Annotated in this window: 36 protein-coding genes and 1 tRNA gene (1 of these 37 only partly in view); 21 read left to right on the top strand and 16 right to left on the bottom strand. The window is 60.2% G+C overall.

Annotation, left to right across the window (positions count from 1 at the left end):
• Positions 1 to 252 precede the first annotated feature (252 nt).
• From rpmH to MMB49_RS09435, 8 genes are all read left to right on the top strand, one after another.
• Positions 253 to 387 carry a 50S ribosomal protein L34 gene (rpmH, locus tag MMB49_RS09470; RefSeq protein ID WP_003815925.1) on the top strand — a complete coding sequence of 45 codons (135 nt, stop codon included), beginning with the start codon at positions 253 to 255 and terminating at the stop codon, positions 385 to 387.
• 22 nt (positions 388 to 409) lie between these two features.
• Positions 410 to 781, top strand: a complete 372-nt coding sequence (rnpA, locus tag MMB49_RS09465; protein ID WP_047271177.1) for a ribonuclease P protein component — start codon at positions 410 to 412, stop codon at positions 779 to 781.
• The gene (gene yidD / locus MMB49_RS09460) at positions 781 to 1,077 is read left to right on the top strand and encodes a membrane protein insertion efficiency factor YidD (RefSeq protein WP_080544023.1); all 297 of its coding nucleotides are present in this window, start codon (positions 781 to 783) and stop codon (positions 1,075 to 1,077) included. The genes rnpA and yidD overlap by 1 nt, the downstream gene beginning before the upstream one ends.
• A 12-nt stretch (positions 1,078 to 1,089) precedes the next feature.
• Positions 1,090 to 2,100, top strand: a complete 1,011-nt coding sequence (gene yidC / locus MMB49_RS09455; protein ID WP_047271175.1) for a membrane protein insertase YidC — start codon at positions 1,090 to 1,092, stop codon at positions 2,098 to 2,100.
• 80 nt (positions 2,101 to 2,180) lie between these two features.
• Positions 2,181 to 2,711 carry a protein jag gene (locus tag MMB49_RS09450; RefSeq protein WP_013390392.1) on the top strand — a complete coding sequence of 177 codons (531 nt, stop codon included), beginning with the start codon at positions 2,181 to 2,183 and terminating at the stop codon, positions 2,709 to 2,711.
• Positions 2,708 to 3,406, top strand: a complete 699-nt coding sequence (rsmG, locus tag MMB49_RS09445) for a 16S rRNA (guanine(527)-N(7))-methyltransferase RsmG (RefSeq protein ID WP_013364058.1) — start codon at positions 2,708 to 2,710, stop codon at positions 3,404 to 3,406. The genes MMB49_RS09450 and rsmG overlap by 4 nt, the downstream gene beginning before the upstream one ends.
• A 460-nt stretch (positions 3,407 to 3,866) precedes the next feature.
• Positions 3,867 to 4,850 carry a ParA family protein gene (locus MMB49_RS09440; protein ID WP_022173329.1) on the top strand — a complete coding sequence of 328 codons (984 nt, stop codon included), beginning with the start codon at positions 3,867 to 3,869 and terminating at the stop codon, positions 4,848 to 4,850.
• Positions 4,851 to 4,853: 3 nt separating this feature from the next.
• A complete protein-coding gene (locus MMB49_RS09435; protein WP_047271174.1) occupies positions 4,854 to 6,218 on the top strand; it encodes a ParB/RepB/Spo0J family partition protein in 1,365 nt (454 codons plus the stop codon).
• A gap of 459 nt (positions 6,219 to 6,677) precedes the next feature.
• Here MMB49_RS09435 and MMB49_RS09430 read toward each other — a convergent pair whose 3' ends face one another.
• The 4 genes from MMB49_RS09430 to MMB49_RS09415 all read right to left on the bottom strand — a co-directional run bounded on the left by MMB49_RS09430 (position 6,678) and on the right by MMB49_RS09415 (position 15,394).
• Positions 6,678 to 7,787 carry an NAD(P)/FAD-dependent oxidoreductase gene (locus tag MMB49_RS09430; RefSeq protein ID WP_047271172.1) on the bottom strand — a complete coding sequence of 370 codons (1,110 nt, stop codon included), beginning with the start codon at positions 7,785 to 7,787 and terminating at the stop codon, positions 6,678 to 6,680.
• Positions 7,788 to 8,037: 250 nt separating this feature from the next.
• The gene (locus MMB49_RS09425) at positions 8,038 to 12,468 is read right to left on the bottom strand and encodes a lipid II flippase MurJ (RefSeq protein ID WP_047271169.1); all 4,431 of its coding nucleotides are present in this window, start codon (positions 12,466 to 12,468) and stop codon (positions 8,038 to 8,040) included.
• Positions 12,465 to 14,660, bottom strand: coding sequence for a DUF6049 family protein (locus tag MMB49_RS09420; protein WP_229941022.1), 2,196 nt, complete (start codon positions 14,658 to 14,660; stop codon positions 12,465 to 12,467). Before MMB49_RS09420 ends, MMB49_RS09425 begins: the two co-directional genes overlap by 4 nt.
• Before the next feature lie 80 nt (positions 14,661 to 14,740).
• Positions 14,741 to 15,394, bottom strand: coding sequence for an NUDIX hydrolase (locus MMB49_RS09415; RefSeq protein ID WP_003815006.1), 654 nt, complete (start codon positions 15,392 to 15,394; stop codon positions 14,741 to 14,743).
• Positions 15,395 to 15,485: 91 nt separating this feature from the next.
• On the opposite strand from MMB49_RS09415, the gene MMB49_RS09410 reads away from it, so the two are divergent.
• Positions 15,486 to 16,898 carry a CCA tRNA nucleotidyltransferase gene (locus MMB49_RS09410; RefSeq protein ID WP_003815005.1) on the top strand — a complete coding sequence of 471 codons (1,413 nt, stop codon included), beginning with the start codon at positions 15,486 to 15,488 and terminating at the stop codon, positions 16,896 to 16,898.
• Between the two features lie 91 nt (positions 16,899 to 16,989).
• Here MMB49_RS09410 and MMB49_RS09405 read toward each other — a convergent pair whose 3' ends face one another.
• The 7 genes from MMB49_RS09405 to MMB49_RS09375 form a co-directional block, all read right to left on the bottom strand.
• Positions 16,990 to 17,616, bottom strand: a complete 627-nt coding sequence (locus MMB49_RS09405) for a LytR C-terminal domain-containing protein (RefSeq protein WP_003815003.1) — start codon at positions 17,614 to 17,616, stop codon at positions 16,990 to 16,992.
• A gap of 41 nt (positions 17,617 to 17,657) precedes the next feature.
• Entirely contained in the window at positions 17,658 to 18,698 is a 1,041-nt protein-coding gene (locus MMB49_RS09400) for a 4-(cytidine 5'-diphospho)-2-C-methyl-D-erythritol kinase (protein WP_192829125.1), read from the bottom strand.
• Complete coding sequence (gene rsmA / locus MMB49_RS09395; protein ID WP_080588879.1) at positions 18,695 to 19,636, bottom strand: 16S rRNA (adenine(1518)-N(6)/adenine(1519)-N(6))-dimethyltransferase RsmA; 942 nt, start codon at positions 19,634 to 19,636, stop codon at positions 18,695 to 18,697. The genes MMB49_RS09400 and rsmA overlap by 4 nt, the downstream gene beginning before the upstream one ends.
• Before the next feature lie 20 nt (positions 19,637 to 19,656).
• Positions 19,657 to 21,117, bottom strand: coding sequence for a G5 domain-containing protein (locus MMB49_RS09390; RefSeq protein WP_047271163.1), 1,461 nt, complete (start codon positions 21,115 to 21,117; stop codon positions 19,657 to 19,659).
• A gap of 353 nt (positions 21,118 to 21,470) precedes the next feature.
• A tRNA-Thr gene (locus MMB49_RS09385) sits at positions 21,471 to 21,544 on the bottom strand.
• Positions 21,545 to 21,732: 188 nt separating this feature from the next.
• The gene (locus tag MMB49_RS09380) at positions 21,733 to 22,707 is read right to left on the bottom strand and encodes a DsbA family protein (RefSeq protein ID WP_003815893.1); all 975 of its coding nucleotides are present in this window, start codon (positions 22,705 to 22,707) and stop codon (positions 21,733 to 21,735) included.
• A gap of 150 nt (positions 22,708 to 22,857) precedes the next feature.
• Complete coding sequence (locus MMB49_RS09375; protein ID WP_047271161.1) at positions 22,858 to 25,332, bottom strand: serine/threonine-protein kinase; 2,475 nt, start codon at positions 25,330 to 25,332, stop codon at positions 22,858 to 22,860.
• 549 nt (positions 25,333 to 25,881) lie between these two features.
• Here MMB49_RS09375 and MMB49_RS09370 point away from each other — a divergent pair.
• Complete coding sequence (locus MMB49_RS09370; RefSeq protein WP_022173966.1) at positions 25,882 to 26,793, top strand: hypothetical protein; 912 nt, start codon at positions 25,882 to 25,884, stop codon at positions 26,791 to 26,793.
• 453 nt (positions 26,794 to 27,246) lie between these two features.
• On the top strand, positions 27,247 to 28,374 hold the full coding sequence (locus MMB49_RS09365) for an ABC transporter ATP-binding protein (protein WP_003815886.1): 1,128 nt from the start codon (positions 27,247 to 27,249) through the stop codon (positions 28,372 to 28,374).
• A 185-nt stretch (positions 28,375 to 28,559) separates the two neighbouring features.
• Here MMB49_RS09365 and MMB49_RS09700 read toward each other — a convergent pair whose 3' ends face one another.
• Positions 28,560 to 29,111, bottom strand: coding sequence for a helix-turn-helix domain-containing protein (locus MMB49_RS09700; RefSeq protein ID WP_047271159.1), 552 nt, complete (start codon positions 29,109 to 29,111; stop codon positions 28,560 to 28,562).
• A gap of 618 nt (positions 29,112 to 29,729) precedes the next feature.
• Here MMB49_RS09700 and MMB49_RS09355 point away from each other — a divergent pair.
• The 5 genes from MMB49_RS09355 to MMB49_RS09335 all read left to right on the top strand — a co-directional run bounded on the left by MMB49_RS09355 (position 29,730) and on the right by MMB49_RS09335 (position 42,410).
• Positions 29,730 to 37,445 (top strand): LPXTG cell wall anchor domain-containing protein, encoded by a 7,716-nt coding sequence (locus tag MMB49_RS09355; protein ID WP_265067866.1) that lies wholly within the window; start codon positions 29,730 to 29,732, stop codon positions 37,443 to 37,445.
• A 64-nt stretch (positions 37,446 to 37,509) separates the two neighbouring features.
• A complete protein-coding gene (locus MMB49_RS09350; RefSeq protein WP_003815882.1) occupies positions 37,510 to 39,096 on the top strand; it encodes a SpaH/EbpB family LPXTG-anchored major pilin in 1,587 nt (528 codons plus the stop codon).
• A gap of 80 nt (positions 39,097 to 39,176) precedes the next feature.
• Entirely contained in the window at positions 39,177 to 40,160 is a 984-nt protein-coding gene (locus MMB49_RS09345) for a class C sortase (RefSeq protein ID WP_047271155.1), read from the top strand.
• Positions 40,144 to 41,004 (top strand): hypothetical protein, encoded by an 861-nt coding sequence (locus tag MMB49_RS09340; RefSeq protein WP_047271153.1) that lies wholly within the window; start codon positions 40,144 to 40,146, stop codon positions 41,002 to 41,004. Before MMB49_RS09345 ends, MMB49_RS09340 begins: the two co-directional genes overlap by 17 nt.
• Positions 40,995 to 42,410, top strand: a complete 1,416-nt coding sequence (locus tag MMB49_RS09335; protein WP_047271151.1) for a DUF4032 domain-containing protein — start codon at positions 40,995 to 40,997, stop codon at positions 42,408 to 42,410. The genes MMB49_RS09340 and MMB49_RS09335 overlap by 10 nt, the downstream gene beginning before the upstream one ends.
• 114 nt (positions 42,411 to 42,524) lie before the next feature.
• Here MMB49_RS09335 and rlmB read toward each other — a convergent pair whose 3' ends face one another.
• A complete protein-coding gene (rlmB, locus tag MMB49_RS09330; protein WP_003814978.1) occupies positions 42,525 to 43,523 on the bottom strand; it encodes a 23S rRNA (guanosine(2251)-2'-O)-methyltransferase RlmB in 999 nt (332 codons plus the stop codon).
• Between the two features lie 628 nt (positions 43,524 to 44,151).
• On the opposite strand from rlmB, the gene MMB49_RS09325 reads away from it, so the two are divergent.
• Both MMB49_RS09325 and MMB49_RS09320 read left to right on the top strand, forming a co-directional pair.
• Positions 44,152 to 47,103 (top strand): cation-translocating P-type ATPase, encoded by a 2,952-nt coding sequence (locus MMB49_RS09325; RefSeq protein WP_047271149.1) that lies wholly within the window; start codon positions 44,152 to 44,154, stop codon positions 47,101 to 47,103.
• 166 nt (positions 47,104 to 47,269) lie between these two features.
• Positions 47,270 to 49,549, top strand: a complete 2,280-nt coding sequence (locus MMB49_RS09320) for an alpha-galactosidase (RefSeq protein ID WP_047271148.1) — start codon at positions 47,270 to 47,272, stop codon at positions 49,547 to 49,549.
• 91 nt (positions 49,550 to 49,640) lie between these two features.
• Here the strand turns inward: MMB49_RS09320 and dcd are convergent, their stop codons facing one another.
• Complete coding sequence (dcd, locus tag MMB49_RS09315; protein ID WP_003814973.1) at positions 49,641 to 50,222, bottom strand: dCTP deaminase; 582 nt, start codon at positions 50,220 to 50,222, stop codon at positions 49,641 to 49,643.
• A 376-nt stretch (positions 50,223 to 50,598) separates the two neighbouring features.
• Between dcd and MMB49_RS09310 the strand changes: the two genes are divergently transcribed.
• A complete protein-coding gene (locus MMB49_RS09310) occupies positions 50,599 to 52,668 on the top strand; it encodes a cation:proton antiporter (protein ID WP_022173971.1) in 2,070 nt (689 codons plus the stop codon).
• A gap of 33 nt (positions 52,669 to 52,701) precedes the next feature.
• On the opposite strand, the gene MMB49_RS09305 is transcribed toward MMB49_RS09310, so the two are convergent.
• Positions 52,702 to 53,448: an alpha/beta hydrolase gene (locus tag MMB49_RS09305; RefSeq protein WP_047271146.1), complete on the bottom strand. Its 747-nt coding sequence runs from the start codon at positions 53,446 to 53,448 to the stop codon at positions 52,702 to 52,704.
• Positions 53,449 to 53,605: 157 nt separating this feature from the next.
• On the opposite strand from MMB49_RS09305, the gene MMB49_RS09300 reads away from it, so the two are divergent.
• Entirely contained in the window at positions 53,606 to 54,058 is a 453-nt protein-coding gene (locus MMB49_RS09300) for a nucleoside deaminase (protein ID WP_003814970.1), read from the top strand.
• Between the two features lie 256 nt (positions 54,059 to 54,314).
• Positions 54,315 to 55,580: a threonine ammonia-lyase gene (gene ilvA / locus MMB49_RS09295; RefSeq protein ID WP_003815866.1), complete on the top strand. Its 1,266-nt coding sequence runs from the start codon at positions 54,315 to 54,317 to the stop codon at positions 55,578 to 55,580.
• A 162-nt stretch (positions 55,581 to 55,742) separates the two neighbouring features.
• On the opposite strand, the gene MMB49_RS09290 is transcribed toward ilvA, so the two are convergent.
• Positions 55,743 to 56,258 carry the 3' portion of a Sir2 family NAD-dependent protein deacetylase gene (locus tag MMB49_RS09290; protein WP_022173973.1) on the bottom strand. It continues 237 nt past the right edge of the window, so only the last 516 of its 753 coding nucleotides appear in the window; its start codon lies off the right edge, out of view; the stop codon is at positions 55,743 to 55,745.

Below are 56,258 nucleotides of genomic sequence, written 5' to 3'. Positions count from 1 at the left end.
AGCCAAGTTATCCACAGCTTAGCGTGTTGTGTCGCCTCAATTGTGAATAACATTCATGTAATTTGTGGATAACTTTTCTACATGTTTTGGCGTGTTTCCAATGTTTTCCGCTGCTCTGCAAGGGGCACGACACACTGATAAATCGTGAAGAAATTGTTTTCATTTTGATTTTTGGGCATGGCTCAGAGTACCGTTATAGAGCTTGACTCATGAGAGCCGTGCATCAGCATGGCAAAAACCGGGAGCATAACTATGAAGAGGACATTCCAGCCCAACAACCGCCGTCGCTCGATGAAGCATGGTTTCCGCGTGCGCATGCGCACCCGTTCCGGCCGCGCGATGATCAACCGCCGCCGTAACAAGGGACGTAAGTCTCTGTCCGCCTGATTGCGGTAGGTGACGAAGGCGAGTGAAGCGGCTGAAAAGCCATCGTGACTTCATCGCAGTGCTGAAGCGTCGCTTCAAGGTGACGGATTCGGATATCGTCGTGCACTTTGTGGTGCATGACGATACCCGTGATGTTCAGGCATCTGCGGATATCATGAGACGTATGGGACTTGCCGTCAGCAAGGCTGTTGGTAACGCTGTAACGCGTAATCGTGTGAAGCGTCGATTTCGTGTGCTCGCAAGACGATATGAAGATATGCTTCCGATGCAGTGCGATATCGTCGTGAGAGCCAAACCCAGCGCATCGCGTGCCGATTTCGCTGACCTTGACCGACAGTTTTCCCGTTGCTTCGCCAAAGTCACGACTAAGCATGAACGCAGGGTGAGTCGCTGATGTCAGCCATCGGATCGGCGCTTATCGGCATGATCAAGTGGTACCAGAGGGCCATTTCGGCGAAAACGCCGCCATGCTGCAAGTACTATCCGAGTTGCTCACATTACGCGATCACTGCGGTTCGGCGCTTCGGCGCGGTAAGAGGAATCGTGCTGTTTATTTGGCGTTTTCTTCGCTGCAACCCTTGGAGTCGTGGCGGCATCGATGATGTTCCGCAACATTTTTCACTGTGCTACAGATTTCGCTGGTCGAAGGCATATGAGAGGCCTCGACTCACACCAATGGCCGATGATTAAGGAGATGGCCTGATGAACACTTCCGGAGAATTTCTTCTTGACAGAGGCATTTGGGGCTGGCTGTATAAGCTGCTGACCCCACTTGAGTGGCTCATGACCCAGGTCATGGTCCTGTTCCATAAGTTCCTCACCTTGCTGGGCATGGCACCGATCGGCATCTCTTGGGTGCTGGCGATCGTGTTCCTTGTGCTCGTGGTGCACGCCTGTATTTTGCCGATTTATCTCAAGCAGATGAAGTCGATGCGCAAGATGCAGGCCTTGCAGCCCAAGATGCAGCATATTCAGAACAAGTACAAGGGCAAAAAGGATCAGGCCAGCAAAGAGGCCATGAGCCGTGAGATGATGAAGCTCTACCAGGACAATGACGCCAACCCCATGGGGTCGTGCTGGACCGCCGTCATTCAGGGTCCTGTGTTCATGTGCATGTTCTACATGCTTTCCGCCATTCCGTATATCGCGACCGGCAAGAGGGGAGCGCTTGGCGCATTCGATCAGGCGACTGCCAAGCAGTTCGCGCAAACCCGCGTCTTCGGTGTCAGCGTCACCGATACCTTCGGTACGGCCAACAATTCCGGAAAGGTCGTCATCGGCTTCTTCATCCTGTTGATGTGCGCATGCATGTGGTACATGCAGTTCAACAACATGCGCAAGAACCTCCCCAAGGCTTCGATGCAGGGATCCACGTACAAGATGCAGCAGGCCATGACCTGGGGCTTCCCGATCATGTACATCTTCTCCGGCATCATGTTCCCGTTCGCCGTGCTGGTGTACTGGCTGACCAACAACGCATGCAACCTTGCCCGTTCCTTGTTCCAGGTGTACAAGTTCCCGACCCCGGGTTCCCGTGCAGCTGAGGAAAAGGAGATTCGAGATCATCGTCAGGAGAATGCTCGTCGCGCCAAGGCCGGACAGCTTTCGATTGAGGAAGAGGAACTGGAGAAGGCACGTCAGGAAGCCGCTGCTCGTCTGGAGCGGGGATACCAGCGCAAGCAGCCCCAGCGGAAGAATCGCAAGAAGAAGTGACACGATTGGAAACCTCATTTGACCGTGAGGTTTCCTTTTTTTACACTATGGAAGTAATACTCGCTTAAAGGAGTGGTGATATGGCGCAGGAGGAGACCACGACGATCGATCAGCTCAATGAAGAAGCTGACATCGCCGCCGACTACTTGGAAGGCTTATTGGACATCGCCGATTACGAAGGCGATATCGAGATGGGTGTTCGCAACGGTCGTCCGATGGTGCAGATCGTCGCTGATGACGATACGGATATCAAGCATCTCATTGGTTGCAATGGTGAAGTGGTCGATGCTTTGCAGCAGCTTACCCGGCTTGCTGTTCAGCAGAAGACCGGCGAACGCTCGCATCTGATTGTTGATGTTGACGGGTTCCTGAAGCGCAAGCGTCAGCGTCTTCGTGACATTGCGCTTGATGCCATTGATGAAGTGCATGACACCGGTGAGCCCGTTGATTTGAAACCGATGAATTCGTTCGAGCGCAAGGTCATTCATGATGTGGTTCGCGAGGAGGGGCTGAAGTCTCGTTCTCACGGTGAAGAGCCGCGTCGCTATGTCACCATCTACATGAAGAGCAGCGCCGATGAATCCGACGTCGATGAAGGTAGCGAAGAGTGAGCGATATTGTTTCACGTGAAACATCTGGTGATGAGCTAGATGATTCCGCAATAGTTCGTGAGGCATTGGGCGAAGCATACGACAAGCTCGAAGTGTTTCACGTGAAACTATCCCGCGAGGGTGAGCTGCGTGGATTGATAGGCCCACGCGACATATCCATCATCTGGGAACGTCATATCCTCAACTCCGCCGCATGCGTCCCGTTCATTCGGGAAGTCACCGATCGAAGCAAGGCAAAGACCATTGCCGATGTCGGCAGTGGCGGCGGTTTCCCTGGAATCGTTGCGGCAGCATGCATGCCGGATTGTGAGTTTACACTCATTGAGCCCATGGAACGTCGTGTCGAATGGTTGCAAGAGTGCGTGGATGACATGGACCTGCAGAATGTTACGATTATTCGCGCACGTTCCGACGAAGTCATCGATCGTATCAAGCACCACGAAGGTGAATTGAAACCATTCTCTGTAGTGACCTGTCGAGCAGTGGCGCCAATGACCAAGCTTGCCGGTTGGACGTTGCCTCTGCTTCGCCCTCAAGGTCGACTGGTCGCATTGAAAGGCCGTTCGGCGCAGGCTGAGATTGAAAAGGCGAAGCATCAAATTTCCCATGCCAGGGGAGTGCGTGCTCGTGTCGTTGAAGCTCCAGTAGCTCCCGGTCTCGAATCCACGCACGTCGTTCTCGTAGACAAGCGCTAATTATCGTGTGGCTCCCATGGGTGAGAGTCACACGATAATCCCATGCTCCCGCTGACGGGAATCGTAATTCTGCTTCCGCTGTCGGAGGTTGGATTGCGGGGCGAGACGGACGATATCCATTGCCTTTGAACGCATAAATAATACTGTTATATCTCATCGACATCGCTGACTGTCCGAAGATTGTTTCACGTGAAACAATGAATGTCAAACACGAAAACGATGGTTTCGCAAGAATGGAGTTATCCACAACTTCAAACAGTGCACAAAGTTATCCACATTATTTGCGACATGTAATCCACATTAAGAAAATGGCGGAAATAAACGGTTTATCTAGTGTTGGTCGAAGCGTTCACACACTAATGCGCTATACTTATCCACAGTTATCCACATTGCTGTGCACAACTTGAGATGTCCATACGACTAGGAAAAATTAGATGTTGTTCGTTTTTTAGGAGGGACTATGACATCCAATGATTCACAGGAATCCTCTGCGATTCCTGCCATGGAATCTGCTTCTGAAACGGTCAGAAGGATTTTCGGGAATGATGGTTCCTCTTTGGGCGCCGAGATTGCAGATGAGGCGTCACGCTATGAACGCCTGAATGCCGCATTGTTCCCCCTGCCATCGAGAACCCGATGCCTGGCCGTCGCCAACCAGAAAGGCGGCGTCGGCAAGACGACAACAACGGTGAATATTGCCGCAGCTCTCGCCTCTCACGGAGCTCACGTGCTGGTCATCGATATGGATCCCCAGGGGAACGCCTCTACGGCATGCGGTGTTCCTCACGGCACCAGCGATCCTTCGGTATATGACGTTCTTGAAGGACGAATGACAATCGGAGAGGTACTGAAAACCTGTCCTGATATCCCAGGGCTCGATGTGGTTCCCGCTTCCATTGAACTTTCGGGTGCGGAACTGGAAGTGGCGGATCTGCCGAATCGCAACAATCTGCTGAAGGAAGCCGTCGAATCATTCCTGCAGGATCCGAACAATCATTATGACTATGTTCTGGTCGATTGCCCACCGAGTCTTGGCCTGTTGGTCATCAACTCCATGTGCGCGGTGTCTGAGATGTTGATTCCGATCCAAGCTGAATACTATGCCTTGGAGGGGCTTGGTCAACTTATCAATACCATAGGATTGGTGCAGGAGCACTATAACCCTAATTTGACTGTGTCGACTATGCTGGTCACTATGTTTGATAAACGAACATTGCTCAGCAGGGAAGTGTTCTCAGAGGTGAAGAGCCACTATCCGAGTATCGTTCTGGATACGACGATTCCCCGTACGGTAAAAATATCCGAGGCTCCTAGTTTCGGAAAGACAGTCATCAGCTATGACCCGCGTGGAATGGGAGCGAGTGCCTATGGCGAAGCGGCCTTGGAAATCGCCCGTCGATCGCCTTCGGTGCTGGCTGCAATTGACGCGAAGAGGGGAGAATAACCCATGACCTCAAAATCACGTTTGGGTAAAGGATTGGGTGCGCTGTTCCCCGCACTTCCCGGTGAGTCGAAAACAGCTCATGCGGAACAGCAGCAATTGGGTGTTGATCTTGAATCCGAGGAGACGACAGCCAACAAGAAAGCACCTCAAGAGAAAGCTGCGGCTGCACCAGAGAAGGTCGAATCCCATAAGAGCGGTACTGAACAACACAGTGAGTCTACCGCTCCGGTTCGTCTTGGCGAAATCAAGCGTAAGACCATTCCGGCCATGAAGGATTCCATTCCTGCCGTACACAAGTCCACAACGGTGGAGAAGCCCAAGAGCGGCAAGCGCGTTGCCATGCCCGGTATCAGTGATATGGCACACCCCAGTGACATGTTTTTCGGAGCAACAGCACAGGGGACGAGCGATTCCAAGAAAACGCAGCCGGCTCAGCGTTCCGAGAGCACAAAGGCATCCGGCAAGGAAAAGGATAATAAGGAAACTCCAGAATTGAAGCCTGTCGAGGGTGGCTATCTGCTGGATATTCCTGTCAGCTCCATCGTTCCGAATGCGCAGCAGCCGCGCAGCGTCTTTGATGAGGAAGAGCTGAATGAGTTGGCCGTGTCCATCAAGGAAGTCGGCGTATTGCAGCCGATCGTGGTTCGCAAGCGTCAGGCTGGGGAGTCCAGCAAGAGTGATGTTTCACGTGAAACATCGCAGAAATACGAGCTCATTATGGGCGAGCGTCGCTGGCGTGCATCACAACTTGCACAACTGAAGACGATTCCGGCGATTGTCAAAACCACATCAGATGACGAGATGCTGCGTGATGCACTGCTGGAGAACCTTCATCGCGTCGCACTGAATCCTCTGGAAGAGGCGGCGGCATATCAGCAGATGATTGATGACTTCGGCCTGACTCAGGCTGAACTATCCAAGTCGATCTCGAAATCGCGACCGCAAATCGCGAACACATTGCGTCTGCTGAATCTTCCTGCGTCCGTGCAGAAGAAAGTTGCCGCAGGCGTACTGTCCGCAGGGCATGCGCGAGCTCTTCTTGGTTTGAATGACGAAAGTGAAATCGACAAACTGGCCACTCGAATCATAGGGGAGGGGCTTTCGGTTCGCAGCACCGAGGAAATCGTGGCGCTGAAGAACGCAGAAAGCAACGTGCCCAAGAAGGTAAGGCCGACGAAGAACAATCCTTGGGCCGGTTCTCCGATTGTCAACAACCTTGAAAATCATTTTGACACCAAAGTGTCCATCAAGGGTACGCAAAAGCACGGTCGAATCGAAATCGTGTTTTCCTCCCCTGAGGATATGGAACGCATCCTCAGCATGCTGATTCCCACGGCAGTCGAGGGCGCGGCGGCAAAATGGGTGTGAGCCACACAACGGTGTGAGCCGCCATCATCGCACAACGGGAAACAACGGTCATGCCGTTCATGAGCCGTATGATCTGGTCTGCCGAGAGGTATTCATTGCCTCTCCGGCAGAACGCGTATAAAGCAACTGTCGTGGCATTTGCAGTCAGAGGACTAACGCAATGAACCGTCCGTATGACTGTCCTATTGCATGCACCTGAAAAAGCATTACCGAAAACTCTGTTAAGCAATATGAGTTGCAATCGGTTCAATACAATGCGCTAGATTTGAGCGGATTGTCGTTCTGATGCGATTCTCCGGCGCTGGTAAGCGTCCGCAGCGCTATTTCGGTCAGTCTGTCGTTTCGTTTGTGATTACTGACAGTGCAAGTATTATTTGTGTAGCTCAACCCGTCGGTGAAGCAATATCATCATCTGTGATGAGGTTTGATTTCGCCGACAGGTCGAGCTGTGCTGTTGGATCAGTGCAGTGAGGCCAGGTAGGATTGTGCGTCCAGCGCGGCGCGGCATCCCATGCCTGCGGCACTGATGGCCTGACGGTACACCCGGTCAACGCAGTCACCGGCGGCGAACACTCCAGGCATGGAAGTATGCGTTCCGGCACCGGAGACCAGAATGTACCCGTCGTCATCCATATCCACGGAACCCTTCGCAAAACGCGTGGCCGGTTCATGGCCGATCGCCACGAAGATGCCCTCGGCGGGCAACGTGCCCGTCTCGCCTGTCACGGTGTCGCGAATGTCCACAAAGCCGGCGGAATCATCTGCGGTTTCAGCCTTTGCCGACAGGGAAATGCCGGTCGAAGAGGGAGCATTCAATGCCGATCCGGAGACATTCAGCATCGGAGTCGTCTTCAACGAGAGAAGATTTCCGGTGTTCTGCGCTGCGGGTGCCGCAGCGGTTACCGCATCAGCGCCTGTCTGCGCGCCGACAGCGTTTTTCTGCCCGCGAATGGCTGTCGCCACCGTATTCATTTTCACGGTGATCTTGGGATTGTTCAGCACGCGCTCGACCATGATCTTGGAGGCGCGGAACTGGTCGCGGCGGTGCAACACGGTCACCGAAGAGCCGAAACGAGTCAGGAACAGTGCCTCTTCGAGCGCGCTGTCTCCTCCGCCCACCACGACGATGGGCTTGTCCTTGAAGAAGAAACCATCGCAGGTGGCGCAATACGATACGCCGTGACCGGAATACTCGGTCTCGCCGGGAATGCCGAGCTTGCGGTACTGCGAACCGGTGGTGATGATGACGGCATCGGCGTGATATTGGCTTCCATTGCTGCACGTGACGGTCTTGGGGGAGGAGCTGAAATCGACGCTCGTGACATCGAGATATTCGATGGATGCGCCGAAAGACTCCGCCTGATCGCGCATACGATCCATCAGTTCCGGTCCGAGAATGCCGTCAGGGAAACCGGGGTAATTCTCCACGGTGGTGGTGTTGACCAGCTGGCCGCCCGGCGTGAGCTCACCCGCAAGAATGGTTGGGCGATACCCGGCGCGTGCGAGGTAGATTGCGGCCGTATATCCGGCAGGGCCGGAACCGATGATGATGGTTGAAAGTTCAGTCATGTCCCTTACGATAGCGAGTTGACCTGACCTCGTCCAGCGGTGGGTGAACAACGACATGGATTCGCCTCGAATGCCGATTGGTCGCTTTCAGATTGCCGAAACAGGCATGCCGCGTTCATGGAAACCGGAGGAGCTAATACGAGCACGATACGGACCCACAGCATAAGACCACAGCGTGAGTCACCGCGTACGATGAAACACCCCTCCTACCCGTGAGTAGAAGGGGTGCCCATGAGAACTTCTGCGTCGCCTACAGAACGCGGATGTACACGATGTCGGATTGTGCCGCAGAGTTCTTTGACGTGGAGTTCTGTGTGGTCGAGTTGCCGAACGGGACGTTATCGATGTCGGTCTTGTCCGGCCAATCCTGATTGTCGGATCCGCCACCGTGGTTGTCTCCGTTCAGGATGAACCATGCGGCGACCAATCCCACCACCAGCAGAACCAGCGCGACGACGATGGCGATGACCTTGATCTTGAGCTGCCCCCAGAGTGGCTGGTCAGGCAGGTCCTCCTCGATATTGCGTCCGACATTCGCCGCGTTGACATCGTGCACCTGCTGGGGCGCGAAGCTCGGCGGCATGATCTGGGCCATAGGCGGCAGCTGATCTACCGAAGTACCATCAGTGCCTAGCAGCGGAACGGTGACCGTGGGGTCAAAGGCGTCGGATTGGGCACGCTGCGCCGGTGTCTGCACACCCGGCACATTCGCACCCGGAGCCGCCGCAGGACGGCCGCCAGACATGTTCCGCAGGGCATCGCGGCTGATTGGTGCCGTCATCCGCGTACGCGACTTCGATGATCCGGGGATGGCTGCTCCATTGGCTCCGGGCGCCGATGCCAACACTGCGAATGACGGGGGCATTACGGCGTCGCCCGACGCCGCGGCCTTGGCGGATCTGGCGGCAAGAGCGGCCAATGATTCCGACATATGCGCGCGCGGCTGCGGCATGGCATTCGTGGCAATGGGCTGAGCCGCACGGGTCGTGGGATGGCTTCCAGCCACGGTTTGCTCGCCTTCAGACACCTGCGCCTCACCGGACTGCGGCAACGGCGGGATGCTGCCGGCGCGGGTGCGCTCATTGTCGTCCTCTTCCGGCAGCGGAACATTCGGCATATTGGCCACGATGCTCTGTATTTCGCCGGTTGCACCGGTCGTCCGGGGTTTGCCGGTACCGCCCGCAACACCAGACGCACCAGCAGCGTTTGCCGGTACGTTCACGCCGTTGCCGGACTGTGCCTGCGTCGCGCCAGTAGCGGACCTACGCGGCTTGGCGGCGGGCGGGAACGATGCCGGCAGCGGTGCATACACCGGCATCGGCTGCTCAATCGCGGTCTCTTCCGCAGTGGATGTCGTCACCGGCGACTCCGGCTCCCCGTCCTTGCGCAAGGAGCCCATAAGCTGACCGACCTTCGATTGCAGGGAGGCCAGGGTCTTTGACGGCTCGGCGGTATCCGGTTCGAACAATTCCGCTTCGGGGATGACCGGCTGATCGGCCGAGGGTGGATCTCCGGGCAGCTGAGCCAGGAACGCCTGCTGCGCGAGGCGCTGCTCGTTGACGAACCTGGCCTCGGCGCCGGCTGCCAGTCCCGCCTCGGAAATCGACAATTCCGGCAGCTTCGTCGAGGTAACCAGCCCATCCGGCAGTTCCACGATCTTGTCATCGCTCGTGTCACGCAACGCCACCATGCTGATCGAGGCGCTGCCACTGACCGACGGCAATATGATGTCACGATCCGACAGGTTGCTGAATGGCTCCCACGCGCCCAGCAGCGCGCTCAGCTCGGCCAGCGTTGCCATCGGCACGATGATTTCCCCATCTTCGGTGTGCAGGGCCAGTCCACGCTTGCAGATCACGCGGAATTCCGTGGGAACGTCGGCGGGCAGCATATTCAGGTCGAACGTCGTGTTCGCGCCTGAAGGCGTCTTGGTCAGCAGCGCGTACAGCAGTGCGGCCAGCTGTCGCGTCGCCATCTGCTCATACGACATCACATCGCCGTCGATGCCGCTGCAGATATCGGCCAATGCGGCGGCGACGGGAGTGTCGGCGAACTGCACGCCATTGACGCTCACGCGAATGGTATCGGTGCTCAGCGCGGTATGGGTCAGCCCCGTGTCCAACAGCTCCTGAACCGCCTGGGTGCATTGTCCCACGATCGATCGAATCGCGTCGTAGCTGAGGAACGAGGAAGACGAACGCTGCATGTATTCCGCCAGCGCCAGACCGGAGTCCGGCTCGGTGATCACCACCGCGGCATCGCCGACGTGCTGCAGCTGCAGCACCGGCGTGCAGTACCGGCTGTTGGCCAGCGCGAGCGTGGAAGCCGCCTCGTTGATCTGCGGCAGAACGGATGTGTCGGTGATGATGAACAGCTGGCAGGACTGCGCCAGCATGCGGTCATTGGCTATCCATGCGCTCAATCCGTCACTTTCGCGCAGCGAAGAAACGAGAGTGTAGCGACCGATGACGGTATCTCCCAATTGAGGCTTCATAGTAGTTGTTTCTCCGTGCTCTGCTGTCATGCGCTGAGATAGTGGTGATGCTGACATTCTAGCCGTGGGGATGGTCGGCTGTGCAGCCGCGACGGACGCGGCTTGACGAGTGGAATGATGCGGCGTTGGCAGTATGGTGGGAATTCGCGGCTGGGCGTTGTTGCCGGCCGCGATACCTGCCGCTGCACCGGCTGCGTTTGCCGCGACGTTCGGCAGTACGACGGACTTGATGGACGGGCGTTGGCCCTTACGGTTGACCGTCGGCGCGAAGCTGGGCGGAAGGTTGTCGGACGGAATCCCCCTGGGTTGGTCCTGAATCGGCTGGTTCTGAACCGGCCGTTCGAGATCGGTCACAGTTTCAGCGGCCCGTTCCGCGGAACCGTCATTCTCCGAGGTTCCATCGTCACCCAGCGAATAATCATCGTAATGATTATCATTCTCCGCAATTGCCGTGGTACCCTCTTCGACCTCCGCGTTTTGTGCCTGAGCTTCCTCGGTCTCCGACTCAGCCGGTGTCGATACCGATGTCGCAGTGGAAGCCCTACGCAACAGCCGTGCCTTCATGGTGACGATCAGGCTGGAGAACTCCTCCACGCGCATCAGCCATAGCAGCCCGGCATACGCGGCCGTCACCACAATCGTCAGAATCGCGCATATGACGATGGATTGCCACCAGCTCATATGTCCGTTGACGCTGGAAACCTTCGCGCCGACCAAACGCGTGGCCAGCGGGTTGAGGAATAGTCCGCACGCGCATGCCGCCGCACCGGCAATCAGGGCCTTGACATGCATGATGATGATGCGCTTGCCGTCGATCCGCCCACCGAATCGTCTGCGCAACAGCCAGAACACCCATGGGAACGTGATGATATATGACAGGCTCAGCGACAGAGCCACCATGAGCGTCCAATATTTCGGCGGCGCGAAACGCAGCGAGGTCAGCAGAAGCAGCAACTGCACGGCGTTGTCGGCCGCCGCGAACAGGAACGGGCTGCGGCCGTCCTCATACGCGTAGAAGGCGCGCTGCACCAGCAGGAACGCACTGGTGGGCACCAATCCCACCAGCAGACCGATCAGAGGCCCGGATATCAGAATCGCCCCATGCACATTCGTGGACGGAATCAGCGCCTTCACCAGCGGCACCGGCATGGCAATCATGACCGCGGTGAAGAAGAACATCGCAAGACCGGTGGATCGCAGGGATGAGCTGAGGTCGGCGCGGGCATCTCCGATACGATGCTCGCTGATCGCGCGGGACATGCGCGGGAACACCGCGGTCGTGATGGACACGGCGATGATCGAATAGGGAAGAACGTATATCGTGTACGCGTACTGATAGCTCGCGTTGCCCGCGATGCCGTACAAATCGCCGCCGGCGGTCGGGGCGCCGGTATTAACACGCGAATTGACGATGCCCATCAGCTGGTTGAGCAGCACCATGGCGATGCTCCACACCGCCACCTGGCCCATGGAACGCAACCCCAGCCCATGCAGTCCCCAGCGAGGCCGGTAGTGGATGCCGCAACGCAGCAAAGGAATGAACAGCACCAGGGCCTGGAACGCCACGCCGGCCGTCCAGGCGCCCGCGGTCAGGGCTATCTTGCCGGATGTCCAGAACGACATCGGCTGCCGTCCCGCGTTGCCGAACAGCATGATGAACGCGCCGAAACCGATGCAGCTGATGACGTTGGCGCCCACGGAGCTCCACGCATACGTCGCGAAACGCCCCTCTGCGGCGAGGATCTGCCCCAATACGGTATACAGGCCGTAAAACAGGATCTGGGGCATACACCACAGCGTGAAGGCGTTCGCCAGCGCCCTTTGCGCGGGCGTCCAGCTGGAGTCGAGATACAGCATCGTCAGCAGTGGCGTGCCGGACGCCATCAGCAGTGTGATGGCCAGCAGCAGCGCGATGGACAAGGTGATGAGCTTGCTGAGTCGCTCATCCGCGTCCTTCTGCTTGAGCGTGCGCACGATCTGCGGCACGAGCACCGCGTTGAACACGCCGGTGGACAGCAGGTTGAAGATCACCTGCGGTATCTGCGCGCCGGCCTGATACGCGTTGGCTGCGATACCGGTGGTACCGAGCGCGCCGACGAGGAAGATGGTGCGGATCTGGCCGGTCACACGTGACGCGGCCGTGCCGCACGCCATGATCAGCGAATTGCGTCCTACCGTGGTGCTCATTCGTCGGGGTCCTTCTTTCGATGGAATTGGCGCCAGAGGCCGACCAGGCCGAGCAGCAGCGAGAAGCCGATGATGATGAATCCGGTCATGTCGCTGATGCGCAGCACGCTGGTGATGTCGGTGTTCTGTGCGGAACCGAACGTGTCGCCGTTGCGGTCCAGCAATGTGATGTGGGCTGTGGCGTGGCCGGAAGTGGCGACGCGGATGGCGAACGTGACCTGCGCCTCGCTGTTCGCCGGTATGGTGACCTCAGTGAACCGCGATGTGACGATTTCCATGGAGTCGGTGAGGGATGAGACCTTCACCCGTACCGGATACGGATGGTTGTTCCTGACGGTGACGGGCATTTTGGCCGTTTCGCTGACGACGGTGATGGAGTCGGTCGGCGTGATGGATACGCCGCCGAACATGCCTCCGCCGAGCCGTTTGGCGCCGTCGACCAGACTGTCGATGTCGCGCGGCGCGGACGAGAGCGCATGCAGTGCCAGCGTGCTCTGTGCGGCCTTGATCTTGCGGATCCAGGACGCGGATGCCTTATGGTCGGTGAGGACCGACATGGCGAAGCGGTTGATGTCGTTGCGGCTTTCGGCCAGCGATTCCAGCGCGGACGTGACCGATCGGGTGTTCCGCTCGCTTAAATGACTGTCTTGGGGGACGATTTGCAGCGCCTCGTCGCCGGTCCGATAGGCGTCGGCGCCAATGAGATCGTTCAGGTCGGTGAGTTGCAGCCATGAGGACTGTTCGACCGCGGTCATCAGCGTGTCGATGAACGCCGCCGACATATTAGTGCCGAAGCAGACCAGCAGGTTGCGGTTCATCGCCGCATACGGCTGCTCCATCTGATAGAAGGCGCTCTGCGCGACGAACCGCGCGATGCGTCCCGCGTTACTGGTCTCGCCGTCCGCATCACTGCTGGTGGGCTTGCCTTTGGCGAGGTCGCCGAGTTCCTTCTGCTCGCTCAGCACCGTGATGTCGCCGGCCGAGGTGGGGATTGTGTATGTGCCTGTGTGCACGGTGGCCGTGGTGCTGGAGTCGAAGTCGTGACTGGCGATGACGTACTGGTATCCCTGCTTCCTGGCCGTGGAGAGCGCCTGCCGGGTCCAATCGCCCTTGCCTTGCCAGGCGATGGGCAGGGAATTGGATGATGCCGGTGCCGCGGCCAGTGCGGATCGTGCGTTCCATGCGCCGGTGCCGACGCCGGCCTGTTCGTACGACCGGACGTTGTTGATCGCGGCATAGGCGGTGATGTCGAATCCGGCCGGCTGCATGACGGCATCGATGCGTTGCCCGGTGTCGGAAGCCAATGCCGTCGGATCGGCTATGGTCTGCAAATCGCTGTGCTTGCCGATGAGGGAGAGTTTGGCGGCGAGTGCATCATTGTCGTGCGGGGTGAGCACTGATGATTGCGTCGCCGCGGTGTTTTCGGTGTCGTCGGTATTGTTGCCGGAGCCGTCGTCTGTGCTGCCATCCGTGCCGCCGCCACCTGATTGTGTGGATTTTGTGTCGGATTCATCGCCGTTGTCATGCACCACCAGCTGGTCGATGGCGTTCTTGTCGGCCTGCTGGCCGGTGTTCATCAACGGCATGACCATGGTGATGGCCATCGGCGGGGTCTGTGCGTTGCGCAATCCCTGGGATGATCTGGTCAGGAAGCTGTGCAGGCGAATCGGCTTGGCGTTCGGATCGACGGTACGGTCCGACCCGGATGACCCGTCAGAAGAGCCCGTGGATTGAGAATCGGTCGCCTGGGTCGCCTGATAGGTGACCAGCAGCGGTTTCGGCCCCCACATCTGCAACGCCTTCAACGCATCGCTGTCGGCCGCCGCGTCGATCTTCACGGAAACCTTCTTGTTCGCCGCGATGGACGGCACCGTGACCGTGCCGAGAACGGTGCGCACCGGAATCGATACGTCCCCGGTCGCCCAATGCTGGATGTCAGTGCGCGATACGAACGTATATGACGGGTTGTAGGCCACGGTCACCAGGCCCGGTGACGTCGCGGCATACGTGGGATTGGAGATGCTGATGGTGATGTGGTAGCCGGATGTGTCGGTGACCACGGGCGTCGATTCGGTGATCGACAAGGCGGTCGTCTGCGTGGCCGTGTCCGTCTCGTCATCCGCCATCGCCATATGTGCCGGGCCGGCCGGTACCATGCGGCCTGCGAACAGCATCGCGCATGTCAGCAACATGATGGTAAAGAAGCGCCATAGGCGTGTCGTTCGGTGAGATAACGATGGCACGGCCTGACCGTGCTCGGGGCTGTTCGCGATCATCCCTGCTTCATTTTCCTTGCGTAGAGCCAAGCGATCTTGCGTTCATTAGGATAGCTGAGAACGTCATCCAAATCATCGAAATCCACCCAGATGGCGTCTTCGGCTTCATGATCCGGATCGCCCTCCACCGTCAGGTCGCCGCCGATCTGGCGCAGCGCGAAATGATGCACGAGCTTATGCACGCGCTGGCTGGTACCGGTGAACCAATAGTCGATGGTGGCAATGGACTCGACCACCTCACCCAGAATGCCGGTCTCCTCGTGCACCTCGCGCACGGCGGTCTGCTGCGGCGTCTCGCCCTTTTCGATATGGCCCTTGGGAAGGCACCATTCGAGATGGCCGTTGCGGGAGTGTCGCGCGATGATGGCCACACGGCCGCGCTCGTCGAACACCAGGCCGCCGGCCGAGTATTCGCGCACCACCGGGAGCTCCTGAGCGTCCAGCGACGCGAATGTGGTCGGCCCGTCGCCCGCCCGTCGCTGCGGCATCATCGCAGGTGTGGGAAAGCGTGGTTCCGGTGGCCTGACAACGGTTTTCGGCGTGCGCGGAGCCTCGGACGTATAGAGCAACGTATCGGGTTCGAGCGGATTTTGGGTATGGTCGCCCGCAGCATGCGCAAGCATGCGCGCGAGGTCTGCGGGCGTAATCATGACTTCCACCTTACTCAATACCGCGTGCAGGTGGGGTAACGGTATGCTTGAATACGCATAAAAGCGGTAATACTTTATGGAAAGGCCTCGTGTGAATTTCGAAGTTTGGCCGGAAGCCATTGAACTTGGACACCTGTTCGCGGCTCGCGGGTACGAGCTGGCGTTGGTGGGCGGCCCCGTGCGTGACCTGTTGCTGCACCGGCGTTCCCACGACCTCGATTTCTGCACTTCGGCCCATCCCGACGAGTTCGAGCCGATCCTGCGTCATTGGGGACGTGACGGTTTCTGGGATATGGGCCGCAAATTCGGCACTTTGGGTGCGATGCGCCGGCGCGAGGACGGCACCGAAGTCAAGGTGGAGATCACTACGTACCGGTCCGACACGTACGATCCCGAATCCCGCAAGCCCGAAGTCAGCTACGGCGATTCGCTCGAAGGCGATCTGTCCCGCCGTGATTTCACCGTGAACGCCATGGCGCTGCGCGTGCCGCAGCTGGAGTTCGTGGACCCGTTCGGCGGCGCCAGCGATTTGGCTAAAGGCGTATTACGCACGCCGGTGGATCCGTATCAGTCCTTCGACGACGACCCGCTGCGCATGATGCGTGCCGTGCGTTTCGTCGCACAGCTCGGGTTCAGCATCGCCCCCGACACGGCTGCCGCCATCAGCGACATGACCGATCGCATCGACATCGTATCCGCTGAACGGGTGCGTGACGAGCTCACGAAGCTGCTGCTGTCCGATCGTCCGAGGGCGGGTGTCGAAGCGCTGGTCGAATCAGGTCTCGCCGATATCGTATTCCCGGAAATTCCCGCCCTGCAGCTGGAAATCGACGAGCACCACCGCCACAAGGACGTGTTCGAGCACACGATGATTGTGCTCGATCGCGCCATAGCGCTGGAGACCGGGCCGGAAGGCCCCGTGCCCGCTCCCGACCTGACGCTTCGCCTGGCCGCGCTGACCCATGACATCGGCAAGCCGAAAACACGCCGGTTCGAGCCCGGCGGCAAGGTCAGCTTCCATCATCATGATGCGGTCGGCGCGAAAATGACGCGCAAACGGCTCAAGGCGCTGCGGTTCGACCATCATCTCGTCGAGGATGTCAGCGAGTTAGTGAACCTGCATCTGCGGTTCCACGGGTATGTCGAAGAACCGTGGACCGATTCCGCCGTGCGACGCTACGTCAAGGACGCCGGTCCGCTATATGAGCGACTGAACCGGCTGACCCGCGCCGACGCGACCACTCAGAACCGTCGCAAGGCGATGGTGTTCTCGTCCGCCATGGACGAGATGGAGCAGCGTGTGCGCGATCTCAAGGAGAAAGAGGACTTCGACGCCATCCGGCCGGATATCGACGGCAATGAGATCATGACCATCCTCGGCATCGCTCCCGGCCCGGAGGTCGGCCGCGCATACAAGCATATGCTGGAATACCGGCTCGATAACGGTCCGGTCGACCATGACACCGCGGTGGCCGAGCTCAAGCGGTGGCACGCGTCGCTGTAAATGTGCCCAAGAAACGGTTCGGCGGCTGTCCGCGTAAGGCAGGCAGCCGCCGAATATCGGGGGTTTCAGGCCGTCATGACGATGCTGGCCGTCATTCCACCTTCTCATGATCGAGGGCCTTGGGCAAGGTGCCCATTGACTGGACGGGCACGCATCCCTCGAAGTTTTCGATGGCGGTGTCGCCGCTCGGCAGGCTGTCCTTGTTGGCCAGATCGTTGAACGAGGCACCGAGCACCACGTCAATCAGCTTGTCGTCGCGGTCATCCATCACCATCACCGCGTCCGTGAAGTTCGTGTTCAGCGTGTACGCCTCGTTGATGGCGTTCTTGCCGAAATAGATTGTGGTGCGCTCGACCTTCTTGCCCTTGTAATTGTCCCAGCCGGTGACCTTGAACTGGCGGTTCGACAGCGCGGTGCTGACGGCCTTCGCGAAGCCGACGAATTTGGTGCCGTTCAGCACGCGCACCTTGACGTTCGCATAGTTGGAATATGTCTGGTTTTTGCCGTTGGCGTCCTTGGTCGAGCAGGGCACGCGCACGCCGTAATTCGGCTTGACTGCGGACGTGGCCGTTATGCCCAGACCCCCGACATGGAAATAGAACAGCGCCGACACGACCAGGGCGACGGCAAGCACCGCGCCGACACAGGAGAATACGATCTGCTGGCGGCGGCGAATGTAACGCTTGCGTTCCGCGCGTTCGTCATAAGGCTGAGTCATGGGTCCGTCCTTTTCTTACGAGACTGGTACACAGATTAGCGTCACTGTCTGACGCGATAAGACAGGGATGGCAGGACGGTTATGACCGGTCTCGCCGGCGCCTGCGCAGCGATGATGCGATCCACCGTGGCGGATTGCTCCCATGCGGTGCGAACGCGGCGGGCGACGGCATCGTCCGGTACGAACGCGATGACCGATGGGCCGGAGCCGGAAACGAATGACCGGGATGCCCCGGCGGCCAGGGCGACTTCGATGGCTTCGCCGCTGCGGGGGTGCAAGGCGACCGCGGCGCGCTGCAGATGGTTGTCGTCGCCGTCTCCCGCGCCCATCTTGTCGAAGGTCGAGTAGACATTCGGCGTGCTCAATTGCGCATGGTACGCTCCCACCAGCAATTGGCCGGCGAATCCGCGGTCTCGCAGCGTCTGAACGCACGATGAATCATCCTCCAGCGGGATGATCCGCTCGCCGAAACCGGTGCCATGCGCATATCCGCCCTCCAGGCAGAAGGGCATATCGGCGCCGAGCGTGGCGGCGATGTCACGCAGCCGTTCAATCGGCCAGTGCAGTCCCCACAGGGTGTTCACGGCGAGCAATGTCGCCGCCGCGTCGGCGGATCCGCCGCCCAATCCGGCGCCGACGGGAATGTGCTTGTCCACATGCAGCGCCACGTCCGGCTCCCGCCCCGCGGCCCTGGCGATCGCGAACAACGCAAGCACCGCATGGTTGCGGCGCATGTCGCTGCCGCTCGATGCCAGATCACCCAGATGCTCGCCGCTCAGTTCGAGCGAGAACCCGCTGCCGGGGGTCTTGGCGGTCGCCGTCACCACGTCGTTGACGCCGATGGCGCAATATATCGTGTCCAGCGCGTGCCGGCCGCCCCATTCCTCATGGGCGGGCCCTACGTGCAACGTCAGATTGGTTTTCGCGGGAACCGTGACCTCCACCGAGTGCAGCGGCCCGGCCGGTGTCGTTTCCGCGGCTGCTACATGACGGCGGATGGGCCAATGCGCGGGGACGCTTGGCGAACGCCGCACCTGACCCGGTGTCGCTGACCGTACATTGTCCATTGCTGTGGCGCTCATGATGATGCCTGCCCCTGTTCATGCTGCGATTGCCTCAGCGCCGTCGCCAGAGCGGCGAATTCGTCGATGGTCAGCGTCTCGCCGCGGCGTGTCGGGTCGATGCCCGCCGTGTGGAACACTTCATCGGGCACCATGCGCTTGAGTGCGGCATGCAGCGTTTTGCGACGCTGGCTGAAGGCCGCGTCGACCAACTGGAACGTCAGCTGGCGCAACTGGGGGTCGCGCGGGCCCGCATGCGACTGGACACGGGTGAACCCGGCCAGGGCCGAATCCACGTTCGGCGCTGGCCAGAATACGTGACGCCCGATGTTGCCCACGCGTTCCGCCGAGCCGTACCACGCCAGCTTCACGCTGGGCGCGCCGTAAATCTTCGAGCCGGGAGTGGCGGTCAGACGGTCCGCGACTTCTTTCTGCACCATCACCACGAAGGACGTCAGCATGTCGAAGCGTTCCAGCAGCGTCAGGATGATCGGCGTGGCCACATTGTACGGAAGGTTCGCCACCAGGGTGAACGGTTCGTCGCCGCTGAACTCGGGGAGGTCCGCCGACGTGAGGGCCAGCGCGTCCTTGTTGATGACCGTGAGGCGGTTCCTCGCATCCGGCATGTATGTGTCGATGGTATGCGGCAGCCGTTGCGCGACCGGCGGGTCGATCTCGACCGCGGTCATCGTGGCGCCGGTTTCCAGGATGGCCAGTGTCAGCGACCCCAATCCGGGGCCGACTTCCAGCACCCGCGTATCGGCGGTGACCGCGGCCTCGCGCACGATGCGGCGCACTGTTCCGGGATCGATGACGAAGTTCTGGCCGAATTTCTTGGTCGGGCTGATGCCGGCTTCGGCTGCTATGTGACGGATGTCGGCCGCGCCGAGCAGTCGCCCGGCGACTGCGGGTTTCTCGGCGGCTGCGGATGCTCCGGAAGGTGCAGGGGATGGATTCATGTCAGTCATAACGCTCGCTATCAGTACCAGCCGATTTGCTCGGAGCGTTCCCATGCCTTGGACGGGCTGCCATACCGTCGGGCGATATACGCCAGCCCCCAGTCGATCTGCACAGCGCCGTCGTCACGGTAATTTGCGCCGAACTCGGCCATTTTGCTCGCAGGCAGCGACTGCGGAATTCCGTAGGCGCCGGTCTTCGCGTTCTCGGCGTACCACAGCCATCTGGATTCGCGGGTCCACAGCTTGTCGAGGCATGTCCAGTCGTAGCTGGTCCAGCCGCGCTGTGCGGCCGCGCCGGATGCGTAGGCTTTGGCCTGCGCGGCGGTCGGGTGCCATAGGCGTCCCTGCGAGCTGCTGCCGGAATTGCCGGAGTTTCCCGAGTTTCCGGAGTTGCCGCTATTGCCTGAGTTCCCTGAGTTCCCGGAATTGCCGTTGTTGCCCGAATTCCCGTTGTTCTTGTCATTGTTTTTGTCATTGTTCGACGTATCATCCGACTTGTTTGCGCCGGACGTGCTGCCGTTCGAGGAGTTGCCATCCGACTTGCCGGTATTCGACTTGTTGCCCGACTTGCCGGCGTTGTCGCTGCCTTTATCGGCTTGCCCCTTGCTGGTGTCGGAAGGTTCGGCGGCCTTCTCCGGGCCTACGACGACGATGGTGTCGAGGGAGATTTTGGTGGTCGTCTCCGAAATCAGCGTTCGCGTCTCTGCGATGCCATCGACATACGTGACGTTATAGACCTGCTTCTTCTCGCCGTCTTCCCCCTGTTGGCGGACCACGGATGTTCCTGGCTTCAACGACTTATCAACAATCGTCTGCGAACCATGGGGAATGGCGACGGTCGTCGTCTCCTGCCCGTGGGTGACGCGCTGAACGCGCAGCACGGTCTTGTCTCCGTCCTTCTCGACACTGACGCGGTCTTCCTTGTTGAGGCTGATGCCTTTGGAATCGAGAATCGACGCGGCGGGAAGCTTGCCATTCGGCGCGACCGACGTTTTGCCGTCAGCGATGACCGTCACCGGGCCGGACTCGTTGATGACGATGCCGCCGGTGAGCTGGCTGTAGATGTTGTCGATGTCCACGGTGACTTTCGCGGCCTCGTTCTCGTTCTGCTGGAAAAACCCGAGCAGCTGGGAGGCGCTGGTCGCCACGGTCCAGAACGGCACGCGCTGTCCGTCGATGCTGATGGTCGTCTGATATGCGCTGCTGACCGTGACCACGTCATGATTGCTGAGGATGTCGCCGCTGGTGGATTGCACCAGATCATGGGATTTGACGTCGACGCCCCGCTCTTCAAGCAGGCGCGTCACGCTCATGGCATACGTGGTGACGGTCTGGGTGTCGCCGTTGATGCTGAGTGCGATGGTCTTGCGTGCGGCGACGCCGAATGCGACCGTTGAGGCAAGAGCCACGGCGACGGCGCAGATCGCCACCCGAATGCGACGCAATCGAACAAAACGTCGTGGTGTCCACCGCCTGGCCATATGTCATCCTTCCATGAGCTACGGCTAGCATTGTAACCAATCACGATGATGCTTCGCTGGGCATCGCACGACCGTCACCCATACTCCCACATTTGGTACTTCTTGCCCTGCCCGAAGGACTGCCGCAGAGCTACTGGGGTGGTCATATATATCAAAATAAAGAAGAAGGGGGCGGGAGAGAAGGGGATTGTCCCGCCCCCTGTGGGCAGAGCTAATTGGGGGACGCTCTGCCTTCCAGAAGCCATAAGTTGGGGGAAGGCTTCTGGCACTTACACAAGGTAAGACTATATGTAAACACAGCTTACTACATGTCGACCGTGCATCGCACATGACACGCGGTATGCTGTGCCGCGAGCCTCCTGTCGGGATCGAACCGACGACCTGCCGCTTACAAGGCGGCCGCTCTGGCCATCTGAGCTAAGGAGGCGGACCCCATTCGCACAATGCGGACAGGTGTCATCGAACGATTGACCAGCTTACCAGTTTCACCGCGCTGGTCAATTCAGAATGTCGCAAACCCGTGTTGCGGTTCCTCCGGCCGGGGCCGAAGATCACAGCGCGACACGGGTCTACGTGGGTGTCATCGTTCATTTGCGGGGCATGACGGGTCATTCGTCATTCGCCGGTCGTCAGCGAGATCGGCTTGCCCGATTCGCCGATCGACGGCATCGTGCCCTTCTGGCCGACTTCGTCTTCCTTCAGGCCCAGCGACGCGATGATGCCGGTCTTGTTGTTCATGCCGGCGAGTGACAGCTGGTTGCGATCCCAGTAATTGCCGTTGATGGTGATGGTCGGCGTGCTCATGACACCCTTGTTCGAACCGGACACCTGCCACAGTTCGGGGCGCTTCGGGGTGTACAGGTTGATGGCATCCATCCATTTCCTGTATTCGCCGTTGAACGCCTTGTCGGCCACGGACTGCGGTACGCCGGCGTCAATCGCCTGCTGCTTGAGCGCCTTGTTCTTGACCGACTTGTATTCGCTGGCCTCACCGGGCTGGAAGTCCTCGGCGTAGATGTTCGAGATGAACTTGAGCAGGTGATCGGGGTTGTCGTCATTGCTGGCGATGTACAGGATGGCGCCGGTGGCGCGGCTGGAATATTCGTCGGTCGAGTATTCGTCCATGAACGACATCGGGTGGATCTCCAGGTTGATCTGGCCCGCGTCCACCAGCGAGATCAGCGTGGGATCGGTCTGGCGGTTGAACTCGCCGCAGCCGGGGCACAGCGGATCCATGTACACGGCGACGGTGGGGGCGCCGGACACCTTCTTGCCATAGCCTTCGCTGGAGATGAGGATGCCGCCCTTGTCGTCGGCCGCCGATGGCTTGGTCTCGACCTTTTGCAGCTGCTGGTATGCCTGCTCCTCGGTGGTGCTCTTCGCCACGTCGTTCTTGTGAATGGCTCCATAGATGGCGAAGCCGGCGATTGCCACCAGCACGACGATGATGGCGACGACCACCGCGCCGATGATGGTTTGCTGCTTGCGCTCCTTGGCCGCTTGCTCCGCCTTCTCCTGCGCCGCCTTCTCTTCGGCGGCGCGACGGCTTGCCCTGGTGTTGCGCTTCGCGTTCTGATTCTTTTGTGCCACAGTTATCCCTTTCCTGCCGGTTTGTTGCCCATAGTAGTAGAAGGGTTCGCTTTTCCGGCGGCGGGTTGCGCCGTTTGCCGCATGATGGAACGTGACAATGGCTACAAACCGGGCATTGCCGTCGCTCGGCATGCAGCTGGGATGGGGATGTTATGCGACGTTGGAGGGCAGCGGCCACCAGTTGATGCCCTGTCCGAGACCGAGCAGCGTGCACGCTGAGAGTGTAATCACCGCCCATGCGATCCATACGGCGAATTCACGCCCGGAATGTTGGGCGGATATCGCGGGAGCGGTTTCGTTGTCGGACGATTCGGGGAGCATGCCTGCGCCGCTGGAGCCCGTGGGCCGGTTGAGACCGAGCAGGGTGCCGGTGCCAAGTCGCAGCATGGTCGGTGCGGGCGCCAGCATACCGATGATCCAGCTGATCGCCGCGCAGATGGCCAGAGCCAGACCCGACGGGGACACGGGGGAGGCGGCGATGATGGGTACCACAATGGTGATGCCGCCTATGGCGAACCGCGTGTTTACGACCGGCAGACTGAAGATCAGCGTCGCGAGGGTGGATCCCAGCGTCAGCGTCGCGACGGCGAGCAGCCCGCGCCCTATTGCCGCAGGCAACCCCCTGAGGGCGTGCCATGGCAGCGTGATGATGCGCATCGCGGTGTCGCCGGCGCTGTGTGTGCCGCCGCGTCTGTATTCGCGTTGCAGCTGGGCGTCTGTCGAATAGCCTATCGTCAGCAGCAGCCAGCACAGCAGCGTGGCTGCGACCATTGCCGCCAACGGCATGCTCGCGGCCATTGCGGCTATGGGCGCTGCCCATGCGGCGAGCAGCGGCGTGCCTTGACGCAGATAGGTCTGGCGCTTGATGTCTGCCGGGTTCATGGCCATCGGCGGCATGGCCTGCGCTGTCGGCATGGCTTGCATGGACGGCTGGAATTGCGCGGCTGGCTGGAGCTGTGCGGGCTGGCCGGGTTGCATTGCGGTCGTCGGCGTTGCGGCTTCATCAGGGTCGGCGAAGATCTGCTGGGGGCTCAGCGGCGGCATGGTCATGGTGGGGATCTGCTGGCGCCCCGACCACACTGGATCATCCATCGCCAGGGTTGCCGCGGTGTCGGCGGATGATGACGGCTCGATTACGGCCGTTGCTCCGGTTATGTCCGCATCGTCCGTGGGTAGGGCCGTCGTCGGCTGCGGTTGCATGGGCATGGTTCGTCCGACGCTGACCGTGGAATCGAATGGCATGGTGGAGGCGGGCAGAACCGATGTCGGCTGTGGGCGCAACGATTCGGTCGCTTCGGTGCCGACCGGCATGGTCGGCGGCATAGGTGGGGTGAGGCGGGACATCATCGGCGCCGTCTGGTCGTTGCCGGGTGCCTGAGAAGACGCGATATTTCCCGGTAGCGGTGCTCCCCGGAGCGGTACGGTTCCGTCCGAGGTTCCGGCATCTGCTCCTGTCCCGATTGATGGTAGCCGTCGAAGACTGGCGGGTGCAGCGTCAGCGGCTTGGCCGACGTTTGGGAGCCTCGGAATCGGCGGAACCGTCGCATACGGTGAGGGCGCCGATTGTCCGATGATCCGCTGCAAAGCGGGCCGAACGCCGGACATCGCGGTTTGCCTTGGCATTCCTGCCTTGGTGACGGCTGCAGTCGGCTTTTCACCTGATCCGGCCGGCTCATGCGGGCGCCATAACAGACGCGGGTTGCGCAGACCGGTATGGTCAAAAGGGCGCATCACATCCGTCTGACCGGATTGCGCGGCGTCATCGTCGTACTGCTGCCAGGCGTCGGGGTTGAACGCGTCCACGGTGATCGCCTGCAGCAGTTGCTCCGGAGTGCAGCGCTTGCTGCGATCCGGGTTCAGCGCCGCACGGAACGCCGTCATGGTGGTGGCGGGAAGACCTGTGAGGTTCGCGTTGCCGGACGCCTCGCGTTCCAGCACCGCCATCATCGGCTTGGTGCCGAAAACGGGCTTTCCGGTTGCCGCGAATGCCAGCACCGACGACACGGACCACCAGTCCGTGATCTCATCGGATTCGGTTCCCTCGATAATCTCCGGCGCGATGAACCCCGGCGTTCCCATCACCAGGCCGGTGCGCGTCACATGGCTTTCGCCTTCGCCCATGGCGATGCCGAAATCCACCAGAACCGGGCCGGTCGCCGAAACCATCACATTGGTCGGCTTGATGTCTCGATGCACGATGCCCGCCGCATGAACCGCCCTAACTGCGTCCATCAGCTTGGATGCCAGTCGTTCCAGGTCATCGGCGACGTATGGCCCATTCGCGGCGACGTCGTCGCGCAGGTTTTTGCCCTCGATCAGCTCGGTGACGATGAACGCCAGCGAATCATCCAACTCCATGTCCACGATGCCGCACACGCCGGGATGATTGACTTTCTTCAACGCCATCGCCTCTCGGCGCAACCGCTCACGTGCCGTGATCTGATCGCGCGCGGACGCCGTCGAACGGTCATCGGCGAGCGAATCGCGCAATATCTTCATCGCGTATTCCTCGCCGCCGTCGTCATGCACGCGCCAGACCGATCCCATGGCTCCGGATCCCAGCCGCGACATCAGCGTGTAGCCGCCGACCAACGCTCCGGGCTCCAAATTCAACGCATCGCTCATACCCTCCTATCCTACTCACCGCCCTGTGCCCGTTCTCTCTACCCCTGATATTCCTCCTCCCCCTGCTGTCCTCTCCGATACTCTCTACCCCCCTGATATCGTTTGCGTTTCTAAGTGCGCGCCGGAACGTCGACTGTGCGCACTTAGAAACGCAAATGGGCCGGTTTGCGTTCTTAAGTTCGCGCACTTGTCGTTTCGGCGCGCACTTAAGAACGCAAATGTGTCGTCACAGCCGTTGATGCCGCCGCGACGCGCCGAGTTATCCACAATCGCCTAGCCTTCGACCACATACCCCGGATTCGCTTGCGCAGCGGCGGTCCATATTGTCATCATCAACATATGAGACAGCACAAGCATCTAGACGATCTGATGAACCGGGCGGAAATGGACGGGCGATGCTGTTCCGCGTCCAGCCCGGCGGAACGACAGGCGATGCTGCGGCGAACTCGTTGCGGCGATGTCGTGCGGCCATTTCGCAGCGTGTACGCGCGTCGTGAATACTGGGATGGTCTGAATCCCATTGAGCAAGCGTCACATGTCATTCGCGAAATGGCGAGACGGCATCCCGAGCGCGTATTCGCCGGACTGAGCGCGGCGGTCATCTACGGGTTCGAGCACTCATGGACGCTGCATGACGAGCCATACGTGTACATCGCGACTGACGGATTCACCAAGTCACGCCGGTCGTACCACCGGCTGCGGCGCATCTCGGTGCGTAGATCCGATATACGGGAGGACTGCCATGTGGTCCGTTTGTACCGGCCTCGCGGTGATGGAGCAGCACAGGACGGGTCGAATACCTGGAGTCAGGTGAGCAAGTTGGCTGACCGGATCGCCCACGAACGGGCATTGCGTGACAATGTATGTATCGGCGAGGTACGTGTGACCAGTCCGGCAAGAACCTTGGTGGACTGCGCGCTCTTGTATCCGTTCGAGCACGTGCTGTCGATGTTCGATTCCGCGTTGCGCCGGGGGCTCGTGACCCGCGAGGAGATCGTCGCCGTCTGTGATGGTCTGCGAGTGGATTGTGGGCCGGTATTTCGTCTGCTGCATTATGCGGATGCTCGCAGTGAGAACGGAGGAGAGTCGTTCTGCCGGGCTGTATCCATCGAAGAAGGGTTTGTTCCTCCGCAATTGCAGCATACGTTTTACAGCCGCGTGACCGGCAAGGAGGCGGGCCGGGTCGATTTCATCTGGCATACGGAAGATGGCCGCATCATCGTGCTGGAGTTTGACGGTATGCAGAAATACATCGATCCAGAGATGACGTCGAACCGGGATGTTCGGCAGGTGGTCCGTGACGAAAGGCAGCGCGAACAGGATCTGAAAGAGGCCGGAGTGAGCGTTGTGATACGGACGAATTACATCGAAGTGGTCCAGCGCGCGCCGTTCGTCATGAAGCTGATGCAGGCCGGTGTGCCGCGTGCCGGGGCGCACCCAATATTCGAGCATGCCGATTGAGCCGGAAGCGCCGTTGCGTTCCTAAGTTCGCGCCGGAACGACAAGTGCGCGAACATACGGACGCAAATGGCCCTGTTTGCGTACTTATGTGCGCACGGTCGTCGTTTCGGCGCGCACTTAGGAACGCAAAAAGAGGAGAGGACTTGGGGAGGGGGAGAGGCGGGAGATGGATGGGAGGAGGGAGACTGAGATGAGGCCGGAGTAAGGATAATGCCGGCTGCGGGATACCGGTTGAAGGCCCGTCGATGTTACGTCCGCGTTTCAGACGCGCGTGTTGACGTGTTCCAGCGGACGTGTATAGTAGTACGTGGCTCAACGAAGAGAGTCTTCAATGAACCGAAGGAAAAAACGCTGCGGTTTGATGTTGCCAGTGCAGGGACTGATGATCAAGGCACAGTAATCCCTTTACAACGGATCGTGAGGCACGTACCTGCCTCTGAAAGGATGAATATCATGGCAGAAGTCGTATTCGACCACGTCACTCGTATCTACCCGGGCAACGATAAGCCCTCTGTGGATGATTTGAACCTTGACATTAAGGACGGCGAGTTCCTGGTGCTCGTTGGCCCGTCTGGCTGCGGTAAGTCCACGACTCTGCGCATGCTGGCCGGCTTGGAAGAGGTCAACAAGGGCCGCATCCTCATCGGTGGCAATGATGTCACCACGATGCAGCCGAAGGACCGCGACATCGCAATGGTCTTCCAGAACTACGCTCTGTACCCGCACATGACCGTCGCCGACAACATGGGCTTCGCCCTGAAGATCGCCGGCACCCCGAAGGAAGAGATTCGCAAGCGCGTCGAGAAGGCCGCTGAGATCCTGGATCTGACCGAGTACCTCGACCGCAAGCCGAAGGCTCTGTCCGGTGGTCAGCGTCAGCGCGTGGCCATGGGCCGTGCAATCGTTCGTGAGCCGAAGGTCTTCCTCATGGATGAGCCGCTGTCGAACCTCGACGCCAAGCTCCGTGTGCAGACCCGTACGCAGATCGCTGCCCTGCAGCGTCAGCTCGGCGTCACCACCCTGTACGTGACCCACGATCAGACCGAGGCTCTGACGATGGGCGACCGCATCGCCGTCATCAAGCTCGGCGTCCTGCAGCAGGTCGGCGCTCCGACCGAGCTGTACGATCGCCCGGCCAACGTCTTCGTCGCCGGCTTCATCGGCTCCCCGTCGATGAACATCAACACTCACCCGGTCGTCAACGGCAAGGCGAAGATCGGTGAGGACACCGTCGACCTGCCCGCCGAGGCCGTCAACAAGCTGACCGCTGAGGATGGCGGCAAGATTGTCGTCGGCTTCCGTCCCGAGGATGCCACGCTGGCCACCCCGGACGATCCGAACGCCTTCTCGCTGAAGGTTCAGAACATCGAGGATCTGGGCTCCGACGGCTACATCTACGGCACCATCATCACCGATGGCTCCGCTGCCGAGGCGTCCACGATGATGTCCGACCAGAACAAGCTCACCACGATTCGTGTGAACCCGCGTGCGCTGCCGAAGATCGGCCAGACCGTCAAGATCAAGATCGACCCCTCCAAGATGCACCTGTTCGCTCCGTCGACCGAGCTGCGTCTGAACTAGTAGAGGAACTAGCAGATACTTGGTATGACTCCGGTCATGCCAACCATTAAACGAGGCGATTCTCTTCCTCTCTTATGGCCTCGTTGGAAAAGCCCCGCGTAGTTGCGGGGCTTTTCTTTTTGCCCAGAAAGACATACGCTAACCGGCCCCCGCAAATGAACTTTTTGTTCTTTTGTCCCCGTTGTCTATTTGGAAGTGCAACATCCTTGTTTGTCTTGCAAGTTTAGCAGCTCGTCGGCGAATGCCTCGGCGGGCGTGCGGTGGCCGAGCACGCGCATGGGACGGTTGTCGGTCTCGTCGACGATCTCCTGGAGCTCTCTTGCCATACCGGGTTCGATGATCGTGCGTTTGGGCAGGCAACGGCGGATGATGCCGTTGACCGGCAGCGGCGACCAGCCTCTACCCGGCCATTCGTCCACCCGCGCCCACAGGCGGCCGAATGACAGGCGGTATGGCTTGCGCGGCTTCGCCCTGCGCCGGTCGGCCTTGCGCTGCACGGGGCCCGCGCTGTAGTAGCGGCCCGTCCACGGGCCCGTCTTCAGACGCTTCGGCCGGTACGGCCGGTAGGACTCGCTCTCGTTGGACGGGAACCACGTGTTGCGCCTGATCTCCCTGCTGATGCCGGACGGGCCGCGTCCCAGCAAACGGGCTATCTTCCTGACGCTCGTGCCGTTGCCGACCTCGATCTGGATGACCTGGCGTTCCTCTTCCGACAGGTGCGAATATACTTTCCCCATAGGTGCAACATCCCTTCGGACTGGTTATCTGGACAATCTCCAATAACGGGTGTTGCACTTTCAATTAGACAACGGGCCAACTTCTTGTATAATTGTATGCAGTGACCTCCCGAAAAAGGGATTGCGAATCTATGAGGGGAAACAATGGGCTCGAAATCGAAGTTCGTCCGTTGCGGGTTTAACGGAGGAACAGAACAGGAATCTGGAAGGCAGCGCCATGCCTTGAAGCGTTGCCTTGCTTCGGTTATTGCTGTTTCCTTGTCCATCGTGTGCATGGTGCCTGCAGCATATGCTCAGAATATAGACGATGTGAGTAGCTCTCCTAACGCCGTAATTTCTGGGGGGGGGGGGGATAATACTGTCGTAGCTGCTCCTTCTGCTCGCAATGTCAACGTTGACGATAAGACGTCAGAAGAGGCCAATACATCAAACGGTGCGCCAACACCTTCCGAATCCTCAAATGGCGCGACAGACAATAAGGCGGACGACTCAGCAGAAGCTACCGCTGGCAATTCCGCTAATGATGGAGCCCAAACTCAGGCTCCAAACGATGCTTCTTCTCAAGATGCCAAGAACGATTCCTCAAATGCGACGGATCAATCGCCGGCGAAGGCCAATGTGCAGGTCGCCGCGACGGCGCTTGGCGGCCGTGACTTTGAGGGTCAGGTCACCAAGGAGATCAACGGCAAGACCTACATCCTGATTGGTAACGAGCAGCAGCTGCGTGCGATTGGTTCTGGCAAGAAGGTTATTGGCCGCATCAACAAGGTCAAGCAGACTTGCACGCGACAAGGACTCGGCAAGTACCAGTGGGTGGACGACGGCACGCCGTCTTCCGAATACGCCGGTGACGCCGATCTCTCCGGTTCAGATACTTTGCGCGATACTGATGCCTCCGACCACGACAGTCCACTGCTGTCATGCACGGCGTTAAGCGCCAGCGGCAAAAAGACCCGCACCAAGTATTACGGCGTGGGTGCTGATGGCACGCAAACGGACTACTCCGCTGCCAACACCGGCCTGACCTATTCCGCAGACGCCAACTACCTGATCTTCCGTGACATCGACCTGTCCAAGAACGCGGCAGATACCAACAACACCGAGTGGACTCCGCTCATGTTCTCCGGCACTATGCTCGGTGCTGTCTCCAATGACGGCGACACCGCAGCCAGCCTGTGGAAGGCTGTTGGTGCCGATGGCGCAAGCGTGGTTCACGCTACCGCAGCTCGGCCGGTCATCAGCCATGTGGTCGTCAATCAGAAAGATATGGTCTCTAATGTCAAAGGCGACCAGCTGGATGTCAGCAAGCAGCAGGGCATCGGCTTCTTCGCCTCGATCACGAACAAGACCGTGATGAACAGCAACAGTCTGGGCAGCGCCGGTACGGCCGTGGTGTCGAACCTCAAGCTGCAGGATGTGTCGGTGACGAATCATACGAGTGAATCGTATATTCCGCCGACCTTGCTCGGTATGCTCACTTCGGCAGTGGGATTACTGCTCGACACACTGTTGAAGGCGTTAAAACTATTGACATTCGGACAAGTAGATCTTGACCTCAATCTTCAAGGTCTGCTCACCCTGCACGAAAAAAATCCTTCCAACCTCGCCACGGGTGCATTTGCCGGCCGTATCTACGGGGACACCAAGGTTACGGACTGCGAGGTAGCAGATGTTTCGGTATCTAGCGTAAGCCGTATGACCGGTGGTTTCGTGGGATATGTTGAGGGCGCAACCCGATACGATGCAGTCTCCGGCATCGTAGGAGCGCTCACCAAGTTACTCTCGAAGATTCTGAACGTCATCCCGTTCCTCGGGCTGGGCGATTTGGTGGACTGGTTGCTGTCCGGCACGCTCGGGCTGAATGCCTTGATTCCGGTTGGCTACTACAACCCGGTTATCTCGAATAGTTCGGTGAACGGGTTCAAAAAGAACGTGGTGATCGGCAACAAGGACAACCCGCAGGCCGGCGGCTTTGTCGGTGCGCAGATTGGTGCAATCATTGAGAACTCTTCGGTGACGAGCACGAATGGTTTCACCGTGCGGGCAACGCAATATGCCGGTGGTTTTGCCGGAGTAAGTCGCAACGGCAACGTGGGCGGTCTGATTAACTCGCTTGGCGTCGACTTGCTGTCTGCGCTGCGTCCGCAGAGCCTCATCGAAAACAGTGGCCTGACGGTAAACGGTGACGATAAGATCACCGTGCAGGCCGAAGACTACGCCGGCGGCTTCAACGGTGCCATGGCCAATGCCTATGCTGTCAATGATTCGATTACGGCTTCGGTCGCCGTGACTGCCGACAGATCCCACGCCGGAGGATTCACCGGATTCGCCTCCGTGGGATGGGGCCTGGAACTCGGTACGGACGATACCACGAAGGCATCGTTGTTGAAACAGCTCACCAAGGCTGTGACTAAATTGCTGAGCGGCAGCAATAACGGTGCAGGAGAACTGCTATCCATCGTCGGTGTGAATCCTTCTGCGATTCTCGGTACACAAATGAAGGGTTCCTTCACAGTTGCTGCCGGCGGTGATTACGCGGGCGGCCTTGTGGGTGAAGGTTCGGGTACGGTGATCGGTGATTCCTCGCAGAACCGCCTTCAAAAACTCACATTCTGGAAGTACAACAATCGTCGTGACTTCCCACAGCAGCGTTCCACCACCATAGAAGGCCTTGAATCGGTCACGGCCACGGGCTCCTACGCGGGTGGCATCGTCGGCAATCTGCAACCGACAACGGTAGCTGGGTTGCTCAACAGTGTGGTGAAAATTGGCGATATTGCCATGCTCAAGAAGTTTGACCAGTTTGCCGCGTTCACCGTGGAGAACATGTCTGTCACCGCTCCGGCATCCGGCCTGACAGTGACGGCTGGTTCATATTATGCAGGCGGTGCCATCGGATGCGCCACCGGCGGCGACGTGACCCACACGAACCTTACCAATCTGGCCACGGTCTCGGCCAAGGGAGAAGCCGGCGGTTTTATTGGCTTCTCTGGACCAGGCGACGCCATCGGCGCTGGCGGTCTCAATGTGCTCGGGCTTATCAAGCTTTCCGGTCTGCTATCGGTTGCCCAATATTCTTCGGTTGCAGTCACTGCATCGAACGTGAACGGCATCTCTGGCGGATTCACGGTTGCGGCAACCGGCAAGAACAAGAACAACGAAACAACCGATTACGCTGCAGGCGGTTTCTATGGTCAGGCCAACAGCACCAAGACCCGGGAAAGCCATGTGACAAACCTCAAATCGGTCACAGCCGATACCAGCACGTCCGATGGTGTGGCAGGCGGTTTCGTGGGCTTCTCCACCACCGGCGGCCTCGCCGACGCGCTCAGCAACGCAGAAGATTCCAGCGTATTGGATGGCCTGATCAAAGGCGGCCTGCTGTCCGTGAACGACCTGCTCGGTGCCGTACCGTATCTGATTCCAAGTTATACGGATACCACCGTGACATACGTCAACGGCGGTTATGTCGAAGGCGATATCGCGGGCGGCTATGCGGGAAACTTCCAAAGCGGCAAAGTCAATCAGTTCTCCGAAACCGATCTCAAGAACGACTCAACGCTGGCCGGTGTACAGTCCCGCGTGCAAACCAACCCCGTGGCCGTTGTCAACCTCGACCATGTGACCGGCGGCGCATACGCAGGCGGTTTCGGCGGCAAGGTTGTCTCCGGTGCGCTCGCTTCGGCTGGCAACGGCGGCCTGAGTTTGCTCGGCAAATTCGGTACGGTGGATCTCGCCAACCTGCTGCAGGTGGTGCAGGGCTATGTGCCATTCATCTCCTACGCGGGTGTGCATTCCGATGCCACCACCGTGGAGACCACCAGCGGCAACAAGATTTCCGACCCGGACGATCCCGGCTTCACCGTTTCCGCCACCCGACTTGACCAATCCGATACGCAATCCGGTTCCGCCGGCGGCTACATCGGATACGGTTCCGGTGTGCAGGTGTCCCATTCCAGTGTGACCCAACTGCGCCATACTGATGTCAAGGCACCGAAGAATCTGGAAACCGCCGGATCAATCAATGACACCTATCTGAGCAAAGACAGCACATATGCAGTCACCGCTGCGCGATACGCCGGCGGTTACATCGGCAAAATGGACATCGGCTCGGCGGCAGCTGTGGGCGGTGGCCTGAGACTGCTCGGCAAGAACGTCAATCTCAACGATGTACTCAGTGTGCTGGATGTCGTCGTCTCGACGATTGAACACTCCGATGTGACTGGCGGCATCGGCGGATACTCTGTTCTGGCCAGCGCCGCAGATCATAGGAATGCCAACAATGAGCCCGATCCACTGGGTATGGCTGGTGGTTTCGCCGGAGACATCGAAGGCGGCCACATTCAGGACTCGAGCTCTCATGAGTTCGTATACATCATCGGCCAGGTTTCGGCCGGCGGTTACGTGGGCGCCATGCAGCCGGGAGCCGTGGCGAACGTGCTTGGTGACGGCAGCGTGCTCAAGAAGCTTGCCAACCTCGACAACCTGCTCTCGCTCGTGCAGGACTTCACGCCGACGATTCGCAACAGCTCGACCGATGCCGCAGTGTGCGGCGGCGCGGTGCGTGCCCAGGCGGCATCGGATACGACCACACGCCGCGGCATGGCCGGCGGCTATGCAGGTCGTAATCGTGGCGGTCATATCTGGGGCAACAACACAGCAGCGTGGAAGCAGGAGAATACCGGCGGCAAATACAACGGGCCGCAGCGCGTAGCCTACGCCGCGCGCATCCGCAGTGTATACGGTGCCGAAATCGCCGGCGGTTACACCGGCTTCATGGAAGCGGCCGATACCGCTGAAGGCGGTTCGCTCTCCTTGCTCGGCGGTCTCATCAAGGCCGGCAACCTCGCCGGCGTGCTGTCCGTGGTCTACCCGACCGAGGAGCACACGAAGGTCACCGGTCCGCTGCGCAATATGAGCTACGACCAGTGGAAGACGTGGGTCGACAACATCGGCAAGTACGGTGCGTATGGCAAGGAATTTACCGAGGTAGCTACGGGCGATGGTGCGGGCTCTGTTACTGATCAGGATTCCCTGGACAAGTTCCTCGAATCCTACATCTTCGGATTCAACGTCGTCACAGGACGTGCGGAGTATCGGACCGGCGCGAACCTGCATGATTCCGGCGTCGCCGGCGGACACGTCGGTCTGATGCGCACCGGCACGATCACCGATGGCCAGTCGATGGATGTCAAGACCGTCTCTGCCATGCGTGCGGCAGGCGGTTATGCGGGCACGATGGAATCCGGCTCGGCATCCTCGTTCGGCTCTATCCAACTATTCGGCGACAAAGGCATCAAACTTGATTTGGGACAGATGCTCGACGTGGCACAGGTATTTGTGCCCGTCGTCAAATCTTCGAGCGTGGCCGGCTACCGCAAGGGTATGAAGGTCGTGGCCACCGGTGAAGACATCACGCACGGTACCGGTAATGCCGGAGGCTATGCCGGTCTCGCGGTCGGTGGCCAGATCTGGGGCGATCTCGGCCAGAACGGCCAGAAGCTTGTCAAGGGTGTCACCGCTGCTGGTGCCAACGTTTCCAACCTGCGCAAGGTGGAAGGCCGCAACAACGTCGGCGGATTCATCGGCGTGGCCACTGCCGGCGCGGTCGCGGATGTGGACACCAACGCATCCGAGGGATTCCTGCAAGGAATCCTCGACTCGCTGGTCTCGACCCCGGCAAGTCTGGTCAGCGTATTGCAGGCCACGGTTACGACGATTCGCGGTGCACATGTGAGCTCGGATGACCCGGCATGGGGATACACGGTCGACGGCGCATATGAGACCAAGGACGATAAGGGTAACACCACAACCAAGTATGCCCTGAACGCCGGCGGTTTCGCCGGCTCGCTGCAGGCCTCGATCCTCGGTGACAAGGATTCCGCCAAAGGCACCGGCAGTGAAGCGGATCCGAACAATGACCCAGCCGCACTTACAGTCACCGGGCTGCGCGCCGTTGAAGGCGGGCAATACGCGGGCGGCTTCTTCGGCCTTGCCGATGTGTCCAGCGTCGCTTCCGTCGGCGGCGGCGAGGCCGGCGATAAGCAGAATACCAACCTGCTGCTCAAACTGCTCAAGGTCGGCAACGTGGGCGTGCTCGAAGCATTCCGCACCTTCATCTATGACGGTCGGATCAACGGTGTGAGCGACGGCATCCAGATTGTCGCCCATGATTCCACCACAAAGGGCATGCTTGACTCGAAGCGTTACACCGGTGCGGCCGGTGGCTTCGGCGGTGGGCTGATCAATGGCTCTGTGAAGCAGTCTGCGGTCACCAACCTCAACAGTGTGACCGGCGTGAACTACGTGGGCGGCTTCATCGGGCATCTTGGCAAATCCGGCACGGTCGCCGCCGACAATGCACAGCTCGGCACAGATGCGCTCAATCTGCTTGGTGCCACGGCCGGCGTACTTGACATCTGGGGCTCGCACGTTGGCGATTCGCGCGTCATCGGCATCCCGGACGGTTATACCGTCACCGCCACACACCATGGCGACAATTACGGCAAAGCCACCGACAAGGCTACCGGACGCGAGGTCGCAGGCGGTTTTGTTGGATACGCGGATTTGGCCAGGGTGAAGGGCTGCGCGTCTGACAATCTCAAGAAGGTCACTAGCGGTGAGATTGCCGGCGGATTCGTCGGTGAAACCAGCCGTGCCTATTTGGTTGACGCGAAGGTCAACTCTGTACTTGTGGAACTGCTGCTGCATGTGGTGAACGCGCTGGTCAAGCTCCTGTACCTCGACAAGGCGGAACAGGTCGGCGTCATCGATTTAGGCAAGTGGTTCCCGGCCATCTTCGGCAAGGTATTCGATCTCAAGGTGCTTTCGGAAGGCAACGTGCTGTACGTGAACCTGTTCGGACTGAAGGTGAGCGTTGCTCTGTCCAAGGCTGATGATGAAAACCAGCAGCAGACCGACGTGGCGATTGTCACCATCGGCGATAGTGTCATCAAACTGCCTTGCAGCAAAGACGGCATTGATATGAATGGGTCGAGCAGCAACCTGACCGTCCAGCTCATCAAGGGCAACCGTACTCGCGTGGAACAGTCCACCGTAACGGGCATCGCCAGTGGCTATGACGTGTTCGGCGGAGGGGCAACTCAGGATACCGACGGTGTGAAGGATCTTTCCACAGGCTACACGGGCGGCTTCGCCGGACTGAACGACGAGGGCGTGCTGGCGGACGACCACATGGTCTACGCCGACACGATCCGCGGCACCAGCGGACTGGTCGACCCGTTCTCGAACACCAAACTCAAGTCCGTATGGGACTTCAACACCATGAGCGACATCCTTGGGCCGGTCGATGACGGCAACGGCGACAAGGCATACAACACCTATCGCATTTACCGCAAGGCGGCCGCGAACGCTAGTGAGGCCCGCACCTCCGCACAGGACGGCAACAAGATCTTCTCGCAGAAGAACACGGCAGACGATGCGCTGAACACCGGACTCGATCGTTGGGAAGTGAAGCTGTTCGACGTGGTCAACACATACGACAGCAGCGCTGTGCACAGCTCCGCATCCGGCGACGCCGGCACCACTTGGGTCGGCATTAAGGACGCCGTGGTCAACTCCACGGACGGCAGCACCAAGACGAAGCTCGATGCCTACCAGTCCCCGGCCAAGGCCGTGCTCATGCTCGACGCGACCGTGACCGACAACAACGGCGGACTCACCCCCGAACCGGACGACGGCCAGGACCCGTGCGGCAAGGACGGTTGCCGAACCATTGACCTGACCGTCCAGAAGGTATGGAAGGACGGCAACCTCGAACGGCCGCAGTCGGTCGAACTGAAGATCGCCGCGCACTATACCGATGGCAGTGGCAATACGGTGACGCCGCAGACGATTCAATGCTTCGGCGCGGATTGCACAACCGTGACGCAGAAGAATCCATGGACGGTGACGTTGGACTCCTCCGATGCCTCTTCCTGGAGCAACACCTGGCGCAAGGTGATTCAAGGACTGCCGGTCGCATTCGTGGATGGACAGGATGCCAACGGCAAGGACATCGTGCGTTACTACACGTACACCGTGGAAGAAACCGCCGTGACCTATAAGGACGGCGATACCACCAAGACCATCAAGCCCGCGGAGGCCGGATACCAAGTATCGGTCTCCTACAACACCAAGGAACGCGTGGCCATTGTTACCAATGCGGCGTTGCTTCCGGATACGGGAGGCGCGGGCACGATGTGGTTCCTGATGTTCGGCTTGCTGCTTATGGGAGCTGGCGTGGTCTGGTACGTGCGTAATCAACGCGTTCAATCCGGCACAGTCCGCTCGGGCTCCAGCCGTATACGAAAGCGAGGTGCCCATGCCTCGTGACGACCACATAGACAAACCGTACCTGCCAAACAGAAAAGATTTCCATCTAGAGAAAGGAACAGTAATGAAATCACTGATGAAAAAGGTTTTCGCTGCCGCCGCGGCGATTGCCACCGTATTTGGATTGGCTGCGACGACAGTCGCCACGGCCAACGCAGCGGATAATGCCACGCTGACGGTCAGCACTACTGACGCGAAGTTCGCCGGTAAGACCGTGAACGCCTACAAGATGTTTTCCGCCACCGTGAGCGGTGACGGCAAGGCTGTCTCCTACACGTTGACTGACGAGTGGAAGCCGTTCTTCAAGAACTCCGTCGGACTAACTGGTGTTACCGACGAGAACGTCAACGATAAAGCAAACGACTACGTATCCAAGCTGAAGGATAGTACCTTGGTTGCTTTCGCTACCAAGGCATCGAACTGGGCGCAGACCAAGGCCAACAACATCACGGCTGACGCGACTGCTACGGTATCTGCCGATGCCTCGAACGGTAAGTACACTGCGACGTTCACTGGTCTCGGCTACGGCTACTACGTGGTCGCTGTGCCGGGTGCGACCTTGGCCAACGCCAAGAGTCAATACGCCACGCTAGTTTCCGTTCATAGCACCAAGGTGGATGCCGACATTAAGGGCGATCTGCCTACCGTCGACAAGAAGGTACAGGTAGACGGCACTGGTAAGGACGCCACCGACGCGAAGATCGGTGATACCCTGACCTTCACCCTGACTTCCACCATTCCGGACATGTCCGCCTATGACACCTACACCTTCAACTTCAAGGATACGTTGTCTAAGGGCCTCACCTTTGGACAAGTCAAATCCGTTAAGGTCGAAAATGTGACACTGACCGAGAACACTGACTACACCGTCACCACTCCTACGGCCTCCAACAACAATACGCTTACTGTCGCCATGAAGGACTTCAAGACCAAGCAGCAGGCCAATGCCGGCAAGAAGATCACCGTCACCTACACGGCCACGCTGAACGAGAATGCTGTTGTGGGCGGTGCTGGTAACGTCAACTCCGCAAAGATTCAGTACTCCAACAACCCGAGCACCAATGGCACCGGTGAGTCCGAGCCCAGCAAGGTTCGCGTCTTCACTTATGGCTTCACCGTCGATAAGTACACTGGTGACCAATATACTGATGCCGCTACTCGACTTGCTGGTGCTGAGTTCACACTCGCACATAAGGACGGCTCCGCTATTAGCTTCGTGCAAGTCTCTGCCGGTAGTGCTACCGCGAACGCTGTGTACCGTGTAGCTAAGGCTGGTGAGACAGGTACTACGACTATCACCACTCCTGCAAACGGTAAGGTTGTCTTCGAGGGACTGAAGAACGGCGAGTACACGCTCACCGAGACCAAAGCGCCGGCCGGCTACAACAAGCTCGCCAGTGCCATCGGCGTGAAGGTTAATGGCCAGAACAACGGCACTGACACCACGAATGCCACCGTCACCATCACCTACAACAACGACAATGGCAACGACTACAACCAGACCGCATCGAACGGTGTCATCCCGGTCCAGAACAAGTCCGGTGCTATCCTGCCTGGCACTGGTGGCATGGGTACCATCGCCTTCACGGTGATTGGTGTGCTGGTCATCGCGCTCGGCGTTGCCTGGACTCTCAAGCGCAAGAACGCCTGACGAGCATGGCCGTGTTTTGGGCGTGAAGGGCACACACCCGCTACGCCCACAACACGGTTTCCTCGCGAAAAGAACGCTCGATGAAACGACTGCGCAACATCCTGCCCTTACTGGTCATTCTCGGTGGAATGCTCATTCTGTTCTATCCGACGATCAGCAACTTCCTCATTATGCGCAACGCCAGCCGCGCCGTAAATAACTACGACGCCAGCGTTGAAGCATTGAGCCAGGAACAGTACCAGAAGGTGCTGGATGCTGCGCACGCCTATAACGAAAAGCTCGCCCAGAACGATGCGGGAGAGACCGACGCTCTTGCCAGTGCCGTCAATTCCGCATCCACGGACGAGGAATACAACAGTCTGCTCAATATTGACGGTGACGGCATGATGGGATACATCACTGTGCCTAAGCTCGAGGAGACCTTGCCGATTTATCACGGCACTTCCGAGAAAGTGTTGCAATCCGGCATCGGACATCTCGAACAGACCTCACTGCCAGTTGGTGGCGCGTCCACTCATGCGGCGCTGTCTGGCCACCGGGGCTTGCCCACGGCAAAACTGTTCACGGACTTGAACCTTATGAAAAAAGGCGACAAGTTCTACATCACAATACTTAAAGACACGTATGCGTATCAGGTCGATAAGATCACTACCGTTCTGCCGACCGATACCAAACAACTGGCAATTGAGCCCGGCAAGGATTTGGTCACGCTCATCACTTGTACGCCGTATGCGGTCAATACGCATCGGCTGCTGGTGCGTGGCCATCGCATCCCATACACGCCGCAGCAGCAGGATGACGCCAAATCCACGTTCCACGTGGACATTCCGCTGCAGTACTTGTTGCCGTCTCTTGCACTGATTGCCTTGCTCATCGCATGGCATTTATGGCAGCGCCATGAGCGGCGACGCCGGCAGAGTGGGAGCGCCAAGGTCGCATCTGGTGATTCTGACTCTGCGGATATCGAGCCGGACGGTGACTTGCCTCCTCAGCCAGACAGTACAAATAACCAATCACATTCATCATGGCGGAAAGGACCGGGCAGACATGTTAGACCTGCATAGCGGAAGCGAGTATGGTGCGGCGCGCATTGCTGCCATGATTGCCGCCGCCGTTACTATCGTCCTCACTGTTCTTGCAGCCCTCGGCTCTATGGTGCCATATGCGCAAGCTGATTCTTTCGGCGCTCTCACCATCAATGCCGTATGGGGCCGAGACACGGCTTCGCCCAAATTGCTTGCCGGCGATACCTATTCCATCGTGCGCGTCGCCACCGTCGCAACGAACAATGATGGTAGCGTCTCCTCATATAAAACCGTCGGCGATTTTTCCGGCCTCACTGCCGATTGGGAACGCCTGACATCAAGTGAATATCACGATGCGGCCAAGAAGCTCGCTGCGCACGCGGCGAAAAACAAGCTGTACCAGCATTCCGGCACCACTAACGTAGCTGGTCAGCTCACTTTCCAGAATCTGCCGCTCGGCCTATATCTGGTCTCTCGCACGAGCTCGGCGAAAGCCAACAAAGCATACGACTGCGATCCGTTCCTCATCTCGATTCCCGGCAGCGGAGACACGGCCGCCGATCTCAACATCACGGTAGAGCCGAAATTTAGCGCCGGAACTCCTGTTGTCCCGCCCGAAAATAATCCAAACAAGGAGCCGGTAAAGCCTGGCGTTATCGGCCGTACCGGTGCCGCCGTAGGAAGCATTGCTGCGGCAGCGGGGCTCATGTTACTTGTTGCGTTCATTTTGTTCAGATTGCGCATGAGGCGTCGCATACGGGACGTCAATTCGGCCGGCAAATCCCATACAGATGATTTATTCGTATGCGAGAATAACGCGCCGAAGTCGCCGCTACTCGCTGCACTTCCCAAGCACCACGTAAAATCGAACACATGGAGTTGAACGATTTTCCCCAGATGGATCCGCGCGCGCTGAAGGCCACGTCCGTCAAAGCCGAAGACGAACATGCCAGTTCAGCTGAGCCGCAAGCATTGAAGATCACCGCCGCCAGCTCGAACCCGAAGATGTTCACGCTGCCCTGGCATAAGCCGTTGGCGACCTGGCCCGCCGAACTGTTGGCAAACCTCCCGCGAGGCATCTCCCGCCACGTCGTGCGATTCGTGCACGTCGGTGATGAGGTCTACGCCATGAAAGAGATCACCCGTCAGGTGGCCGAGCGCGAGTATGAGATTCTGCGCCGACTGCAGAAGCTCGAGTTGCCGACCGTCACCCCGATTGCCGTGGTCACCGGTCGTCATGACCGCAACGGTGAGCCGCTGGAAGCGATTCTGGTCACCCGTCACCTGAAGTTCTCACTGCCGTACCGCGCGCTGTTCGCCCGCAATCTCCAGCCGGATACTGCCGAGCGTTTGATCGACGCCCTTGCCGTGCTGCTGGTTCGCCTGCACTTGGCCGGCTTCTACTGGGGCGATGTGTCGCTGTCGAACGTCCTGTTCCTGCGTGATGCCGACGCGTTTTCCGCCTTCCTGGTGGACGCCGAAACCGGTGATTTGCAGGTGCAGCTTACCGATGGCCAGCGTGAATACGATATCGACTTGGCTCGCACCAACATCATCGGTGAATTGATGGATTTGGCTTCTGGCCGTCTGCTGCCGAGCGACGTGGACGAGATCGAGGTGGGCAACCGTCTGGTCGACCGCTACCACTCGTTGTGGAGCACGCTGACCGACACCGACAAGTTCGGCCCGGATGAGATGTGGAAGATCGAGCAGCGCGTCAACAAGCTCAACGATCTTGGCTTCGACGTGGATGAGCTGGAGATGAAGACCGCCGAGGACGGCAAGCGCGTGCTGGTCCGCCCGCGCGTGGTCGATGCCGGCTATGCGTCGCGCAAGCTTCTGCGACTGACCGGTTTAGATGTGCAGGAGAATCAGGCGCGGCGCCTGCTCAACGATCTGGATGCGTACCGTGCCTCCACGTGGCGTGAAGGCGAGGAGTTGGAGATCGTCGCCACCGATTGGATGCGTGAGGTGTATGAGCCGACCGTGCGTATGATTCCACGTGAATATCGTTCGCAGATCGAGCCGGCACAGTTCTTCCATGAGGTGCTGGATCACCGCTGGTTCCTTGCCGAGAAGGCCGGCCACGACGTGCCGATGGGCGAGGCTGTGGAAAGCTACATCCAATCCGTGCTGCCGAACTACAAGCTGGATGACAAAGCCGTGAACGAGCTCAACGCTGAAGCGGATTCCGGTGTGGTCGACGATGAGGCGAATTACGAAAAGCCCATCGACGATGATGATTACAATCCCGACGACGATCCTGATGCCGCGGTGTGGAGCCACTGATATGTGGAGCTGCTGAGCGAAACCGGACGGGGTGGAGCGCCGATTGCGGCGGCCACCCCGATTTTCGTTCCGCTTGATGACCCCGCCGGCAGCAGGGGGGGGGAGATATGGGTATTACTTCGTGGCGGCTGCCGCTGCTTCGCGACGGGCGCGGGCGACCGCGTACAGGCTGATACCGGCTGCGACCGAGGCGTTCAGAGACTCCACCATGGACGTGATCGGAATGCCGGCGATCGCGTCGCACGACTCGCGCACGAGTCGGCTCAGTCCCTTGCCTTCCGAACCGAGCACGACGATCAGCGGATCGGTCTCGAAACCGGTTTCGCCGACCAGCTTATCGCCGCCGCCGTCTAGGCCGACCGTGTAATATCCACGTTCGCGCATGCTTTCGATGGCCTTGGTGAGGTTCACCACGCGAGCCACCGGGATATGCGCCGCGGCACCGGCCGATACCTTCCACGCGGCAGCGGTGACCGAAGCGGAACGACGCTCCGGCAGAATCACGCCGTTGGCACCGAAGGCGGCGGCCGAACGAATCACCGCACCCAGGTTCTGCGGGTCGGTCACGCCGTCGAGCGCGATGAACAGCGGGCGTGCGTTGATGCGCGCACTCGGCGAATTCACCACGTCCATGGCCTTGGCCTTGCGCTCGGCGATATCCGCCAGCTCGGCGAGAGACGAATACTGGTACGGCTGCACTTTGAGCACGACGCCCTGATGGTTCGACGACCGGGCGATGCGATCCATTTCCAGACGGTCGGCCTCCAGCAGGTGCAGGCTTTGTGCGCCGGCGAGCTTGATGATCTCGCGTGTACGGTCATCATGCTCGATACGTGTCGCGATATACAGCTGCATGCTGGGGACGCCGACGCGCAGCGCCTCCAGCACGGCATTGCGGCCGATGACCAGATCGTCCGAATCGGACGTGAACTTCGCGGCGCGACGGCGGGCTGCCAGTCGTGGATCTGCCATCTTGCGACGGTTCGTCGCCTGCTTGGCCTTGTATGCCTTGTGATACACGCGATCCTCGGCTTTGGGCGTCGGCCCCTTGCCGCGTAGCGCATTGCGGTGTTTTCCTCCCGACCCCTTGGTCGGACCTTTCTTGATTGCCATACGTGCCATTGTCCCAGACCCCCACGCCAAACAGCCATTCGCGGCGCGCGAATCGCCCCAATCTCCTGAGAGACTCGGTTTGCGTTCCTAAGTGCGCGCCGGAACGCCGAGTGCGCGAACATAGGAACGCAGATCGCATAGTTTGCGTTCCTAAGTGCGCAGAGTTGTCGTTTCGGCGCGCACTTAGGAACGGAACGAAGCTCGTCCGGTTCCGAAGCCGCCGGATTCCTTGCCTTGGCACGTATGATGAATGCAGGATCGGGCGGCGTCATTCACGCCCGGAGAGCCAGAAGGTCTTGCGATGGTCGATGTGAGCAGGGAGTGCTGCGAGCGGTATTTCGGCATGGACGACGAACTGTTCGATTACACCATGGCGACGCTCCGCTGGCTGCTCGCGCTGTGTGAGCGTGTCGCCTGAAATCGTTCGCGGAATGCGGATATTTGGACAACACGTAAAGGGCTGTTTCGCCAAGCGATGACGGGTTTGTGGAATAATGGCAACAGTATGCATCGGCAGCAGTTGCGCCGGTGCCCATAACCGCGCAGCTTTATCGAGATGACCGGGGGAGGGGACGATCCCGGTGATCGTGAGGGCTGACTACTCCGCGGCTATATCAAGGAGACCATTATGGTTGATCACACAAATGATCAATCCACAGGCGTGCAGTCGCAGGAAGGCCTGCTTCACGACGTCGATCCCAGCTTGACCGAGACGAACGAAGTCGCCAAGGCGCTGGATGTGGATACCAATACCGGCCTGAGCTCCGCCGAGGCGCAGCGCCGGTTGGAGAAATTCGGCCCGAACCAGTTGGCCAGCGCGCCACCCGTACCCAAGTGGAAGAAGTTCCTGGCGCAGTTCCAGGATCCGCTGGTGTACCTGCTGCTTGCCGCCACTGTCATCTCACTGATCGCATGGTTCATCGAGCGCTCGCACGGAACGGCCGGCGAAGTGCTGCCGTTCGACGCCATCGTCATCATCCTGATCCTGATCGTCAACGCGGTGCTGGGCTATATTCAGGAGGCTCGTGCCGAGCAGGCGGTGGAGGCGCTCGCCCAAATGACGGCACCGCAGACCTCCGTGCTGCGTGACGGCAAAATCGTGCACATCAACACCGCCGACGTGGTTCCCGGCGACATCGTGGTGCTTGGCGAAGGCGATACCGTCTCCGCCGACGGGCGTCTGTTCGCCGCCGCGTCGCTGCGCATCGCCGAGGCGAGCCTGACCGGCGAATCCGTGCCGGTGGGCAAGAAGCCCGACACGCTCGACTCCGCCAAGGCGCTGGGCGACCGCACCAATATGATTTTCAACGGCACGTCCGTCACTCAGGGCACCGGCCGCGCGATCGTGACCGGAACCGGCATGAACACGCAGGTCGGCAAGATCGCCGACATGCTGTCGCAGACCGATGACGAGGATACCCCGCTGCAGAAGGAGATGACCCACGTCTCCAAGATCCTGGGCATTGCCGTGTGCATCATCGCGGCCGTCGTGCTCGTCGCGCTGTTCATCACGCAGGGCTTCCACAAGATGCCCGACGATCTCATCGACTCGCTGCTGCTGGCCGTTTCGCTGGCCGTCGCCGCAGTGCCGGAAGGTCTTGCGACGATTCTGACGGTTGTTCTCGCGCTCGGCGTGCAGCGCATGGCCAAGCACAACGCCATCGTCAAGAAGCTGAGCTCCGTGGAGACGCTGGGATCCGCTTCGGTGATCTGCTCCGACAAGACCGGTACGCTCACGCGTAACGAGATGACCGTCGAGCGCATCGTCACCCCGAGCGGTGAAGTGCAGCTCACCGGCACCGGTTACGAGCCCAAGGGCAAGATGCTGGGCATGGGTGGCGACGCCATCGAGGAGAGCGCCCCGGTCAACGCCGAAGCCCTGCGCACCATCGCCGTCGGAGCGTTTGCCAACGACGGTGACTTGCGTCAGAACGATGCCGGCCAGTGGGAGATCGTCGGCGACCCGACCGAGGTGTCGCTCGTCGTCGCCTCCCGCAAGATCAAGGCCGACCGCGCCCTCGGCAAGCTCGACCGTGTGGCCGAGGTTCCGTTCACGTCCGAGCGCAAGCGTATGGCCGTGATCGGCAAGGACAGCAGCGACAACGGCAACCTGAGCGTATATGCAAAGGGCGCGCCCGATGTGCTGCTCGGCTACTGCACGCGCATCGCGGTTGGCGACGCCGTCCGCCCGATGACCGAAGGCGACCGCCAGGAGATTCTCGCGACCGTCGAGCGTCTGTCCGGTGAGGCATACCGCACGCTGGGTGAGGCGTACCGCCCGCTCGGCACCACATCCCTGGCCGATATCCCCGGCATCAAGACCAATGCAGCCGGCCAGGTGACCGACATCTCCGAGCAGAGCGACGTCATCGAGCGTGACCTGATCTGGGCCGGCATGGTCGGCATCATCGACCCGCCGCGCACCGAAGTGCGTGATTCCGTGGCCGAAGCGCATCGCGCCGGCATCCGCACGGTGATGATCACCGGCGACCACCCGCTCACCGCGGCCCGCATCGCTTCCGATCTGGGCATCATCGAAAAGGGCGGCAAGGCCCTCACCGGCGATCAGCTCGACGCGATGCCCGACGAGGCGGCGTTCGACAAGGAGACTTCTGAGGTCTCCGTGTACGCCCGCGTGGCCCCCGAGCACAAGCTCAAGATCGTGGAGTCGCTGCAGCGCCAGGGCAACATCGCCGCCATGACCGGCGACGGCGTCAACGACGCCCCGGCCGTCAAGTCCGCCGACATCGGCGTGGCGATGGGCATCACCGGCACCGAGGTGACCAAGGAATCCGCGAAGATGATTCTCGCGGACGACAACTTCTCCACCATCGTCGCCGCCGTGCGCGAAGGCCGTGTGATCTTCGACAACATCCGCAAGTTCCTGCGCTACCTGCTGAGCTCCAACGTGGGCGAGGTGTTCACCGTGTTCGGCGGCGTCATGCTCGCCGGCGTGCTTGGCATCACGCAGCCGGGAACCACCGGTGTCGCCGTGCCGCTGCTCGCCACGCAGCTGCTGTGGATCAACCTGCTGACCGACGCCGCCCCGGCGCTCGCGATGGGTGTCGACCCGCAGACCGATGACGTGATGGCACGCAGCCCGCGCAAGCTCACCGACCGCGTGATCGACAGGGACATGTGGATCGATATCGCGTTCATCGGCATCATCATGGCGGCCGTCACCTTGATCGGCATGGACATGCACCTTGAAGGTGGCCTGTTCACCGACCGCTCCATCGGCGGCACCCACGAATTCCAGATGATCGAGGCCCGTACGATGGGCTTCACGATTCTCGTGTTCGCGCAGCTGTTCAACGCGATCGCATCGCGTTCCGCACGTCAGTCCGCGTTCGTCGGCCTGTTCTCCAACAAGTGGCTGTGGGGGGCGATCGGCCTGTCTGTCGTGCTGCAGCTCGTGGTGATCTACGTTCCGTTCCTCAACTCCGCGTTCGGCACCACGCCGCTCGGACCGTGGGCATGGGTCGAGTGCATCTGCCTCGCCGCGGTCGTACTGATCGCCTCGGAAATCTACAAGGCGATCATGCGCGCCATCGACCGCAAGCGCGGCATCATGGCATAACAATGCCATAAGCCTCCACCGGCAGTCAGGGCTCCCGCTCTCCACATCGGAAAACGGGAGCCCTTCTCATACCCCGGAATCGCTGAATATGCGGTGACATGACGGAACGATGTCGTAGCATCGGAGGCGAACCATATATCAATGGCACGTTCCGAAGGGATTCGCAATGTCACTCATCGAACAATTCCATGGCGCCGCCGCCGATGGAACGGAACTCACCGCTATTTATGCTGAGCAGCCGGCTGCTGATGTGGCGTTCGCGCTGATCTTCGCCGGTCACGGTCTTCCGCGCTTCGTGCACTGGGGCCGCCCGCTCGCGGCGCCGGGAACCGTACTCGCCGCATACGACGCCCTGCGGCCGCAGCGCGTGTCCGGCGCGCTGGACGAGACCGCCTGGCCAAGCATCATGCCCACGCAAAGCGAGTCGTGGATAGGGGCACCGCGACTGGATATCCGGCGCGCCGGCGTAGCGCCGTTCTGTGCATTCACGGTGACCGGCATCGCAATCCGTCAGGACGAACGCCAAGGCGTTGACGTGTCCGACGGCGTGGACGGTGCCGCGCATACCGTCACGCAACAGGTGCCGGTCGTCACCGTGACCGCGTCGGATACCGAGCAGGGCGTGGAACTGTCATGGACGGCCGAACTGTTGCCCGGCGGACTGATCAGACAGCGCGCCACGCTGCGTAATCTTCCAGCCGGTAATCTTCTGACCGGTGACTTGGAAGTCGGTAAAGTCGAACTCGGCTTCCCGCTCCAGGCACTTGCCACGGAGATACTCACCACCACCGGCCATCATCTGCGCGAACGCAGCCCGCAGCGGCAGCCGCTGACCGAAGGACGCTTCGAGAAGGTCTCGATGGCGGGGCGCCCAGGTTTTGACGCCTCTCTGTTGCTTTCCGCGGGCGAGCCCGGCTTCGGGTTCGAGCATGGCGAGGTCTATTCGGTGCATGTGGGCTGGAGCGGCAATTCCGTGCTGTCGGCAGAGCGTCAGCCGTATACGACCGGTCTGATTGGCGGCGGCGAGGTGCTGCTCGGCGGCGAGGCCACGCTCGCCCGCGGCGAAACGTACACCACCCCGTGGCTGTACGGGTCGTACGGTGACGGGCTCAACGAGGTGGCTGCGAGATTCCATGATTACGTGCGCTCCTGTCACCCGGATCTCGCCGTCAAGCCACGTCCGGTGATTCTCAACACGTGGGAGGCCGTGTATTTCGACCATGACTACGACACGTTGAAGGCTCTGGCCGATAAGGCCGGGGATTCCGGTGTCGAACGGTTCGTGGTGGATGACGGCTGGTTCGGCTCCCGCCGAGACTCCACATCCGGGCTCGGCGACTGGCAAATAGCGCAGGATGTGTGGCCGGACGGGCCGAAGAGCCTCAAGGCGCTCGCCGATTACGTGCACGGAAAAGGCATGGAGTTCGGCCTGTGGTTCGAACCGGAGATGGTCAACCCGGATTCCGACGTGGCCCGCGCCCACCCTGACTGGGTGCTGCGCCCGACTGCGAACCGTCTGCCGATGCAGGGACGCTCGCAGCAAGTGCTCGACCTGACCAATCCCGACGCCTACCGATACATCCATGATTCCATCGATGCGCTGGTCGGCGAGTTGGGCATCGACTACATCAAATGGGACCACAACAAATTCGTCACCGAGGCGGTCTCGCCACGTACCGGCAGGCCGGCGGTGCACGGGCAGACGCTCGCCGTGTACCGGATGTTCCGTGACCTCGAAGTCGCGCATCCGGGACTGGAGATTGAGAGTTGCGCATCGGGCGGCGGCCGTATCGACCTGGGCATACTCGAATTCGCCAGCCGCGTGTGGACGTCCGACTGCGTGGACCCGGTCGAGCGGGCCGATATTCAGCGGTACACGTCGCTGCTCGTGCCGCCCTGCATGATGGGCGAGCATGTGGGGGCGAGTCCTGCACATTCCACGCATCGCGCCACGAGCCAGGAGATGCGCATGGCGATGGCGTTCTTCGGGCACATGGGCGTCGAATGGAATCTGCTCAAGGAGCCGGACGAGGCGTTGAACAAGCTCGGCGAATGGGTCGCCGAATACAAGAGGCACCGCGCATGGTTCGCGATCGACACGTGCGTGCACGCCGATATCGCCGATCCGGCCGTCCGGGTCGACGGCATGGTCAAGCCGGATCGTTCCGCGGCGTTCTACCGGTTCACGCAACTGACAACGTCCCAGACTCTCCCTGCGGCGCCGATTCGCGTGCCCGGTCTTGACCCCGATGGCACGTACCGCATACAGCCGTTGTGGCTGGATCTCGATCTCGACGGGCTTGGTCTTGGCAGCGGCCAGTCGCCGTTGGGCTGGTGGACCAAAGACGGCGTGCTGATGACGGGCCGGGCGCTGATGACCTACGGGTTGCGCCCTCCATCGCTGCATCCGGCCCAGTCGGTGCTGTTCACCGCCATTCGCCAATAAGCCAGACGGCATCGAACGGAGCATAACAATGTGCCGGCGGCCCAGTCATGGAGTCGCCGGCACATTGCGTCAAAGAACTTGGGTATCGGCTCTAGTCGTTGACGTCGGCCTTGTAGAAGTTAACGTAGGAACGGCTGGGGGTCGGGCCGCGCTGGCCCTGATAATGGGAGCCGGTGCCCTTGGAGCCGTAAGGGTGCTCGGCCGGAGAGCTGAGCTGGAAGAAGCACATCTGCCCGATCTTCATGCCGGGCCAGAGCTTGACCGGAAGCGTCGACACGTTGCTCAACTCCAGCGTGATATGCCCCTCGAAACCGGGGTCGATGAAGCCGGCCGTCGAATGTGTGAGGATGCCCAGACGGCCCAGCGAGCTTTTGCCTTCCAAGCGTGCCGCCACCGTCGCGTCGAGCTTGACGTACTCCCACGTCGAGCCGAGCGCGAACTCGCCCGGATGCAGGATCCACGGCTCGTCCGGAGCGACGTCGAACTGCTCGGTCAGCGCCCCCTGGTTCTCGGCCGGATCCACGTATGTGTAGGCATGATTGTTGAACAGGCGGAAGAAACGGTCGAGGCGCACGTCAATCGACGCGGGCTGCACCATTTCCGGAGTCCATGGGTCAAGAGAAATATGACCGTCCTTCTGGGCGGCGAGAATGTCGCGGTCGGACAGCAGCATGAGGATTCTCCTTTTCGCGCTCACGTGTATGGCGCACGGCGCCACACTACAGTCTACAGCCATTACCATGTGATGGGATTCAGCCCGCGACATCAACTCACAGGAAGCTTTCAGACAATCTCAGCATTGCACCAAGAAACGGGTGTTTTACTATTAATTGTCAGCACAAGCCGACCGGGAATCGGCAGCACGATTCTCAATAACTGAACCCCTTTCTTCTTCTCTCTCCTTTCTCTCCCCGGCGGGCAACACCGCCGGGGTTTCTTTTTGCCCGCGCGCAGCCGTTAAGCCGGACGTCGAAGTTAACGTGTCGGTTGCGGAGTCGGTTTATATTGTGAAGTAATCCCACACAACCGACGGAGAGCCGGAGCGAGCCTTGGAAGTCTTTCAGCTGATACTGTGCATTATCGGCGTCGTCGTATTCTCGTCGTTCGTCAGCCGGTTCATCCCCAAGGTGTCGACTCCGCTGGTTCAGATCGCGATGGGCGCGATCATCACGCAGGTGCCGGGATTTCCCAACGCCTCCCTGAATCCCGAACTGTTCATGGTGCTGTTCATCGCGCCGCTGCTGTATCTGGAAGCGCACGAGATCGACAAATCCGAATTGCTGAAATCGCTGAAACTGTCATTGTCATTGGCAATCGGACTGGCCATCGCTACCATGGTGGCGGTCGGCGTCGTCGTCCATGCCGTCTGGCCGTCCGTGACGCTCGCCGCCGCGCTGGCGCTTGGCGCGGCGCTGGGGCCGACCGACGCGGTGGCGGTCAGCTCGCTGGGCAAGGAGGCGTCGCTGAGCCTGCGCCAGTTGGGCGTGCTCAAAGGCGAGTCGTTGTTCAATGACGCGTCCGGCATCGTCGGTTTCCAGTTCGCCATCGCCGCCGCCATCACCGGCGAGTTCGCGATCGGCCGGGCTGCCGGCGAGTTCGCGCTCTCGTTCATCGGCGGTGCCGTATACGGTCTGGTGATTGCCCTGCTCGCGAACTGGCTGTTCGAGACCGTGCGCTCGCTGGGTTGGGAGACCACCACCACCCGCATATTGATGGAGCTGTTCCTGCCGTTCATGCTGTACCTGACCGCAGAGGAACTGCACGTGTCCGGCATTCTCGCGGTGGTTGCGTCCGGCCTGTTCGTGCGGTTCGACCGGACCGGCATCGGGCCGAACGTCGCCCGCACCAACATCGTGTCGTCCAGCGTGTGGGGTGTGCTGTCGTTCAGCCTCAACGGTGCCGTGTTCATCCTGCTCGGCATGCAGCTGCCGAAGGCGATGAGCGCCAGTTGGGACGATCCCGGCGTGAGCAACGTGCGCCTGAGCATCGTGATTCTGCTGGTGTCGCTGGTCGTGGTGACGATGCGGTTCCTGTGGGTGGCCGGGATGCTGCGTTTGGCGCGCGACGTCAACACTGGCAAACGGCGCAAGATGACGCCGGCCCGTTGGCGCAGCGCCGCGGTGATGACCTTCGGAGGCGCCAAGGGCACGATCACCCTGTCGCTGATGTTCACCATCCCGTTCACCGTCACCTGGGGCGTGCCGTTCCCCATGCGCGACGAGTTGATTTTCATCGCATCCGGCGTCATCGTCGTCACGCTACTATTGGCGAATTTCATGCTGCCTCTGCTCGCTCCGAACCGTGACCGCATGGCACCCGAAATGACGGAGATCACCATAGAGATCCTACGCAAGACCGTCGAGGAGTTGACGGGGCGAGTCGACGATGAGAACCGCCGCGCGGTGCTCATGGTCATCGAGTCGTATACGAAGCGCATCACGAGATTGAAGCAGCGCGTCGGGGAATCCGACCCCCAGGGATTGGAGCGGCTGCAGATCGAGGCGCTGCACTGGGAGAAGGACTATCTCAAGAGTCTGCTCGCCGAATTGAAAATGCACCCGCTGGATGATGCGGCGGAGCAGGACATGCGCGTGGAGGCATGCGAACGCATGATGGATGACATCATGAACACGTTGCGGCACACGTCCACGGACTCCTCTTCGGGCCATGCGGTGTCTCAGATTCGCGGTCGCATGCGCGCGTTCGAACGCCGTGCGGAGAATCTCGGACGGCGCATCAGCAGCAAGATCCGGCGTACCACGCCACTGATCAGCGAGGACGAGATGTTCACGCACTCCCGGCTGCTGCAGCTCGACGTGATGGAGCACGTGGTGGATCGGCTGTATGAGGAGATGGGACGCGGCACCTACCGTACGGAGCACTGCTCGGCGCTGATCCTCGATTATCGCCGGGCCGAGGGCGCGTTGAAGTCACGGCCGAACATGGGCGGCAGCGCGAAGGCGATCGCTCAAGCGGAAGAGATCAAGCGCGAAAGCTACGGCATCGAGCTGGGCATCATCCAGGACATGCTCGAGGCGGGCGACATCACACGCGCCCAGGCGAAGGCCCTGCGCCGCAACGTGTTCGTCATGAGTGTGGACGCCGACAGCAGCATCTGAACGGGGTGGTTGCGGCCGATGGGTTCGCGCGGGTCACAGCACGCCGGACGCGATGTCGTGCAGTACAAGCCATTGCCGGATATCCGAAAACTCGTCCAGGCTCACCGCATGGTCCAGCCCGCGGTAGCTTTTCGTCGTCAGCCACGTGTGCTCTTCCAGCCACGCGGCCGCGGCGAACAGCTCGTATTTGGGAATGACCGCATCGTTCTTGCCGTATCCGAAATATACCGGTATCTCGAAGTCGGCCAGCCGGTCATCCGCCGGCGCGGTGCCGGGCACGTCTGCGGGCGCGAGGAATCCCGACAGGTTGATGACGGCGCGATAGCGTTCCGGGTGCATGCGCAGCAGATGGACCGCGACGGCCCCGCCTTGCGAAAACCCGATCGGCACGACGTCGCGCGTCGCGGGGATGTGGCCGTCGACCCACTGGTCGACCGCGCGTGCGGCGGCCGCGATGTCGTGATCCAGGTCGTCTCCGGAAGGCACAGCGTCATGGAACCAGCTGTATGCGCCGGCCGATACGCCTTCCGGCGCGTGCAGGACCAGAGGCGCTCGCAGCGACACCACATCGTTGTAGGGGGCGATGTACTGCATGATTCCGGCGATGTCGCGTTCATTGGATCCCCATCCATGCAGCGCGAGGAACAACGGCCGTGTCGGCATCGCTTCAGCGTTTTCGGGTGACATCCAGGCATACTGCACCGAGACCGGATCGCCGAATCGTCCGGGAATCACGTCGGAAAGACGTCGTGTCGTATCGTGTGCCGCTTCTTCGCCCATAAGCCTCAATATACGGCATCGGCATGGTGCCTGATTGGTGGTTGTTCATGAATCGCGCTCTCAAAACTCGCAGATACAAAAGTCGATGTATTGGAAAATGGCGGTTCTGATTTTGTATCTGCAAGTTTTGAGAGCGCGATTTCGATAAACTGGGCGCATGGGCGAACTTGACGAGGCGATGTGCGAGGCGATTGCGCTGGGAGAGCGCGCCGGGAAGCAGGGTGACGTGCCGGTCGGTGCCGTGGTGCTCGACGAGCGAGGCACGGTGATCGGCCGGGGGCGCAACCGTCGCGAGGCGGGGCACGATCCGTTGGCGCATGCCGAGATCGAGGCGATGCGTGAGGCCGCGCAGGCCCGCGGCGACTGGAATCTGGCCGACTGCACGCTGGTGGTGACATTAGAGCCATGCCCGATGTGCGCCGGGGCGTGCATCCAGACTCACATCGGACGCATCGTCTTCGGGGCCTGGGACGCGAAGCTGGGGGCGTGCGGTTCGATTTGGGACATTCCCCGCGATCCGCATGTCGGGCATGTGCCGCAGGTCGTCGGCGGCGTTCGCGAAGCGGCCTGCGCCCGTCTGCTCACCGGCTTCTTTGCCTCACGACGATAATTGCAGGACCGGTATGCGGGTTATTTCTTTCCTTGCGCAAGAAACACGCGATACCGTGGCAATAAATTACGTTTCGCCTACCATCGAGACCGTCATACATCAGACGCTCGGCGACGAAGGGAGCCTCGCAACGAAGCCGACTTATGAATACGTGCAACTGTTTTCCGGCCAGTCCTCCGACGGGTCGCCGCGACTGCGGCAATCGCAGGTGAGACGGCCGCGTCCGTTCGGCAGGGCGACGCATACAATACGCAGTATGGAACAGAAAGACGTCCTTAAGGCATTGCAGCGTGACCACGCGGCCGAGCTGAAGCTCGCCGCCAAGCGTTTGAAAGGCACCGCGCGTCACACTGAGATCATTCCCTCTCGCACACTGTCTGAGCTGACCGGGCATGAGATTCTGCTCAAGCCGGAGAACCTGCAGGTGACCGGTTCGTTCAAGATTCGTGGCGCGTACAACAAGATCGCGTCGCTTTCCGAGGAGCAGATCGCCCGCGGCATCGTCACCGCGTCCGCCGGCAACCATGCGCAGGGCGTCGCGTATGCGGCGCGCGAGCGTCATGCCAAGGCGACGATCTGCATGCCGCAGATTACGCCCCCGCTGAAAGTGGACGCCACCAAGGCGTACGGCGCCGATGTGGTGCTGTACGGCGACGTGTTCGACGAGGCGGCCGCCCATGCCGCCGAACTGGCCTCCACGCAAGGCATGATCTATGTGCCGCCCTTTGACGATTACGAGGTCATCTGCGGTCAGGGCACCATTGGCCTGGAGATTCTGGAGGATGTGCCGAACGTCACCGACGTGGTGGTGCCGTTGGGCGGCGGTGGCCTGGGCGCCGGCGTGGCGCTCGCCATCAAGACGTTCAAGCCCGAGGTTCGCGTGATTGGTGCGATCCCCGAAGGCAGCCCGGCATGGAAGAACTCGTTCGCCGCCGGACGGGTGACCGAGGCCGATCAGGTCGTCACGTCCGCCGAGGGCGTTGCGGTCAAGCACCCCGGCGACCTGCCGTTCGCCCTGCTCAACGAGTTCATGGACGATCTGGTCACCGTCACCGAACGCGATATCAACGAGATGATCCTGCTGATGCTGGAGAAGCACAAGCTGGTCATCGAGGCTGCGGGCGCGGTATCTCTGGCGGCTTTGGAACACCTGAACCTGCGTTCGCGCAAGTTCGCCTCCGCGACCGGCCCGCACGTGGTCGTGCCGATCATGTCGGGCGGCAACATCGATACGGTGACGATGGGTGCGGTGATTCAGAAGGGTATGATCGCCCGCGGCCGCATCATGAACTTCGAGGTGGAGCTGCCTGACACCCCTGGACAGCTGGTCAAGGTGGCACAGCTGCTTGCTCGTGAACGTGCGAACGTTATCGCTCTGGATCACGACCAGTTCAAGGCGTCCGGCCACTATACGAATGCGGTTTCACTCGGTGTGACCGTCGAGACCAATGGTCCGGATCACATCGACCATATTCTCATGGCGCTGAAGGAGGCAGGCTTCCAGCCCAAGCGCATTTACTGACGCCGTGGGTTTCCGCCGGCTTTCGCAGATGCGAAATGAAGCGGTGCGGCTTTGACGCCGATGACATGCGGGGGTGCCCGGACCATCTCGTCCGGGCACCCCCGCTGCGTATAAGCCGGCCGTCATGGCTGGCCGTTGCATAGCCGTGCCGCTACTGCGCCGTTACTGTGCCGCAGAGATGGTCTCGTCCACCAGCTTCGGCAGCGCAACTGCGATGTCGTCGCGAATCAGACGCGACGCGAGACGGTCGCATTGCGTGCGCCCCATGTTCATGATGGTGATCGGCACTCCCGCCTGTGCGGCCACGGGCACGATGCTCGCCGCCGGATATACTTCCAGCGTCGAGCCGATGACCCACAGCTCGTCCGCGCGCGAGGCCAGCTTATAGGATTTCTCCATTGCGCCGTCCGGCAGGGCCTCTCCGAAATAGACGACATCGGTTTTGATCAGGCCGTTGCAGGGCATACCGCCACTATAGGGAAGCGTGCGGTGGCAATGCGGGTCGGGCTCTTCGTCCAGGCGGGCCATGATGTCGGCGGTGTCGTATTTCGCATGGCATTTCATACAGTGTGAGGTGCCGATGGTGCCGTGCAGGTTGACGATGACGTCCGGGCTGTTGCCCGCCTTCTCGTGCAGCGCGTCGAAGTTCTGCGTGGCGAGCAGCGTGAGCATGCCGGC

Origin of the sequence: Bifidobacterium sp. SKU (genome assembly GCF_026016405.1) — a bacterium.
GTDB lineage: Bacteria > Actinomycetota > Actinomycetes > Actinomycetales > Bifidobacteriaceae > Bifidobacterium > Bifidobacterium bifidum.
The sequence above is the reverse complement of the archived record's forward strand: the minus strand, read 5'-3'. Positions and strand labels throughout refer to the sequence as shown.

What these genes read in the sequence shown, in the direction of transcription:
- MMB49_RS09350 (WP_003815882.1), top strand. Translation starts at nt 37,510, where the DNA reads ATGAAATCACTGATGAAAAAGGTTTTCGCTGCCGCCGCGGCGATTGCC.
- MMB49_RS09435 (WP_047271174.1), top strand. Translation starts at nt 4,854, where the DNA reads ATGACCTCAAAATCACGTTTGGGTAAAGGATTGGGTGCGCTGTTCCCC.
- MMB49_RS09430 (WP_047271172.1), bottom strand. Translation starts at nt 7,787, where the DNA reads ATGACTGAACTTTCAACCATCATCATCGGTTCCGGCCCTGCCGGATAT.
- MMB49_RS09370 (WP_022173966.1), top strand. Translation starts at nt 25,882, where the DNA reads ATGGCGAGACGGCATCCCGAGCGCGTATTCGCCGGACTGAGCGCGGCG.
- dcd (WP_003814973.1), bottom strand. Translation starts at nt 50,222, where the DNA reads ATGCTGCTGTCCGACCGCGACATTCTCGCCGCCCAGAAGGACGGTCAT.
- MMB49_RS09365 (WP_003815886.1), top strand. Translation starts at nt 27,247, where the DNA reads ATGGCAGAAGTCGTATTCGACCACGTCACTCGTATCTACCCGGGCAAC.
- MMB49_RS09340 (WP_047271153.1), top strand. Translation starts at nt 40,144, where the DNA reads ATGTTAGACCTGCATAGCGGAAGCGAGTATGGTGCGGCGCGCATTGCT.
- MMB49_RS09305 (WP_047271146.1), bottom strand. Translation starts at nt 53,448, where the DNA reads ATGGGCGAAGAAGCGGCACACGATACGACACGACGTCTTTCCGACGTG.
- MMB49_RS09440 (WP_022173329.1), top strand. Translation starts at nt 3,867, where the DNA reads ATGACATCCAATGATTCACAGGAATCCTCTGCGATTCCTGCCATGGAA.
- MMB49_RS09325 (WP_047271149.1), top strand. Translation starts at nt 44,152, where the DNA reads ATGGTTGATCACACAAATGATCAATCCACAGGCGTGCAGTCGCAGGAA.
- MMB49_RS09390 (WP_047271163.1), bottom strand. Translation starts at nt 21,117, where the DNA reads ATGGCCAGGCGGTGGACACCACGACGTTTTGTTCGATTGCGTCGCATT.
- yidC (WP_047271175.1), top strand. Translation starts at nt 1,090, where the DNA reads ATGAACACTTCCGGAGAATTTCTTCTTGACAGAGGCATTTGGGGCTGG.
- rlmB (WP_003814978.1), bottom strand. Translation starts at nt 43,523, where the DNA reads ATGGCAATCAAGAAAGGTCCGACCAAGGGGTCGGGAGGAAAACACCGC.
- MMB49_RS09405 (WP_003815003.1), bottom strand. Translation starts at nt 17,616, where the DNA reads ATGACTCAGCCTTATGACGAACGCGCGGAACGCAAGCGTTACATTCGC.
- MMB49_RS09450 (WP_013390392.1), top strand. Translation starts at nt 2,181, where the DNA reads ATGGCGCAGGAGGAGACCACGACGATCGATCAGCTCAATGAAGAAGCT.
- MMB49_RS09415 (WP_003815006.1), bottom strand. Translation starts at nt 15,394, where the DNA reads ATGATTACGCCCGCAGACCTCGCGCGCATGCTTGCGCATGCTGCGGGC.
- MMB49_RS09335 (WP_047271151.1), top strand. Translation starts at nt 40,995, where the DNA reads ATGGAGTTGAACGATTTTCCCCAGATGGATCCGCGCGCGCTGAAGGCC.
- MMB49_RS09345 (WP_047271155.1), top strand. Translation starts at nt 39,177, where the DNA reads ATGAAACGACTGCGCAACATCCTGCCCTTACTGGTCATTCTCGGTGGA.
- MMB49_RS09320 (WP_047271148.1), top strand. Translation starts at nt 47,270, where the DNA reads ATGTCACTCATCGAACAATTCCATGGCGCCGCCGCCGATGGAACGGAA.
- rsmA (WP_080588879.1), bottom strand. Translation starts at nt 19,636, where the DNA reads ATGAATCCATCCCCTGCACCTTCCGGAGCATCCGCAGCCGCCGAGAAA.
- MMB49_RS09425 (WP_047271169.1), bottom strand. Translation starts at nt 12,468, where the DNA reads ATGAGCACCACGGTAGGACGCAATTCGCTGATCATGGCGTGCGGCACG.
- ilvA (WP_003815866.1), top strand. Translation starts at nt 54,315, where the DNA reads ATGGAACAGAAAGACGTCCTTAAGGCATTGCAGCGTGACCACGCGGCC.
- MMB49_RS09700 (WP_047271159.1), bottom strand. Translation starts at nt 29,111, where the DNA reads ATGGGGAAAGTATATTCGCACCTGTCGGAAGAGGAACGCCAGGTCATC.
- yidD (WP_080544023.1), top strand. Translation starts at nt 781, where the DNA reads ATGTCAGCCATCGGATCGGCGCTTATCGGCATGATCAAGTGGTACCAG.
- MMB49_RS09400 (WP_192829125.1), bottom strand. Translation starts at nt 18,698, where the DNA reads ATGAGCGCCACAGCAATGGACAATGTACGGTCAGCGACACCGGGTCAG.
- MMB49_RS09375 (WP_047271161.1), bottom strand. Translation starts at nt 25,332, where the DNA reads ATGAGCGATGCGTTGAATTTGGAGCCCGGAGCGTTGGTCGGCGGCTAC.
- rpmH (WP_003815925.1), top strand. Translation starts at nt 253, where the DNA reads ATGAAGAGGACATTCCAGCCCAACAACCGCCGTCGCTCGATGAAGCAT.
- MMB49_RS09420 (WP_229941022.1), bottom strand. Translation starts at nt 14,660, where the DNA reads ATGTTGCTGACATGCGCGATGCTGTTCGCAGGCCGCATGGTACCGGCC.
- MMB49_RS09300 (WP_003814970.1), top strand. Translation starts at nt 53,606, where the DNA reads ATGGGCGAACTTGACGAGGCGATGTGCGAGGCGATTGCGCTGGGAGAG.